The organism is Microcoleus sp. Pol12B3 (genome assembly GCF_036701355.1).
Taxonomy (GTDB): Bacteria; Cyanobacteriota; Cyanobacteriia; order Cyanobacteriales; family Microcoleaceae; genus Microcoleus.
Window position 1 is genome coordinate 57,672 of record NZ_JAUBQS010000002.1, and the last position, 57,671, is coordinate 115,342.

A 57,671-nucleotide genomic window follows, 5' to 3' on the forward strand; every position below is an offset into this window, starting at 1 on the left:
GACTCAATTTGGCAATACTATTATACTCGATTTTGTCGCTTTTGGGCAGCTTGTTTTCTTACGGAAAATTATTATTCACATATTCGCCGCCTTTTTCTGCCCATTCTTTTTACTTGATTTTGGGAAAGGAGTTTTTGAATTGTTTGTTTTACCAGCCGTTTTTAATAAGTATTTATCGATCCTAATTTATGTAAAAACAGGTTTAACTGTAAGGTTTTTATGCCTTATTATTGCCCGTGTCAGACCACAAAAAATATATAAAATAAAAATAAAAACAACAAGGTAAAAATGGATGATAGATCTTACCTAACACCCTATTTATAAGGTTTAGAAAAATTTTTACTTGCTAAATAGAAAAGTGTCTAGGAAGAAATTACGGTGCTTGCCTAATCAGTTTTGCATATAATTAAAAATGGATAAATATTATTAGTTATTAATTATTAGTGCGCTCGCCCCCGTTCAAACTGATATCTGGCAATGCGAGCAATAAGCTTGTTATGCTCGGACTTCTAGCATCTAAACACATAAATTGTCGGGCGGTGTCTGCTGGCATTTCGGCAGCCCAAAGGCTGATTGCCATACTATCCCACTCGCAGTTCAAGGGCTGTAGATTGATTTTCCTTGGGGGGATCTACAGCCCTTTCCTCTCAGCTACCGAGTCGAAAAATTTGAACGAAATCGGACGGCGCGATTCGCCTCGCGGCGATAGCTTCGCTCGCGCGTACTCGCACAGCACCAATATCCGAAATAGGCTTTTGCGCTTGTCCCACAACAAATACAGCAGTTTTCAATTGGATGAAATACAGGTATGGACTCAGGCTTTGCCTGAGTCCATACGCGAAATTTGTATCACGCTCAACAGAAAACTTCAGTAGATTTACTTTAGGAATGGGGATAAGTGCTGACCCCCAAAGGGATTATTGAGAATGATCAAACAACTCACTTACTATTTCCGCTTCTCAAATAGGGCTGGCGCACCAATCATGTAATGTTGCCGTCGTGGCTTTACACTATTGGTGCGTCAGTTATAGCGCCCGTCAATCGATTTTAGATTTTAGATTTTAGATTTTAGATTGAAGACAGCAATCCCACTGATAAATCCGGGGGCTGGCGATCGGGATTCGGAGCTTTTTTTTCGATCCACAAATCAATCCGGGGACCCCGGATTAAATTGCTTGATTGTCAATTGCGGACTTTCGGGAGTGCGGCTGCGGTGAAAGTTATTCATCCATTCGCATCAGCTTGCGGTAAAACGTTTTAGAAAAATCGACAGTACGAGTTCGCTGAAAAGTCAGGAGTACCTCAATTAAGCAACTAACAAACTCAGAGCTTTGCATAGTCACTTCGTAGCTAAGTTCAGCATTGCCGTCAAACAACACCCGACAGCGGGTTAAGTCGATCGGCAGCGACGAGATATTCCAACTAGCGACAAACGGCACGCTCTCCCCGCCGTCAATTTTTCTTGCCCCCTCCAAGCTTTTGAGCTTGTAGAGGCCAATAGCGTGCGGTAAAAACTTGCGCCTGGGCTCTTGACAGAAAGGCGCGTAGACTTTCACTTCTTTGTCATCGGCTGGCTTGAGTTGAGGAATAGACATATTTCCACCTCAGACAATTATTACTAACAGATAGTTTAGATCCCCAGAAAAAACTAACAGATATTCCTGGTCGATCGCAAGCAAAAGTCAAGCTAAATACTCTATGCAGTACCCGTTTACCAGGGCCGTACAAGCACCGAACCCGCTGGTTGTCCTCCCGTCCGCTTTCGACAAAAGCCCAGAAACTGATACAGTAGATGCTTATATCTAAAATCAAAAACTATTGGTGGTTGAATCAAGTAACCTATGCAGGAGAGTTCTTGGCCAGAAAACGACGCTCGCAGCGAGCTTAACTTGGACATCTCTGATTTAGCTCAAGAAGAGCTCAAGAGTTTGACCTCGCACTCGAAGCTCAGCAAAGTATTTGCTATACCAGACATTGGCGACAGGGTGTTTGACGCGGAAACAAAAGCAGAACTCCCGGTTGCGGTGTCTGTGCCGGGAACTCCCTCCTTTCCTCAAAATCTGTACCGGGGACGCCGCGGAAAAGCCGCCGCAGTGCTGACTGCGATTTGGGCCGGCACGATCGCCCTGCACTTGATTTCTTGGGGTGCGTGGGTAGTGTGGGGGTTGACGGGACTGCTGTGGATGCAAGCATTTCGAGTTTTGTTTGCTTCGCCCAAGCCCGCACTGCAGCCTCTTGCCGATGAAAGTCGAGAGGAGTGGCCTTATGTGTCGCTGCTGGTAGCAGCGAAAAATGAGGAAGCGGTGATTGCCCGATTCGTAGAATCCATCTGCAATGTAGATTATCCGATCGACCGCTACGAAGTTTGGGCGATCGACGATCACAGCAGCGACGCCACGCCGCTAGTATTGGAACAGCTAACCAAAAAGTACCCCCAGCTCAAAGTATTTCGCAGAGGAGCAAATGCCAGCGGCGGCAAGTCGGGAGCCCTGAATCAAGTGTTACCGCTGACTCGCGGGGAATTTGTCGGAATATTTGACGCCGACGCGACGGTAACGCCGGATTTGCTGCGCCGGGTGCTGCCAGTGTTCCATGCAGAAAAGGTAGGGGCTGTGCAAGTCAGAAAAGCCATCGCCAATGCTTCGGTAAATTTGTGGACTCGTGGCCAAGAAGCAGAAATGGCTCTCGACAGTTTTTTCCAGCAGCAGCGTATTGCGATCGGCGGCATTGGAGAATTGCGCGGTAACGGCCAATTCATGCGCCGCACCGCCTTGGAAAGCTGCGGAGGCTGGAACGAGGAGACGATTACCGACGACCTGGATTTGACGGTGAGGCTGCACCTAAACCGATGGGACATTGAATTTCTCGCTTTCCCAGCCGTGTCAGAAGAAGGAGTCACTAACGCTCGCGCTCTGTGGCATCAGCGCAATCGCTGGGCAGAAGGCGGCTATCAGCGTTATCTTGACTACTGGCGGCTAATTTTGCGGAACCGCATGGGAACTGGGAAAACTTGGGATTTATTTGGATTTTGGGTATCTCAATATTTCTTACCTACAGTAGCCCTACCCGACTTTGTGATGTCAATTGCGCTGCGCCGGATGCCGATCGCCAGTCCCATAACTTTTATGACCCTTACATTGTCGGTGGTGGGAATGTTTGTCGGTTTGCGCCGCACTCGCAAAGAGACCAAATTTGACGTTAAAAGAGTTTTTGTCACCTTGCTGCAAACGCTGCGGGGTACTGTGTATATGTTCCACTGGCTGCTGGTAGGGACTGTGACGGCTCGGATTGCGGTACGGCCCAAACGGCTTAAATGGGTCAAAACCGTCCATCAAGGCGCTGTTAATAGCATCAAGTAAACAATTCGCAGAAATATCTCGGCACAGTATCGCCGAACGTCCGAAGATTTTCTGAGACAAAAAAACACCAACGCTCGCCAAATATCTCCCCGCCAGAGCCTAAGAGTAAAATTTGGAAATTCCGAGAAAAAAACACTTTGAAACAGCTTAGGTAATAGGTAATCGGCGAGCGGTAATAGCGAATAAGTAATCGGCAATACCAAAGTCTAAAATTAAAAGATAAAAGCGAGAATTTTTAACTTTTAACTTGACAAAAAACCAATTACTATCTATTAATTATGAATTGCCAATTAGGACGAATTGCTTGTTGCCAACTACCCGTCACCCGTAATTGATAAATGGATTTGTTAGAGTACCAAGCTAAATCTTTATTTCGACAGATGGCAATACCGATTTTGCCGTCGCAGCGGATTGACAATCCCGCCGACCTCAAAGGACTGAAAATTCCTTACCCCGTTGTACTCAAATCGCAAGTGCGGGCTGGGGGACGGGGCAGGGCGGGCGGTATCAAGTTTGTAGAAAATACGATCGATGCAGTAGCAGCCGCTCAAACAATTTTTAATTTGCCGATCGAGGATGAATATCCCCAAGTCCTGCTGGCAGAAGCAAAGTACAACGCAGACCAAGAATTGTACTTAGCGGTACTCCTAGACCCCGTAGCCCGCCGCCCGGTGCTTCTGGGTTCGAGACAAGGAGGTATGGATGTCGAACGGTCGATCGAGCAAATGCAGCAAGTTGCCGTAGATCAAGAATTTTCCCCCTTCTACGCGAGGCGTCTCACGCTGAAAATGGGATTGCAGGGAGACTTGATTCAATCGGTGAGCACTATTGTCGAAAAAATGTACCGGCTGTTTGTCGAAAAAGATTTAGATTTAGTAGAAATCAATCCTCTCGGCATCAGTCCGACGGGAGAGGTAATGGCTTTAGACGGTAAAGTGACCGCCAACGACGATGCCTTGGGGCGACATCCAGATTTGGCGGCACTATCGGGAAAGAGGCAAAGCAGCGGGTTGGCACGGGAAAGGAGAAGTCTCCATGCCCCTAGCGATCGCTCCCATTCCTACTCGAAGGTTCAGCAGCAGCCGGAGTTTGACCCCAAATCTAAATCCCCAATCTCCAATTCCGAATCCCTGCAATTAATCGAACTAGACGGGAATATCGCGGTTTTGTGCAACGGAGTGGGCCTGACAATGGCAACTCTAGATGCTGTAACCCACCAAGGAGGAAAACCAGCTAATTTCGTGAATATTGGTTCCCTAGACCGCTACGATGCAGCAAATGCCCTGCGCGATCGCGCGGAGTTGGGTCTGGAGTTAGTCGCTCAGGATAAAAGCGTTAAGGTGATACTTGTAAATATTTTGGGCAGCGCCTCCAAGACGGAGGAAATAATCGCTGCAGTAGCCGGCTATTTGGAACGGAAAGCTCGCGCTAACCGCCACATCCAAGTTGTGCTCCGGCTGGTAGAGATCGATGCTGATGCTGTTAAAAAGCGTTTGGGACAGTTGCCGGTGCAGCTAGCTAGCACTTTGGATGAGGCTGCGGCAGCTTCTGTATCCTCCGCCAAGTAGCGGCAGTCGATCGGCAAAAAACGAGATTTCTGTACAGATGAAGGCCTTCTGCTTTTTACAGATCGAGTGTCAAGTGGGAAAAAATGAATTTAACTCCTGAAAGCAAAGTCCTAGTACAGGGCATTACAGAATCTCCCGCGTCCACCCGCGCCGCCCTGATGATGAAAGCATACGGCACGAATGTAGTCGCCGGTGTCAGTCCCGGTCGGGGGGGGCTGGAAGTGGAGGGAATTCCGATTTTTGATTTGGTAGAACAAGCAGTGGCGGCAGTGGGTCACGTTGACACTGCGGTAATTTTGGTAGACGCTTACTCGGTGCTGGATGCTGCTTTAGAAGCGATCGCCGGAGGAATTCGGCAAATCGCGATCGTTACTGGGGGAGTGCCTCCTCTGGATATGGTGCACTTAGTCAGAAAAGCAGAAGCCACCGAAACTTTGGTAATCGGGCCCAACAGTCCGGGGATTATTGTACCCGACAAACTCCTGCTGGGAACTCACCCCAAGGAATTTTACACTCCCGGCCCGGTAGGAGTGATCAGCCGCAGCAGCACTTTGACTTACGAAGTTGCCCTAGAACTGACGGAGGCTGGCTTGGGACAGTCGATGGCGGTTTGTATTGGCTGCGACGCGATTGTCGGTTCTTCTTTTATGCAGTGGCTGCAAATTTTGGACGAAGACGACAGTACCGAAGCGATGGTTTTGGTGGGGGAAGTTGGCGGGTGGAGCGAACAAGCTGCTGCTTCTTACATCGCCTCGGCGATCGACAAACCCGTGGTTGCTTATCTAGCCGGCCGCTACGCTCCCAAGGGGCCGTCTTTGGGCCACGCCGGCATCCTGATCAGTTCTCGGGCGGCTGCCCAGAAAGCCTTTGGAGTTACGGCCCCAAACAAAATGGCTGCCTTTGAAGAGGCGGACATACCTGTGGCGGCTCGACCTTCAGAGATTCCTAAGTTGCTCAAAAAATTGCTCAAGAAAAATTGATTGCTTTGGGAGTTTTCACAAAAGTCCTAACCCTCTTGGGGGTTGGGATAGGGATAGGGCGGGGGCGGGTTTGGTCTCAAAAGTGTCGGCAGAATGCCACAACAGCCACTTCAACCCGCCCCTAGGACACATTTATGATTTTTTCACCAAAGCCCTCGGACCGGCGTCACAGGCTGCGGTGCCGGTGCTGGCAAGGGGGCCGTGGGGCGCGGCGCTGGAGGCGGAGTTGTTGGCTGCACGCTGCGGCGAGGTTCGATCGGAGTTTCGGTGCGAGTTGTCGATCTCGTCACATCTTGAAGCAGGCTTCGCAGAGTTCCAGCTATAGTCTGAACTTTGCCAATAGCGGTGCGAAGGCTGGCAACATCTACGTAAACCTCGTTGAGAGGATACTTTTTCAGGATTTCTAGCAGCGATACCTTACCGTCGTCCCCGGATGCCAGGATCACCGCTGCCCGCAAAGCTTTCCCGCTTTCTGTGCGGCGCTGAGTCCGAATTGCTTGACCGATATCGTCAGTGATTTTTTCTCCTGGGGTGCTGTAAACCACCCTCGCCAGATTAGCAGGCTTTAAACCAATTTCTAAACCCATGAACCCCCGCAGCATTTGCGCGTCCATTTTGGAGAACCGGATAATTTGTTGGAGGGTTGGCGTCGTCGTGCCGTTTTTAGCAAAGTCTTCTAAGTCGCTGATATTGATGCCTTGTCTGATCGGGCCAAATGTGAGGACAACTTTTTCGGCCCCTAATGCTGTACTGCTGCTAGATAATATGCTCCCGCTTGCTCCTAAAACTAGGGCAATGCCGATCGATACAAATTTTGTTAATTTCATATTCACCGCTACATTAAAATTATTTTTTCTAGATTTGTACATTTTTGTACATTATAGATGCAGCAGTTATATTCTACAAGGTCGCCAGTGTAATTTGTGCCCGCGTCACACCGACAATCTCGACCGAGACTTTTTCTCGATCTTGACTTTAAAAATAAGTAACCACATCTGCCGAAATCTTTTCGCTTCTATTCCTTCTGCCTTCTACCTTCTAAATTTCCTGCCTTCTATATCAGAGTGTCTTCCGCCTTCTACATAAGTGCCTTATAAAAATTATAGGAACCGCCCTGACGGGGAGGACTTCTTAATTGCACAAACATAAGGGTTCGATTGCTTATTCTTTCTCTCTTAGGCAACTAAATCCCTCTTCCTTCTTCCCTCCTTCTTCCTTCTTCCGACGGACATCGGACTCACATCCGTTACATCCGTTATAGAATCCGTTGCCGAACTTCCCTCTTCCATCAGACTGACATCCGTTACATCCGTTACATCCCGTACATTGCTCGTTGCCGAACTTCCTTCTACTATATGCTGAAAACCAAGCGCAAATCCAAGAAATCCAAACACAAGCACAGCGAAAAAACAAGAGCGCTCAGCAAAAAAGAAGTAGCTGCACAAAAACGCAAAATTTCAGAAAAGCGCAATGAATTGGTGCAGGCGATCGCCATAAGCTGCTTAGTCACCGTTGCTCTCAGCATCCCCCTGTTGTTCGTAGCCGGCCCTAAGATTGCTATTGCAGGAGGCACAGCCGCAGGCATCTTGCTGCTTTCCTACAAATATCCCCGCCAAGCTTTGTGGACTTTTCTAATTTACCTGCCTTTCAGCGGTACAATTACTTATGCAATTGGTGGCGGGAATGCTGCATTTCAAGTAGCCAAAGATGCTTTCTACATACCAGCTCTCATCGCCCTAATTCAAAGCTGTAAAAAGAAACAGTTGCCCCTGTTCATTCCCAAACAAATGCTTTCTACCTTCAGCATCCTGTTGATGATGGCAATGCTGACTTTAATTTTTGTCAACGGGGAGATGCAGCTCAACCCTATGAAGGGCGACAAGCCAATTCTGCAAGGAATTCTCGGCTTAAAAGTATTGATGGGTTACATACCGCTGATTGCTTGTACCTATTATCTGCTCCGCACTAAGAAGGATTTGGTATTTTTTAGTCGAATGCACATCGTTTTGGCGATCGTTTGCTGCCTTCTCGGTTTGATTCAGTACCTGTTGCTGCAAAGTGGAAAGTGTGCGGGAACCAGAGGAATGACCGGAGCAGAATTATACAAAGCAACCCTGGAAGCTAGATGTTTTGTCGGCGGTTCTTTGGTGTTCAGTCCCGAAGTCAAGTTTGTCCGCTTGCCGGGAACCTTTGTCGCGCCTTGGCAGTGGGCGTGGTTTTTAATTTCTAATGCTTTTTTAACCTTTGCCTCTGCCTTTTGCGACCCTTCATTCTGGTGGCGAGTTATCGGTTTATTTGGCATGGCATTAATATTTGCCAATGCAGTTATTTCCGGTCAAAGAGCTGCTTTAGTTATGGTTCCCGTTGCGACAGCAATCCTGCTAGTTCTCACCGGTCAATTAGTTAATTTCAAACGATTTATTCCCATCGGTGCAGGACTGGCGATTCTGCTGTTTGTCGGTGCAGCTATTAACCCGGGAATTATCGAGCAGCGGTGGGAGAGTTTTGTTAACCGCTGGAATGCTGCACCGCCCCAGCAGTTTCTCTTTAATCAGTTCGAGCAGAGCAATAATTTTATCATTGACAAACCTTTCGGTAGAGGTGTGGGACGAGCGACTAATTCAACGCGAATATTTGGTACCACGCAGTTAATTGAAACTTTTCAACCTAAGTTGATCTACGAACTCGGTTATCCGGGAATGATTAGTTTTCAGATCATGCTTTTACACTTAGCTTTTTTAACTTTTAGAGCTTACCGCTCTGTCAAGGACAAAAGTTTGCGGAGTTACGGAGCTAGTTTTTGGGTGTTTGTTGGATTTATTACGATCAATACTCAATACTATCCGCTGGATGTAGATCCCGTGTCCGTGTATTATTGGGTTTTAGCTGGGGCGATTTTAAAGTTGCCCAAAATTGATAAACAGGTGCAGGATGAAAAACACCAGGAAGTTGAGTCTAATGAATTGCAAGTTCACCAGCCATTAAAGGAGAAAAAAATTATTGCATCTTCCCCAATTTGAGAATAATTTTGAGTGTTGAGTTTGGTGGATTCTTTCTTGTTCAGTAACCCGCTTTCGCTCCAAGGCGGTGCAAAGATAGCCCGCCCTTCTGGATTTATCTGTGCTAAAACCCACCCCTACAGCATATTGTGGCTCTTAACTTTACTGCGGTTGCCAAACCGGATGGCTAGCATTCAAATCCTGGCCATTTGTCAATTTAGTCAAGGCAGAACCGTCCCGATTAATTACATACAAGTTGCTTTTGTCTACTGAGATTTCGTTAAATATAAAAGCAATTTGCTGGCTGTCAGTAGACCAAGCTAATTCAGAAATTCCCGACGGTTTTAGCCGGGTAGCTAGTTGATTTAGCTGGTTCCCCTCAGCATTGATTGTGTAGAGTTTTTGATTGTTGAACTCTCCAGCGACGAAAGCAATAAATTTGCCATCCGGCGACCAGGAAAGTTCGTCGTAGTTTCTGGGTTTTTGGGTGAGGTTTTTGGCTGTCCCCCGGTTAATGTCGAGCAGGTAGATATCTTGCTGTTCGCCTGTTGAATCGCCGGGTTTATTGTAATAGTAAGCAATGCGGCTGCTGTCGGGCGACCAAAATAGTTTGACGTTGTAAACCTCATGTTGCGGGTTATTTGTCAAATTTTTGAGGTTGGTTCCATCGGCATTAATTGTGTAAATTTGCTGTTTCGGATAAGCGCCGAACAGGAAAGCAATTTTTGTGCGATCGGGCGACCAAACAAGTTGACTGCCGCCAGATATATATTCGCCGGGACTTTTAGTTAGTTTGGTCATTCCCGAACCGTCGGCATTCATTTTGTAGATATTTTTATCCTTGACAAATGCTACCTGCTGACCGTCTGGCGAAAGGTAAAATTCCGATGAAATTTCCGTTTGAGGCGGCTCTCCTCCTACTTCCAATTCCCGAACTAATTTAGTTCCTTGGATGCCAGAAGTGTCGCTTATATAAAGTGATTGACTGCCGGGAGTATCAGAGGTAAAACCGTCGCAAGAACGGGCAAAAATAAATTTCTGGCTGTTGGAAAACCAAGCTATTTCAAAATTAGCTGCTTTGCAAGCATCCCCAGCAAACTGTTTAGTTAGTCGAGAACCGTCAGCATTGACTGTATAAATGTCGGTATCGCCACTCACGAAAGCCAGTCGCTGACCGTTGGGCGACCAAACTAGGGTATAGCTAACATCTATGTTTGGAGCAAGTTCGCGGCGGGAGGAACCGTCAGCATTGACCCCAAATAAACTTGTTCTAAACTCGCTGCCGCGCATCTGGAGAGCCACAAACGCCAGTCGGCTTGGTTTTTGGCCTGCGGTTGTCGGAGGGCTTTGAAGGCTCAAAAACAAGCTGATTAAGAGTGTTAGGGAGATAAAGGCGATCGAACTAAGTCGCAATAATTTATTCAAAAGCATTTTGTCAATATCATCTCCTTACTTTTAAATTTTCACAGTCTTCAGTCGTCATATCTCCCACTTCTTAAAGTCCTGCGGGGATCTGGCAAATTCTAACTCCAAGCTATTACCGATGCCCAATTCGCTGTTTGGCCGATTCAAAGTGTTTGTCTGTCTATATGCCGCGACAGCCTCAAACTCTGTTTAATTCTGCCAATAATTAGCTCGAACATTTTTTTGCGGGACGGATTCTTGCTGCTGGGTGGCATCCCTAACTCGCAACACATCAAGTTCAAGTCAGTTGCACTCATGGCCAACAACTTTTGCCTCACCTCTTCTTCATTACCATTCTTAGCTTGTAAACGCAGTTCTTCATAAACTTCTAGAACATTTCTAGCCGATAAATTAACAGGTTTATTAACATCAGCACCCCTGGGAATATCCGAAGTTTTTGAGCCAGCAGAAATCACTCCCCGCTTGACTTGAGTCTCAAGCCGGGTTAATTTTCGAGCAACGTCCCGCAAGATTTCCTTAAGTTCGCCAATTTCCTCAACTAACCCCCCGCTTTCTTGTTCGGAAGCAGCCAAAATTTCTTTTTTACTCATTTCAGATACTCCTCACACTCGCGCCATAGTTTTTCAAATTCTCTAACTAATTCTCGCGGCAGTTCTCCCTCATTAATCGCCCGTTTTAGCCCGACGCTTTCGCGAATCGTCGATTCTAAAAATCTAACTTCTATGTTATTATCTTTTGATATCTCATCGCAAAGTCTCTTTACTTCTCTCATGTAAAACTGAACTTCATTTGTCAGCAATCCTCCATAGGTTTTAGCTTTATTCATAAAGACTGCTATCTTGGGAAACGGATAAGGCTCAATCCGTTTCTGGAGCGAGTTTAAAACTAAACTCAATCCCCTAGAACCAAAATAATCGGGATTGACGGGAATTAATATTAAGTCACAGCAAGAGAGTACGCTGTAGGTGAGGAGACTGAAGGAAGGCGAACAGTCAAAAAGCATCAAGTCGTATTTGGGGAGATTGGCAGAGTTGGCGATTTTACCGATGAATCTGCGGATGAAGTCTTTAACACTTTTCCCCTCAAATCCATCGATATCCAACCAATACAATTCTTCAACTGAAGGGATAAAATGTAACTGTTCGTCTATCTGATAAATGGTGTCGAAACCAACGGGAAATTTAAAATTCTGTCCGGCTTTTTTAAAGACTTCTAGAGCGTCGTAAATTGTGAGTCTATGCTTGAGAGATTTTTCGTACCACTTACCAAATTTGTCATCTAAATGACCTGTATTTTCGTTAAGTCCGATCGCCTCTGTGAGCGACATTTGCGGATCTAAGTCTAACATCAAGACTTCTAAGTCGGTTCCTTGGGATATAATATTTCCTAGACTCCAAGTGACGGTAGTCTTTCCGACACCGCCTTTGAAGTTGATTACGGCTATTGATTTAGGACTCATGGCTGGCTTTCTTTGGATTTTGCTCAATTTTTTATTAAAACATAACGATCGCCCAATTAGCGTTTGCTAAGTATTATTACTCGAATAATGGCGATCGCCTTGAGTAGGCGATCGCCAGATTAACAGCGAGTCTCTTTTTAGAAAAGAACGTCAGGAAACTTGAAAACGTGACTAGCAATATTCCGCACCTTTACTAATGGAACAGGTAATCCAGTTACACTGTAGCCTCGATTTGGTACTACTTTCTGCGAGAGTTCTGGCTGTTGCTGCAAAACTAACAACCTGAATTTACCGGGTTCGACGACCAATATCTCCTGTTGAGGAATGAAAAATATCCAGAGATAGGCTTTAGAAGTTAATCCCCAACAGGGACGGTTGCGATCGTCACAAGCTTCAAAAAACAAGTTTCCAGTTTGCTTGGCTTTTATATCAGTCTTGTACTCAGCAGTTGCGGTTGAACCGTTTGGGCGAATTAGTACGCGGTCAATACCTGCTTTCTGATAGTGTGGCAAATCTGAGACATCCTCAATGCGATAGCCATGAATCTGCAACCACTGGTCTACGATCGCCTCTCCTGTCTTTCCTACTTTCTTTTGAGTTTGGAAGTCGTATTCCTGTTTTTGGGAAAGCGGGGGTAGTGGCTGGGAGAATTTGGCTTCGTTGTGCTGATTATTGTTGTACATGATTAATTCCGTCAGAGTTGTAGACGTAGATTTTTTTAAGTTTTGAGTAGTGAATCACTACATCCCTAGCTTCGCCGAACTTTATCTGGCAGCTACCCAACAAGTGTTAGGAAGTTTGTTATGATTGTTTGTTAGGAACTTAATAACACCCTAGAAATGGCACAAGTTCAGTATTCACCAGCAGAAGAATTCACCCTAGCTGCTAATGACTGGGATTTAGAAAAGTTGTACAAAGACTTGGCAGCAGCGAAGAAAAACTGTATGCTTGGGAAGAGACCAGGGCTGACTGAAGTAGAAAAGCTATATCTACGCGGATTGCTTTGCGACTACAGTTCAAATGAAATGGCTACAAAGCTATATAAAAATGCTAGGGGAATTGACACGACTCTCTGTCAAACCATTTATCGATACGTTGAAAAACTTACAAACAAATCTACTAACACGGTTAAAAACTGGAGAGATATCCCAGATTGGCTTGAGCTAGCAGGATATAAAACCAGGTCATCTAACTCTGTTGAAAATAAGCCAGTAATTGCACCTTCTCTTTCAGAGAATGATATTGATGCTCTGGTGGAGACAGTGCCATCGCACTCTCAGATGATTCCTGAAAACTTCAATAATCTGGGAATGGACAAGGCTAAGGAAAGAGATTTTGAGGAAGCAATTGAAAATTTTAATCAAGCAATTAAGCTTAATCCTAATTATGCAGATGCCTACAATAACCGAGCTAATGTTCGGCATGAACTAAGGGACGATCCGGGAGCAATTGAGGATTACACAGAGGCGATATTGCTCAATCCTTATTGTGCAATATTTCACAACAACCTGGGTATTATTTATTCTAACTCAGGTGATTACAGAGGAGCACGGATCGATCACACCCGAGCAATTCAACTAAATCCTGAGTATGCTCAAGCCTACAATGACCGAGGTTTTAATAATTTAGAAATAGGGGATCTGCAAGCGGCACTTAAAGATTTCACCCAAGCAATTGAACTAAGTCCTGATGATGCCCTTGCTTGGAATAATCGAGGTGATGTCTACTTTTTGAAACTAGGCGATCTGCAAAAAGCGCTTGAAGATTATACTCAGTCAGCTTGGCTGAATCCCCATAATGAAAAAACCTTCTACAACATGGGGGTTATTCGTTTTAGGTTCGGGGAAAAAGAGAAAGCGCTTGAGAATTACACTCAGGCAATTCAGCTTGAACGGAAATTTGCTGAAGCTTATCACAACCGAGGCATTGTCTACGGTCATTTGGGAAATCACCAAAAAGCAGCTCTGGATCTTCACCACGCTAAAAATTTATATCATGTACAGGAAAAAGAAGAAAATTATCAAGAGGTACTTGATCTAATAGAAGAACTTCAGGAAGAATATTGAGAGCGATCGCATTTAGTAAATTGATAAAAAGAGCAATCGCTACATTGCTTAAAGCTTCATTCACTATAATGATTCTTACAAGCTGCGATCGCAATTTCTTCATCTGTAACTTGGTAAACCAAACGATGTTCGTTATCAATGCGCCTCGACCAAAAACCACTTAACTCGTATTTCAGAGGTTCAGGTTTGCCCAATCCTTCAAAGGGCGATCGATCTATATCTTTAATCAATTCTACAATTTTGCGATAAATCTTTTTGTCTAATTTTGCCCATTCATTAAAATCTGCAAAAGCAGAAGATTCAAAAATAATTCTTCTACTCATTACAAATCCTGTAAATCGACTTCAACTAAATTTTGTCTGTCTTTAACATTTTCAATAGCTTTCAACAGTTTGTTTTTATTGATTTCCGATTTCAAAAGATATTCGGTTTCATCGCATTCTGAGACAATTATTTCAATCTCTTTATCTCCAAAAATCGCTTTGATTTGTTCTAAAAAGTTACGGTCTAGTTCGCTGGCTTTTAAACGATAAACTGTTGACATCGTTTTGACCTATTTTTGATTGCGTTAAAAATTAATATTGCCTTTAAATACAGTTTGAAGTTGAGACTAATGGCTGGCAAAATAGCCAGCCATCAAGTTGTTTTAGCGTTTGACTAACTTCTTAGAAACCTTCCGCAAGCGAATGGATTTCGGAGTTACTTCCACCAATTCATCCTGGCCGATGTACTCCAAAGCGCGCTCCAAACTCATATCGACTGGTGCTTGCAATTGCGCCAATTCTTCACCGCCAGATGCGCGGTGGTTTGTCAACTGCTTCGACTTGCAAATATTCAGCTCCATGTCTTCATCTCGGTTGTTTTCTCCGATAATCATCCCTCTGTAAACCTTGGTTCCGGGGGTAATGAAAAACACGCCGCGGTCTTCAGCATTTTTCAGTGAATAAGTAGTTGCAACTCCTTCTTCAAAGGAAATCAATACTCCGTTGCGACGGGCGACAATTTCTCCACCGAGGGGGCGATAGTCGAGGAAGCTGTGGTTCATAATTCCAGCGCCGCGAGTCAAGCGCATGAACTCGCCTCGGAATCCAATCAAACCGCGAGCGGGGACTGAAAATTCGATTTGGGTGCGACCGGTGCTGCTGACGTGCATATCTTGCATTTCTGCTTTCCGCTGACCGAGGCGTTCGATGCAGCCGCCGACTGCTTCTTCGGGTACGTCTAACACCAAACATTCAAAGGGTTCGCAGGGACGACCGCCGATTTCGCGGTAGATTACTTGCGGCTGGGATACTTGAAATTCGTATCCTTCGCGACGCATATTTTCGATCAGGATTCCGAGGTGGAGTTCGCCACGGCCGGATACCAGGAATTTGTCGGGAGATTCGGTTTCTTCGACGCGCAAGGCGACGTTCGTTTGGAGTTCTCGCATTAGCCGATCGCGAATTTGTCGCGATGTTACCAAACTTCCTTCTTGACCGCAGAACGGCGAATCGTTCACCGAGAAAGTCATCTGCAAAGTTGGTTCATCTACCTTGATTAAAGGCAGCGCTTGCGGGTCGTTCGGACAGGTAATTGTCTCGCCAATATACGCATCAGCAAAACCAGCAACGGCGACAAGATTACCAGCAGTAGATTCTGGGATATCTATCCGCTTCAGGCCTTCAAAGCCCATCAATTTGGTAATTTTTGATTTGACAAGCGCGCCGCTTTCTGTGATCAAGACTGCTTGTTGACCAACTCTAATTGTGCCGTTGTGGATGCGACCGATGACGATGCGACCGACGTATTCTGAGTAATCTAAGGTGGTTACTTGCAGTTGCAGCGGCTTGTTGGGGTCGCCTACGGGGGGCGGTACGTGGTCGAGGATTTCTTCAAAGAGGGGCTTCATATCTACCCCTTCGTCTTCGAGGTGTTTTTTGGCGTAACCGCTTAAGCCGGAACCGAAGAGATAGGGAAATTCGCACTGATCGTCGTCAGCACCTAGTTCGAGGAACAGATCCAAAACTTTATCGACGGCTTTGTGGGGGTCGGCTCGCTCGCGATCGATCTTATTCACAAAGACGATCGGGCGCAGTCCTTTTTCTAGGGCTTTTTTGAGCACGAAGCGGGTTTGCGGCATCGGGCCTTCGTTGGCGTCTACGATCAGCAGACAGCCGTCAACCATGCCGAGAACTCGTTCGACTTCTCCACCGAAGTCCGCGTGTCCGGGGGTATCGACGATGTTGATCAGGGTTTCTCCGTACCTGACGGCGGTGTTTTTGGAAAGGATGGTAATGCCACGTTCGCGCTCGATGTCGTTGGAGTCCATGACGCAATCTGGGATTTCTTCCCCTTCGCGGAAGATCCCGGACTGTCTGAGGAGAGCGTCCACAAGGGTGGTTTTGCCGTGATCGACGTGAGCAATGATGGCGACGTTGCGAATGGGAAGACTCATAATGCGTCTGGAACGTTAAACGGATCTAACTAAAGATTTCTTAATAATTGTAGCGCATGGAGTCAAGGGCCGATCGAGCGGGGCTGTAAGATTGGAGTGCGATCGTCGCTAGAATCAAGATTATGGAAGCGCAACAGAGAGAAATGTAGCGTTACACTACCCCTAACGGCAGAGTTCCTTTCGATCGGCGATTTTGAGTTGGCCCTGGTGAAGAAGGTTGGATACGGGGCGATCGCCGATATTAAGATGAGGGTGCAAGTTTGATCGACCTTATGGAAGTACAACGAGAGAGATATTCAGCAGTATCAGATACCTGATGGCAAAATTCCTTTTTCCGAGTGGTTGGAATCTCTTCGAGACTTTAAAGGCAAAGCCAAGATTATTAAAAGGCTTGAGCGGGTTAGCGATGGCAATCTGGGAGATTCTCGATCGCTGGGAGAGGGAGTCTGGGAATTTAGGATTGACTTTGGCCCGGGCTACCGCGTCTATTTTGGACAAATAGAAACAACTATAGTGCTTCTGCTGTGTGGTGGAGATAAAAGCACTCAAGAGCAAGATATTAGCACAGCTAAGAAATATTGGAGAGAATACAGGAGCAGAGAAAATGCCTAAAAGCGTACCTTACCATCCGTTAAAAATTAAATCTCTCAAAGACCCCTTATTTGCTGTGGCTTACCTCACAGAGATACTTGAGGAGGAAGAAGGAGATTTGGAATTAGGAATCATGCGAAAAGCACTTCGAGATGTATTTGAGGCTCTGGGCGAACCAAATATGTCTGCTGAGGATGCTAAATTGCATTTGGAAAAGTTAGATATTTTGTTGTCGGGAGAAGGAAGTGCGACAATTTATGCTTTGGCTAATTGGCTGAAGGTTTTGGGATTGAAGTTATCTGTTGTAGTTGATGAAGGGGATAAAGGGGAAGAGGAAGATTCTGTTGGTGGCGCTGAGTTGGCGGAAGTTGGTAATGTTTGATTTTGGGCGATCGAGCTTTAAGCTACTAATTAGACCTTAAAGGCGCTCGAAGCCCGATCGCTAAAGGAAGTAGCCGATCCCTCCGGCGTATCCTACAATACTGTTAAAACTTATGCCCGATCGCCCAGTATGGTAATGACTGACATCGGTGCTCTGCTAAAATTGGCCCGGACGTTTGATGTGTCGATCGAAGAATTGTGGGATTTTGTGGAACAGTAACAAATTACACTTAAAATAAACCAGCGCTACCAGCGCCAACCAGTTCGGCCTCGCAGGGACGATCGACTGTGGGCCCAAGCAACAGATGCGAGAGTTGGCGGATGGGACGGGGCGAAGTCTGAAAGAGATGATATATTCTCAGCGGCAATTGTAGCTGTTCGATCGCCCATATCGGTCTACAATTTTTAACGTTGAGCCTTATTGAAGTGCAGGAGTGGAGCTGGCTTGGATAACGCTAGTCTGTCAAGAAAACCCCCGCAAGCCTCGGAGCTTGTCGCCGACGAAATTCCCGAAGCAGTGCGAGACCACCCATACCCAGAAGCAGGGCAGAGTCAGTCCAAGAAAAAAGGGCTGATTTGGAAACTGCTAGGGTTGGCCGCACTAGCCTGTGGGGTCAGCATCTGGCTGCACCTCAACTTTAACTTGTTCCCAGCCACCAGTCAGGCAGAGCAAACTCAACAAAACTCAGCGCCGACAAGTTCCGCGTCTCCGTCTGTCGCGAGTCCAGCTAGCACCCCTAAAGCCCCCACAACCCCAGACAACCTCCTTGGACACTTGCCGTACCCAGAAGCACCAGCCAAAGACTTGGTAGGCGTCACCTCCGACGGTAGCGTCAAACTCCGCACCTCAGCAGCAGCAAAATATCAAGAAATGGCCAACGCCGCCGCCGCATCAGGCATCTACTTCGCTCCCATATCGGGCTTTCGCTCCCTGGAAGATCAACAGCACGTATTTTTTGACGTGAAAGCCGAACGCAGGCAAAACGCCAGCAAGCGAGCCGAAGTCAGCGCCCCTCCAGGTTACAGCGAACACCACACAGGTTACGCGATCGACATCGGCGACGGCAGCGCCCCGGATACCAACCTCAGCCCCAGTTTTGAAAATACCCAAGCATTCAAGTGGTTAGAAGCCAACGCCGTCGCCTTCAGCTTTGAAATGTCCTTCCCCAAAAACAATCGCCAAGGCGTCAGTTACGAGCCTTGGCATTGGCGGTTTGTGGGCGACAAGCAAAGCCTCGAAACTTTCTACAAAGCTCATTCGATGAATAAGTAGAGGCAAGAAGGAAGAAGAAAGAGGGAAGAAGGAAGAACGAAGAAGGAAGAACGAAGATTTTCCACATCTCCGGCTTTGCCACTCTCCCACTATCCCACTGCCCCAATCTACCCAGTCTCCCATTCCCCCACTCCTCCACTCTCCCACTTCATTGAGCCAAACTCGTGATTGCAATCTATCCAGGCAGCTTTGACCCCATTACCTTCGGTCACGCAGACATTATTGAGCGGGGATCTAAACTGTTTGACCGGGTAATTGTTACCGTAGTCAGAAACCCCAGCAAAACCCCTCTCTTCACCGTAGAGGAACGGATCGAGCAGATCCTGCGCTCTACCCAACACTTGCCAAACGTAGAAGTAGACAGTTTTGAAGGTTTGACAGTAAACTATGCTAAGATTCGACAAGCCAAAGTGCTGCTGCGGGGGCTCCGGGTATTAACAGATTTTGAAATGGAACTCCAGATGGCCCACACCAATAAAACCCTTCTGGGTGAAATTGAAACAGTTTTTTTGGCAACTTCTAACGAGTACAGCTTTTTAAGTAGTAGTGTAGTTAAAGAAATAGCCAAGTTTGGTGGCTCCGTAGATCATCTTGTTCCGAAACACGTCGCCCTAGATATTTACAAATGTTACGCCAGCAGGAACCCACTCGCATCGAACCCGACACTACCGGACGCGGCACTGAGAACGAACCCCCTCAGAACACAGCCGCCTTCGGAGACCCCACCCGAACCGCAGGAGTAGACATCCAGCGGGAATTGAACCGGCTTGAGGAAATTGTTCTCGACAGCCCGCGAATTCCCATGACCAGACGCACTCTGGTGGATGAAGAACAGTTGCTCGATCAGTTAGACTTGGTGAGGCTAAATTTGCCGATCGCCTTTCAGGAAGCCGAGACGATCATCCGGCACAAGGACGACTTGCTTCAAGAGGCGGAACTTTACGCTCAGGAAGTGATAGAAGCTGCAGAACAGAGAGCAGCAGAAATTTTAAACGATATGGGCCTGCTCCAGCAGGCGAAGATAGAGGCAGATCAGTTGCGGCAGCAAGTTTTGCTCGACTGCGAGGCAATTCAGCAGGCTACGCTGGCGGAAGTCGAACAAATTCGCTACCAGGCTCAAGAGGAATTGGAAGAGATGAGAGTCAGGGCGATGGCTGAATGCGAGGAAATTCAAAACGGAGCCGATGATTATGCCGACCAAGTTCTCGATAATATCGAGCACAAGTTGAGCGATATGCTGCGCGTGATCCGCAACGGGCGCGATCAGTTGGATAGTGTTTCTGCGTCGCACATCCATCACAACAACGGTTAGCCAACAGTCTATTCATTGCTTGAACATTTCTAAAAGTCTACCTAATTTAGGTAGATTTTTTTTTGCAATAGTCTCTATAGTCTTTATTCCTCAATTCGAGCACTCGGTGGCTTATTGTCGCTGAGATAAGTTTTGTGAACATAACAGCAAATATAACATTTTATGATATCCTACTCATCAAACAAAAAATTCCTAATTTAATTCAAATTTTTACAGTCTAATTTTTACGATGAAAAAACTTTCTAATCGGTTCGCTGAATTTGATTAGATCAGAGCTTTAGCGATCGTCAGTGTGGTGATTACTCATGCTGGCTTCTTCGCCTTTGGCTATCGCAGCATTCAATTTGTCGCGATCGATACATTACAACTATTTGGCGTACCTGCATTTTAATGTTGAGCCGTTTTTTTCTCACCAACAAACTGGAAAATCAAAATAATCCCGCACTGGTAGTAAAAAAAAATACTGTCAAAAATTATACCCCCCTATCTGTTTTCGTCAAGAGCTTTCTACATCTTAAATATTTTGGGGGAACTGCAAAAATTTGATTTACTGTCATTACTCACAGATATCCTGAGAGGCAAGGGTGAAGTTTCCCTATTACTTCATCGTTGTGATTGTTAAATGCTACGGCTGGTTGTGGCTTCTCGTGAAATTAAAATTTTTAGAACCCAGAAAACTTTTGGCTTTGGGATTAACAATTCAAACACTTTTTACAATATTCTTCTACTTAAGCGCTTTCAAATATATCGATACCTCTATCTTCGATCGAGCGCTGGCTGGATTTTTAGTTAGATTTAGCCATTTTCAACAAGTTTATTTTTGGGCGGTTCGTATGAAAGAATTCAACTCTCGAACGCAGAAAAATGCCAAATTTAGGAGCAACTATCCTCTTTTATGTAGCGAGCATTTGGGAATATTACCTGATAAGTGGAGTTAATTCTGAGGGATGGTTACTCCGCTCGTTTTTTTTTAATCTTCTCAAAGATACGCAATTTTGTTCGTATTGTCCATCCTCGCATTTTCTAAGAGTATCGCAGTTCCCAGTAAATAGAGTATCTGGGTTAATCACAATATTGTCTGCTTATTCATTCCCTTTATATCTCCTCCTGGATTAGACGGTATTGAAATAGGTTTTGTTAGCGTTTTATAAGTTTATTAGCCTCGTATCTCCGCTGCTGAAGCTCGGCTTTTTAGTGACAGGTCATTTGTACGGTTGTTGGGCGATTATTTACCTGGTGCAGAAAGTTATGCCCAAAAATTACAGCCTGTACATTATGGGAATTTAATCTAATTTTTTGTTTTAGCGTATGTCTTCATAAAACTGCTTAAGATAGCGGGGAGAAACGCCAAAACCCCACAAAAAACCTATCGAAAGATAGATCGCAATTGCTTTAAATTCGCCCCAATTTGCAACTCGCCGATCGCTACTTTCCACTACCCGATTGACTAACTTAAGTCTCCCCCGTCGCACTAGTTTCAAACACAAATCCGCTTCCTCCATAATTGGCAGCGCTGCATCGAAACCGGCGCATTCCCAAAAATCGGTACGGCGGCAAAAAATAACTTGGTCGCCAAACAGCAGGCGCAATCCTTTGAAAAATAAATGAGGTCGAAATAACAGTGGCGCGTAATAAGTTTTGAGGTAATTGTGGAGGGAAAAACCCCATCTTGTTTGCTGCGAACCAGCCATCAGGGAGATAAACCCGCCACCGGAAATTTCGGCATCGGACAATGTTTTCTGGATAACTGCTACAATGTCGTCTGGAACTAAAGTGTCGGCGTGGAGAAAGCACAGAATTTCGCCGGTGGCGACAAGAGCACCTAAGTTCATTTGCAAGGAACGTCCGGCTGTAGTGCTAGAAATAACGCGGATGCCGGCCGAAAGTGCGATCGCCGCTGTATCGTCTTGACTGCCGCCATCTACCACCAACACTTCCCAAGCGGGAGGATTAAGAATACTGAGTTGGCGGAGGGTGCGTTTCAGACAAGTCGCTTCGTTGAGGGCTGGGATGATAATAGAAACGCGATCCATCTTGTTTAAATTTGTGCCAGAGCTATTATAATAAACAACTGTGGCGATTCACAACTAACGAAAAAATAGAACTTACGCGCGCGGATTCAGAAACCCAGTGTCTGCGTGCCAACTCGTCACGAAACTTCAGATTTTTCACAGAAATTGGTTTTTTGGCGTCAGTCCTATAAAATCATGCAAAAGTGCAATCGCCCTATATATTTTCCACTAATCAGGACTGAGAAAATCGTGCAGAAAACAGAAGTAAAAAATGATTTAGAATTTTATGATGAAAATGCCGATAATTGGTGGGACGAAAATGCTAAAATTTATGCCTTATACCATCTAAACAAACCCAGATTTGAGTTTTTCGACCGACACGCGACTAATTGGCAAGGGCTAAAAACCTTAGATGTCGGGTGCGGGGGTGGCTTTTCTTGCGAGTTTATGGCCGAGAGAGGCGCTATTGTTTCTGGAATAGATCGATCGGAGAAATGTATTGTAGCAGCTCAAGATCACGCAGTTACCAGCGGTTTTGAAATTGACTACAGGCAAGGTTTTGCCGAAAATATGCCCTACGACGACAATACATTTGATGTTGTAATCTGCGTGGATGTTTTGGAACACGTAGCCGATTACAAAAAAGTTGTGTCTGAGGTGCACAGGATTCTCAAGCCTGGGGGACTGTTCTTTTTTGATACAATTAACCGAACTTTTTCCTCGCAAATTGTGATGATTGGACTGATGGAAAATACATTGCAGGAAATCAAGCGGGGCGTTCACGATTGGGAAAAATTTATTACGCCGGATGAACTGTCTGTGGTAATGCAAGATATTGGTTTTGGCAAGATTGAAATTAAAGGTTTTGATATGTTTGGAGAAATGGGCGCTATGTTAGTCGCAATGCACGGGTTTTGGGAAGATTTTACACGCGGCAAGCAGGTGTTTCCGTCGGCTGGTATTTTTAAACAAATATCTCAAACTCTAACATCGAATCTAGCTAACTATATGGATTACAAAAAGTCTGGGTTGTTTAAAATCAAAATTAATGAGGATCGGTCGATTATGTATGTTGGCGTTGGGGCGAAGAATTAATCAGTTAATTGTTAACTTTTGCCATTTGGGGCGAGGTGGAGACGGATTTTTGCGATCGACAAATCCGTCTCCAACCCGCCTCTATTCCATTTTTGAGGGTATGCACGCAGCGGTAAACCTTATGCTGTTGAGTGCAATACACATATTTCGTAGGCACGAGGCCGTATCCTTACTATATTGCGGGCAATTGAGAAGTGCTATATTGGCGATCGCACGACAAACCTAAGCCGGGGCTGAGGGATACTGAGTATCGATCGAATTTTAATGACTCGCCCGAACTCCTCAAATAGCGATCGAGCAAGCATATATACTTAAATGTTGGGGCGAACACAGTGGCATCGCCCCTACCGATTCACAATTTATCAAGAATTATGCCAGCAAGTTTTCTGCCAAAATCGATCGCACAACTCACAGAATCTACCTCAATTGCTTTAGCCCAAAGCATTCAACGGGAGGCAATTACTACTCCCCTATCTTCTGAGCCAATTGCCACAACCTACGTGCGCCAAGGCAGCGGAAACACACCGATTTTGCTAATTCACGGCTTCGACAGTTCCTTGTTTGAATTCCGCCGCCTGTTGCCGCTGCTAGCTGCTGAAAATGAAACTTGGGCGGTTGATTTGTTGGGTTTCGGCTTTACAGAAAGAGCGGCTGGTTTGGCATTCAGCGCGAGGGCAATTGAAAGTCATCTTTACTATTTTTGGAAAACGCTAATTTCGCAGCCTGTAATCTTAGTCGGTGCTTCAATGGGAGGTGCAGCCGCAATTGATTTCACTCTCAATTATCCCGAAGCTGTGAAACAATTAGTGTTAATAGATAGCGCAGGTTTTGCCATCAGTTCTAATAAGGGAAAGTTTTTAATTCCTCCTTTAGGGTATCTGGCTACTTCATTTTTACGCAATCCCAAAATTCGCCAGCGAATTAGCGTCAATGCTTATTTCGATAAAAATTTGGCTTCTCAAGACGCTCAAACTTGTGCTGCTTTGCACTTGGAAATGCCCAACTGGAATCAAGCTTTAATTGCGTTTACCAAAAGCGGCGGTTACGGAGGTTTTGGGGAAAAATTACCGCAAATTCAGCAGCAGACTCTGATTTTGTGGGGAAAGCAAGACCGGATTTTGGGGACGGCGGATGCGGAAAAGTTTGCAAGGGCGATCGCCAATTCTCAACTAATCTGGATACCCGACTGCGGGCACGTTCCCCACTTAGAAAAGCCACAGACTACCGCGCAGCATATTTTAGAATTCATCACCCAAAGCGGACTCACGCAAAAAAAATAAACCTAGGGTGCGCTGCGGCGCACCTTACATATATGTTTTCCCTGGAACAGTTGGTATAGTTTGAGGTCAAATAGACAGGTTTCAAACTTTCGGCAAATACTTTTGTACGATCGTCCATCCTGTGAGCAACACAGTCACAAATCCGCCACACAAAGCCAAATTAGTGCCGATGTGGAGGGGACGCGCCCAAGGATTTTTAGGACCAATTTGCAGCCCGCTTCCAACAGAAACCAACACCAAAGCCACAACAGCTAACCCGGCAGGTAAATGAGCCGAGTGACCCAAATTGCCGTAGTATCCTAGCGTACCGACTACACCAATTCCCAGCAGTAAAATTACCAAAGTCGCCATCCCTGCACCAGTGGCTAAATGAAAGGGACGCAGCCATTTTGGGCGCGGTTGTTTGGTACTCCTAGCGGCAAACATCCACGTTCCAGTAACGGCCAGCAACAGATAAGCCAACAGGGAAACACCCATTGACCAAGCCGCTATTTTCCACAACCACAAGAAAGAAGGCAGATTCATCGGTTGCATCCCTAATTAGGATTTTCCACAAAAGGTTTCTTTCCGATTTTACCTGGATTTGAAAGCAAAAATGAATTATTTTGAGAGAAAGTGCGATCGGACTATCCACAGATGGCATCAGTCTTGCGTGGAAGTCAAACGCACTTTCTCTGATACTCAGCTTAATTTACGCTAGAGATTTGTCGCTGCCATTTTTAGGAGCCACCTTCCCATTTTAGATTGGTGGTTTTGCTGTCCATGAAAGGCATTTTATAAAACCCTAATTTTTGTTCTAAGATTAATCGGAAAAAAGGCAAACCTTCAATCAAATATCTTTTCCACAACCTTCTCGGTTCACTTAACAGTCGGTACGCCCATTCTATGCCGACTTCGCTCATCCATTTGGGAGCTCTTGCTTTGCAACCAGCTTCAAAATCAATGGTTGCACCTACGGCTAAGAATATTTTGACGTGTGTTAATTTGCTCTTGTATTTAATCAACCACTTCTCTTGCTTGGGAGCTCCCACTCCTATGGCGAGAACTGTAGCTCCTGATTTATTTATCTCGTCAATTATTTTTTCACATTCTTCTTCATTTTTTTCAAAGCCAAAAGAAGGAGAAAGTGCTTCAACTACTATCTCTCTTCCAATTTTTTGGTTAATTTTTTCCTGGGCTTTCCTAGCAATACCTTCAGCAGCTCCTAGCAAAAATATTTTAATCTTCTCGTTATCTTTGTGATACATATAAAATGCCGGGAACAAATCAGAACCAGAAATTTTTTCTTTGAGAGGAGTACCCAAAAACCGGGAGGCATACATCAATATTTGACTGTCGCAGACTCTATAAGTAGATGTATTGTAAGCTTCATAGAAATCGCGGTCATACTGCAACTTAATCAAGTGGTCTACATTGGGTGTAAATACGACACCACCTTCGCAGTCGAGTTTTTCAAACAACTCTGTGATTGACAAGTTATCTATCGAGACATTCAATAAATTAACTGTTTTCATTTATGATGCCCTTCCCGCTTTATATTAAACTACAACTCAAACTATTATCACCCACAATACAGTTTCGTGTTTTAACTACTTGGGTGCTTCAGCGAACATACTTTTATCAGTATATCCTCCTACACCCTGCCTGTCTAGTGAGTATGTTTAAAGATTATGTAAAGAATCAGCTCGTTTTAGAAAAAGTGTATAAAGCCCATTTTCTAAGTTTATAACTCGCAACACATTTTCAAGAAAAAGGCCATCCCCTGCTAATACTTGTTGAAGCATTGCAAATGAATGTAAAAAATAGTTTATGAGATTAAAATTTTAACCTAGTGAGAATTATGTCGCAACTTCTGAACTGGATTTCATCCAAAAGTGGTAGATTTTTTAGTTGTTGTCTCCAGGACTGGCAAGATAGTGTCAAGCTTAAAGTGAAGCAGCGATCGCATTTCCGAAAATCAGGATGATTTTTGGTGAACCAGCGACTGTCTTCTTGGTGGGGAACTGGTTTTCTTGGCCTTAAGACTTTCTGGAGCTTTTAAGACCAGACCTGATATTCCTCCTGCAATCAGCGCAAAAATCGGGTTAGTCATAGCATTCAAAACACAGTCAAACACGTACATAGTTAAGGCTATTCCCAGGGTGGCTGCAGGTGCTACTTTAGGATTAGACCAGGTTCTGGCGGGATATTTGAACAAGGAAAAGACGATAACAGGAAGTAACAAGGAAGAAAATAAACTAACCAAACCGACTGCACCGTTGACGCCAAATGCAATAATCCATAAGCTGTCGGTAACTGAGACATCATCACCGTATTCGTTATACACGCGGTTACCCCCCGAATCTCCCCAGCCAAACATAAATCTTTGCCGCGCCTTTTCCCCCAATATCTCTTCATTGTCAAATCTAAACTTCAAAGAGGCAGCTCGTTCTTCGCCAAATACTTGATTGATGAATCCAATCACGTCTTTGCTCGAGAATTGACCCGATGCAGCCACATACAGATAAAACACTATATATCCAATTATAAATAGCAATGGCAAAGAGGTGCGAAAAAACTTGGCAGAGTATAATACTAGCAACGCCATTACAAATAAACTGTAGGCGCCTGTTGAACGGCACAGGAAAAAAGCGATAGTTAATATAATTGCTAAAGTCTTGATGTTACGGCCCATAAACTTTTTAAGCGTCCCCGTTTGCCACAGCCAAACAGCAATTAAGGCGGCTGTCATCATCCACAGGCCCACCATCAAACCGTGCTGCATAAACACTACTGGTCTCCACCCCCCCAAACGCCTTGCTTGACCCCAGTCGTCAAAGGCATTGACGCCGTAAATCATTTGGTGGAGAATTGGGCCCCTAACTCCTTCAACTAAAGTAAAAGGAATGTAGGCTAACCCACCTGCAAAAATTCCGATCGCCAATTGTCGCAGCCCGTCTAAATTGCCCACATACAAGCGTCCTAAAAAATAAGGCAGACCCCAAGTAACGATTTGGTTGATAGTCGGAGAAATGGGGCTGCCACCATTACTAACTTGTGAAAAAATTGGACACAAACAGTAAATTACCATTGGCACGTCCAGCCAACCCGGCTTAAAAGATGTGAGGCGCGCCGTATCGTAGATCAGAGTCCCCAGCAAAATGGCGTAGCAAGCTGCGGAGATTTTGGTATACGGTGGCAATGAAGGGATTGGATAAGAAGCTTGCGGCAAAAACAGCCACGCTGCTACAAAACTTATAATTACTGCCCGTTGAGCCGGAAACCTCACAAACAGGTAAAAAACGACTGGAATAAAGCCGAACATAGCAAGTGGGATTAATGCAACCATAGGTATTTTTTGGCAGTAAAATTATAGAAAGACAAATCACATTGCCCGATAAAAATTCTCGTTTAAACGATCGCCCCACCCCAATCTTTTACATCAACCTCAATTTTACGTCTTGTTCGTTAATTGTGCCTAAAGTTCCAAAGCAGTGTACAGTGTCGCCTCGAAGAGATTAGTTGCATCCTCCCAAGTATAATTTATCACCCTTTCCAAAGCAGTCTCGGACATTGCGCGCCATTCGGCATCAGACAACTGACAAATCTGCTCGATCGCTTTTGCCATATTCTCTGGATCTTCTGGCTTGACAAGTATGCCACCCCCGCCAGCAAGTAGTTCCGGAGCCACACCAGAAGCAGTGCCAGTGACTGAAGTGCCGCAAGCCATAGCTTCTAAAATTGGCAAGCCGAAGCCTTCGGATCTCCTGGAAAACACCCAAGCATCGCATTTGCTGTAAAAATCTGTTCGTTGGTCTTGAGTAGGTTCTTTATTATACTCATTACCCTCATGCAGCAAATTGGGATTAGAACTATCGTGGCTGGAACAAATGCAACTAAACGAACGTTATAAATTTTTTAGCAGCTAGAGAGAAAGCTTTTAGGGCAAGATCGCAGCCTTTCCAAGGAGTTGTATTAAAGTACAGCTCGACTGTGGGAACTAATTGCTTGCCTCGGGGCTGCTTCCCTCGCGACAGAGGGTTGTAAAACTGTTTGGTGTCCACCGTAGGAGGGACGAGAGATACAGACAAATCGCCGTATTCATTCCGAGCTATGTCGGCTAGCCACTGGACCACAGCGATTTTGTGCATCGGCAGCCGCCAAGTTGCCTCTACTCGACCTTTTGGTACGTAGTCAAAAGCCTCATAATGTTGCAAAAAATATACTTTCGTTCCTTTCCTCGGAGAGAGTTTTGCCACCCACTCGGCAGTTTCCCACCAAGTAGCCATGACAATATCGGCATCAGGTACGTCAAGGTCACTAATTGGACGGTTGGTTTCGATAACTCGACTTTCGACATCCACCTTGTCAAAGTTAAACTTTTGTGTTTTAGGAGCGGACTTCCAACCCCTACCCCTCAGCAGCGATCGCAATTGTTGGATTAAAGCCGGCTGTGGCAGGGGCATAGAGACAATAAATATTTTGTATCCTCTCTTGTGCAGCAGTTCTGTGTAGATAGATAACACCCTCATGCCACCTTTAAGACTAAGGGTAGGCAGGACAAAAGTAACTTTCCTGAATAGATGCTGAAGATTGATACTGGTTAAAACTCCTCCTTATCCTTAAAGCAAGTTGGCACTTACCAGCCTTTGCTTGGCTTTTCTGCGGGGTGCGGATCTGTGTTGGAGGCGATCGTAACTCGATAGTCGAGCCGATCGATCTTACTTTGTCGTCAGGGACTTTTCCCAATTACAAATGGGCAGATGTGTGACGACTAGACAAGTTTAACCTGTAACGGAGCCAGCCTTAAAACCTCCTTTGCACTCTTTTTCAGATTTTGGCAGATCAATTTATAACCAATATTCCTTCCTCCCTGCGCTCAGAATTCGTGTCGAGACTGCTGCGTAGAAAACAGGACACGGGCAATTTATTTTACTTGTGGCAGAAGCACTCCACCAAAGGATATTGAGTTTCTGCCCAGAAATCCGGCGCCGAAAACGCGGGTAGCGCCGAATTTCAAATTGCAGCAGTTAGCCAACCGGAATTTTTCCATAGGGAGAAAACGAAACTATCTTAACGTCGCGCTGTTTAGATTTGTCTATAGCAACTTTCAAGCCGGCTTCAAAATGATCCGTGGCATCTTCCCACGTATAATTGTTCACCTTGGCATAGGCTGCTTCAGACATGGCTTGCCACTTGGAATTTCGCAACTGACAGATAGACTCTATGGCTTTTGCCATTTCTTGGGGATCTTCAGGTCTTACAAGTATGCCAGTACCCCCGCTCAAAATTTCAGGAGCAGCGCCTGCTGGGGTACTGATGACGGGAGTGCGGCACGCCATCGCTTCGATAATAGGCAAGCCGAAGCCTTCTGAGCGGCTCGCCAGCAGCCATGCATCGCATTTGCTGTAATAGTCTTTGATTTTGTCTTGGTCGGGTTGAATTACATACTCGGCATTTGCCGGTAGCGGCAATTCCGGGGATGGGGCCTCTGTACCGAAGGCAACCAGACGCAGGTTGGGGATCTTTTCTGCCGCTAGGGAAAAAGCTTTGAGGGCGATGTCAGTTCCTTTCCAGTAGACTGTAGAGTACATTAGACCAACTGTAGGAACCGATTGTTTGTTGCGAGGACAGGCGTAAAATTGCTTCGTGTCCACCGTAGGAGGAGCTAAGGAAACTTGACGATCGCCATATTTAGTCCTAGCTAGCTCAACTAACCACTCAGAAATCGTAATTTTGTGCATGGGCAGCATCCAAGTTGCTTCTACTCTTCCTTGAGGTAGATAGTCAAAAATTTCGTGGTGCTGGATAAAATAAGCTTTTGCTCCTTTGCTAGGAGATAGTTTAGCTACCCACTCGGCGGTTTCCCACCAGGTGGCCACTACTACATCAGCGTCAGGTACATCTTTATCTTCTACCGGGCGGTAGCGATCGGTAATTTTGTGTTCTACACCTAAGTTATCGAAAAATGAGGGTTCGTTTTCTGGTGGAGAAATCCAACCCCGTCCCCGCAGCAGCGACTTGACTTGCTGGCGCATACTCGGCTGGGGAGGGGGTACAGAGATGACGAACACGGAGTGTCCTCGCTTTCTCAAAAGTTCTGCGAAAATAGATATTACTCGTATTCCACCAGTTAGAGACAGAGTAGGAAGAACAAAGGTGATTTTCATTTTTAAGTCCCGCTTAAGACTTGGAATCGCATTCGGCACTGCTACCAGCACTGATGTTAGATCCCAAAAGGAAAGAGGGGCGGGTGAATATTAATTACCGCTTTCCTGGTGTTTACATAGAATCCAACCGACCGACTGTTCGCAACACCCCAATATCTATCTGCCAAAACTTCACTGTCGTTGCATTGATAATAAAGATTGATGCGATCGCGAAACAGTTCCTAGAGGGATAATTTGCAGGTAAGCAAAATTTCCTACTATAGATAGATACCTCATGAAATAGTAGCTTTTTTCGCGACAAGCACCAAGCTAGACAACACCGTATGTTAAAGATTACATCATTGAGTCTCAAACAGACAAGGATGTACGGTAAACCGAATATCACCCCAATTTTAAGATGGAATAAAGGTAGCATTTGCAACAATATTCAGTAGGTTGACATCGCCTTTGGCAAAATTTTATACTTAATTAAAGAGGGAGATTCTTACCTCGAGAATGTTGACTCCTCCATCGCTGGAATAGATATAAACATCCATCGGTAGCTGGGATTTTTGGGTAACAGTCCTTTAGGTATTGCTTGACACAATATCCTATTTTGTCAGGATTCAGACATGGTAGTTTTCTCAGATACCAGCAGGGGCGCGATCGCGCGAATCACCGTCGTGGACGTGCGAATGAGGAAATCAAGCCTGTTTTTCAAGCGATATCTCTCGCCCTCACTTGTCGTATGTTCGTGTAAAAACCCGGTTGATGCGTCCACTGTTTGAAAAAATAGGTTTCCCAATCGTGCTACAGAACATAGAGTTTCACGGATATAAATTTAATTAGCTGCCTTAGTTTTAAATTTGTTAATAAAAGGCGATCGCCTGAAAAATTTCCCAAAAGAGACTGCCACTGCGGGGCAGAGTATATGTAGCGTTACTGCCCAATTCCTGTCTAAGTAATTACCGTAACAATAATTCAGCAGCAAATTATCAAAAGACCCTATAAAGATCAAAGGAATACTCAAGGTAGATCGGCCTATATCGTGCAAACCTTGACTCCTAAGCAGTAGCAGCAACTTCGTGGTATTTATCAAACGATTTCGCGTACAAAAAATTTCATGTTATGAAAGCATCATTTTTCCTAAGTTTGCAATTTCGGATGACAATCGGTGTGCTCTTGGGGGCCCGGCCACCGATGCTGATAGCGATATGTTGGCCAGTTTTCATGCAGCTAAAATTATGCGATCGCCAGCAAAACAAAACTTTGAATTTAAAGCAGATACCTTAACGGAAAGCATCTGCCCGTGGGAAGATATGAACGTTCGATTGTTGCACAGCATCAGTCAAGAACCCAGTACAATCAGCATGAATGCCAGCAAACAGTTGTCGCTGCTAGTTGGCATGAAGCGCAGCTACAGCCACAAATACCTTGCAAAAGCTTACAATTTATCAGGGTGTACGATCGCCTGCGGTAGTGGCACGCCGTCCGGATCATGGGGGAGAGATTAATCTGGAGAGTGAGTTGGGCAAAACGTCAAATTTTACTGTACAATTGCCAGGAATAGTCGCTGAAAAAGCAGCTAGTTAAAGAGGATTTTCCAACCAATACTTGCCAGGGCAAAATCTGCGATCGCGTGGCTGAGATAACTAGGCCAAAGCGAACGGTAAGTCAGATAAGACTGAGACCAAATTATCGCGGCGGTGAAGACAGCTAAGGAACCTAAGAGAACAGCCTCCCAGTCGCTGTAAGCTGCTATTACAAAAATGTGGTGGATCGTGAAAAATAGCGAACTCAGAAATATTGCTTTTGTTCCCGGTATGAGAATCTGGCATTTCTTGCAGACAAACCACCGCCAAGTAAATTCTTCAATCAGCGAGTTAACCAGCACAAAATATGCTTCTACAATCAAGTAAATATTACGGCTGGTAATACCTAATTGGTACGATTTTTCTTTAGCAACTACAGGATCGATCCACTGCTGCCCAAAAACGCTATAGATACCCACAATCACCGCAAACATGAATATTCCCCAAATAGATCCAGCCAGCAATTCTTGGCACTTGGGTAGGGATAAACTCAGCTTTTTGCGATCGACAAAAACAGACCACGCGATCGGAAAAATCAGCAACCAAACTTGACACAAGACTGACAGTGTTTGTCCCCAGCTTTCCGGGGCAATATACAAGCCTGCTATGATACCAATACTAGCAGCAGGGACAAGTAGTGTTAGAGCCAATAGTGCTTTTTTGCGATCGCCCATATCCAGCATTTTGCACGCTTCATTGGAAAATTAGATTAAGATCAAAGGTAAAATCTTGGTCACTGCAGACAGGCGCTACCACTTTCAAAAAACCAGGTAACTGTAGTGCCGCGATCCAAACCTTTATGCAGTCATTCATTCTCCATTTTTAAATCTAAAATTTAAAATGGTATGAGTTTTGTGTCGCTTATAAAAGTGGTGCTTATTTGTGGAATAGAAAAATATACAGTTGCATAAAATTGAAGACTCCGCCGTTAAAGAAGTTTTTGTGGCAAAAAAGTCTTTATTCAAGCACAATTTGATAATCTGTTGGCATTGGTGACTCGAAATACCATAATATGATTAAATCCCTAGTAGCTGTGTATTTTGGCTGAATGACGATCGCAATTGATTTTGGAACTAGCAACACCGTCGTCGCTCGCTGGAATCAAGTCCTCCAGCAGCCCGAAACTTTGAAATTACCGGGATTGTCGGCAATCTCGGCTCAAAATCCGCCCCTCATTCCTAGTTTACTCTACGTTGAGGACGCTGCTCAAAGTAAAGTCTTACTCGGTCAGCAAGTGCGCGATAAAGGTCGGGATTTGAGTGGAGATTCTCGGTTTTTTCGCAATTTTAAGCGGGGAATTGGCACTTCAGTTCAGGGTTTTGTGCCGGAACTTGACGGGCAAATTATTACTTTTGAACAAGTAGGTGAGTGGTATTTGAGTCAAATTGTTAATTCAATTCGCCAACTGCCTTTGCCGATCGATTCTTTGATTTTTACTGTGCCGGTAGATAGTTTTGAAGCTTACCGCCATTGGTTGGGCAAAGTGTCTCAATCTCTCCAAGTAGAACAGGTGCGGATGTTGGACGAACCTACGGCGGCTGCTTTGGGTTACGGTTTGGCCGATCGCGAAAATCTGTTAGTCATTGATTTCGGTGGCGGAACTCTCGATCTTTCTTTGGTGCGTTTGGACGCTTCCTCCGACAAAAAGCCTCTCGGTTTTATTCTTAAGTGGGGCGAAAAGCTATTAGCTGAATCTTCAGCGCAAAAAACAAAAGTTGCCCGGGTTTTGGCTAAAGCCGGACAAAATTTAGGCGGTTCTGATATTGATAATTGGCTGGTCGACTATTTTGTTCAAACAAAAGGGCTGGCAAAATCTCCGATTACAACGAGATTGGCAGAACGGTTAAAGATTCAATTGTCTTTGGTGAATCAGGCAGTTGAGGTTTATTTTGATGACGAAAATTTTGAGAGTTACGAATTAGAATTAGATCGATCTCGTTTTGAATCTATCCTCGCTGAACATCAGTTTTTTGACAAACTAGACGAGTGCATGAATCAAGTATTGCAGCAAGCGCGGCGCCAAGGCTTAGAAATTGGGGATATTGATGCAGTTTTGCTAGTTGGCGGTACTGTACAAATTCCTGCCTTCGGGCGTTGGGTGGAGCAATATTTCGAGCCGGCAAAAATTCGCTGCGACAAACCCTTTGAGGCGATCGCCCAAGGTGCTCTGCAACTGAGTCAAGGCATAGAAATCAAAGATTTTCTCTATCACAGTTACGGAATTCGCTACTGGAACCGCCGCGACAATTGCCACAGTTGGCACAGTTTAATCAAATCCGGCCAGTCTTATCCGATGAGCGAACCGGTAGAGTTAGTCTTGGGGGCTTCTTTAGAAAGTCAGCCAAGTATAGAATTAATTATCGGCGAATTGGGAGCGGAAACTGGCGGCACGGAGATATATTTTGACGGCGACAGGCTAATTACTCGCCAACTCGCGGGCCAAACATCGGTACAGCCCCTAAATGATAAAGAAGGAGCACGCAGCATCGCTCAATTGACGCCGCCTGGGTATCCGGGGAGCGATCGCATAAAAGCTTTGTTCCGCGTTGACGAACAGCGCTTTTTGCGAATTACCGTGGAAGATTTGCTGACAAATGAAACTTTGTTAGAGAATAAACCAGTGGTGCAGCTAAGTTAAGGATAGACTTTACAGGTAAGGTGCGCCGAAGCGCACCCTACTGATTCCGTTCAAAACAAATTGTTAAAAGCAGATGAACTACAAACTAGAATTTCCACTCTCTCCCGAATTAGAAAAGTATCGCGACCGAATCGAAGCTACCATTAAACCTTACATTGAAATTAAAATCCAGAATAATGACCAGGTTAATTGGTGGCAGAGTAAATTTGGAGGATTTCCTTATTTACCTAAAGGCTTTGAATATCCCAAAACTGGTGACGGTAAATATTTATTTTTGCTAACGCAACTCAACTTTGATGAAATACCGCCTTTAGATGGTTTTCCCGATCGGGGTATCTTACAGTTCTACAGCAATTTCCAGGTTTATGGAGTACGGTTGCAAGGGTTTGTCAACCATTTTGGTAAGTGTTTGGGATTAAGGTGTACTCTATTTGCGTGGAATCTGCTGTATATAGCTGACGATGACCTATATGGTTTAAATTTGGACAATTCTTCCAATGCAGATAATCATACAATCGAAGACCAATTCAAAATAATTTATTTTCCTCATCCCGACTTCAAAGTTGAAAACATTATTACCAATTATGATTTTTTGTCGGAACCCGAAATTTTTCCTGTTCAGGGCAGTTGCGGCTTGCAATTTACTAAAAAATATGCGCCTATCAGTACCATTGACTACCAATTTACCGAACTATTAGGAGAAGAAATTAACGAGTTATTTATGAACCATGAAATTGACGATAAGTACCGAGAAATATCGCATTCCTTGGGTCATAAAATAGGTGGTTATCCATATTTTACACAAGACGACGTAAGAAAATGTAATAGTAACTCCGATCAAAAACAAAAGCCAGACATTCTTCTATTCCAAATGGATACCGATTGCTGCAATGAGACAGTAGATATCATGTGGGGAGACAGTGGTGTAGGTAACTTTTTTATTGATGAATCAGCACTCAGAGAATTAGATTTTAGTAAAGTTTTATACAATTGGGATTGTTGTTAAAAGCAGCAGTTAAGTAAGCCCACCTAAAAAAACATAATACCCCGAACCCCGACTTCTTTAAGAAGTCGGGGTTCTAACAGATTGAATAGTGTTTGACTATGCCCGATGCCCAATTCCCAATTCCCTAAACCTGAGATTTGTGCACCACCACGGGTGTTCCCACCGAGGCCCATTCAAATAGCCATTTAGCGTGATTGACAGCTACATTTGTGCAGCCGTGAGTAACGGGATTGCCAAACAAATTGTGCCAGTAAGCGCCGTGAATTGCATTGCCGCCGTCGTAATACATTGTATAGGGAACGTCCGGCACGTCGTAGTCCGGTCCAGTCATTCTAGTAACGCGGTATTTGGTTTCAACGGCAAAGGTTCCCGTGCGGGTTGGAGTCGATGATTTGCCGCTGGAAATAACCACCGCGTAAACAGGTATATTTCCTTCCCAAGCTATTAACCTTTGTCTTGACAAATCTATTTCAATCCAGCGTTCGCTGGATTGCTGCAACTGCATAATTTTATTGGCAATTATGTTGTGCTGTTCGCCGGCAATTACAGGAATTGAACCGCCGCAGAATACAGCAAAACTGAGAGCGAAGCCGGCACAGAAAGTTCCAGCGCGACGGAAGTAAGTTGAGTTAATAATCCTGTTCATTTCTCACACCTCGTACTATTTTAGATTTTAGGTTTTAGATTTTAGATTGGCTTGTCCTATTGTAGATTTTAGATTTGAAATGTTGGATTGGGAAAGTGGACTTAACAAGTTGTTAAGTTTTGGGCGAGAGTTCGGGCAATTGCGGCGATCGCGCGCCAATCGCGATTTTCCACTAAGTGTTTAGGAAATAAGTCTCCGGCTAAACCAACGGCGATCGCCCCGGCGTCAATAAATACTTTCGCGTTTTCCAGCGTCACCCCGCCAGTGGGAATTAAAGGAATGTTTCCCAGGGGGCCTTGCAGGCTTTTCAGGTAAGCCGCGCCTCCCAAAGCCGATATCGGAAACACTTTAACGCAGGTAGCGCCTGCTTGCCACGCGGTCACAATTTCCGTAGGAGAAAAAGCACCCGGGACGATCGGCACTCCGGCATCAACTGCTGTTTTAATCATAGTTAAATCGGTGTGCGGCGTAAATAGAAATTGAGCGCCGCAGTCTATTGCTTGTTGCAACTCTTCTAAGTTTAATAAAGTGCCGGTGCCAATACTAAAAGTAGGGAATTCAGACCGGAGTTCGGCAATTAATTCAGCGACTTTGTGGGTGTTCCAAGTAATTTCAATAAACTGGATTCCGCCTGCTGCTACCGCTGATGCCATCTGCCAAGCAAGTTCCTTTTCTGAGGAACGGATGACTGCGATCGCCCGGTGTTTTTTTAGTAGTGTCAACCAAGATTGATGATTCATGCTAACTGATTTTGCCCCCAGATAATTCAATAAAGTTCAGATCGGAAGACCGAGCGGTTGAAACCGCATCTATACAAACAAAACCCACCTCCGTGGGTTTCCGAGGGGGGGTTAAAATTGCGTTATTTTCTTTACACCACAGGCGAGTGGACTGCGTTTGACTTGCTAGCTAGAGTAAGTAAAGCCTCAGCATCGCTCGGTTGTGCCATCCATATTACCGCCATTTGCATAACCTCGCTCTACCCGTTGTAATGAGCAACAACTTTAACCACTTTTCCGGTTGAACTGACTTCCATAAACTCACCTGCCTTCGTGCCTTTTTGGTTGATGTAGTAAAGGACAACACTGGAAACTCCCCACATCACATCAAGCAACTCAAACTTGAGGTCAGGATAAACTTCCAGCCCCTTTTTGAAGTAGTTTCGTAGCGCTTCTTTGCCTGTCACTGTTCCAGATGGTTCATTTAGCAGTTGCGCTGCGACAGGCGATATCAGAATTAGATCTTCTGCGTAATGGGACATGATGCGATCGAGGTTATGAGTATTCCAAGCTTCTACCCAATCAAGTGCAAGTTCACGCGCTCTATCTTCTGTGACGATCATGGTTTGCTACTCCAATGCTTTTTTTCGCTGCTTCCTGTGTGTCCACAAAAAAATTGGGGCGATTCCAGACAATCCCAGAATCACCCCAATTATCGATTTCAAATTTTAGATTAAATCTAAAATCCCAAATCTCAATTGTAAAATCGATTAGGCGATCGTCGCCATTTTCACATCGCTATTAGCTAACAAATTTTGCAATTCATCAGCATCCACAGTTTCCTTTTCAACTAGCATATCTGCCAAAGCATTAAGGACGTGGCGGTTGCCGACGAGTACATCTTTAGCGCGGCGGTAAGCTTGCTCTACCAACAAACGCACTTCATCGTCGATCGTGGCTGCGGTTTCTTCAGAGAAATCCCGTTCGGCCATAATATCGCGACCCATGAACATATTGCCTTGTTGGCGACCTAGAGCTACAGGGCCTAGCCGATCGCTCATTCCGAAGCGAGTCACCATTTGGCGCGCTACTCTTGCCACTTGCTGCAAGTCGTTCGACGCACCGGTTGTTACTTCTTCTTCGCCGAAGACAATCTCTTCAGCAATGCGGCCGCCCAAAGCTACCGCCATTTGATTTTGCAAGTAAGACCGAGAATACAAGCCAGAATCCATCCGATCTTCGCTAGGTGTGAACCAAGTCAAACCGCCAGCGCGGCCGCGGGGGATAATGCTAATTTTCTGCACGGGGTCATAGTCGGGCATCAGCGCACCGACTAAAGCGTGACCGGCTTCGTGGTAAGCTACCAAAGTTTTGCGCTTTTCGCTCATCACGCGGTCTTTCTTTTCCGGGCCAGCGAGCACGCGGTCGATCGCATCGTTGACTTCATCCATCGAGACTTCTGTCAAGTTGCGGCGGGCGGCTAAAATTGCTGCTTCGTTGAGTAGGTTGGACAAATCCGCACCGGTGAAACCGGGTGTCCGGCGGGCGATTTTTTCCAAGTCCACGTCTTTCGACAAAGTTTTGCCGCGGGCGTGAACGTTGAGAATTTCCAGGCGGCCTCCGAAGTCGGGGCGATCGACTACAACTTGGCGATCGAAGCGACCCGGACGCAGCAGCGCCGCATCGAGCACGTCGGGGCGGTTCGTGGCAGCAATCAAAATGATGCCAGTATTGCCCTCAAAGCCGTCCATTTCGGTCAGCAACTGGTTCAGGGTTTGTTCCCGTTCGTCGTTACCACCGCCCAAACCAGCGCCCCGCTGGCGGCCTACCGCGTCAATTTCATCGATAAATACGATGCAAGGAGCGTTAGATTTAGCTTGTTCAAACAAGTCGCGGACGCGGGAAGCACCGACACCCACGAACATTTCCACAAATTCTGAACCGGAAATCGAGAAGAAGGGAACGCCGGCTTCTCCAGCCACTGCTTTTGCCAGCAGGGTTTTGCCTGTTCCGGGAGGGCCGACCAGCAGCACGCCTTTGGGGATTTTTGCTCCGACTGCGGTGAAGCGGTCTGCATTTTTCAGGAAGTCCACGACTTCTGCGAGCTCTAGCTTGGCTTGTTCGATGCCTGCCACGTCGCCGAAAGTCACCTGAGTTTGCGGCTCCATTTGGACTCTAGCTTTGGATTTGCCGAAGTTCATGGCTTGGTTGCCGGGCCCGTTTTGGGCGCGCCGCACCAGGAAAAACAGTCCGACCAAAAGCAGAATCGGGAAGAACAGGCTGCTGAGGGCTTTTACCCAGAAGCCTTCGTCGCTTTGGGGCAGAACTGAAATATCTACGTTATTTTTGGTCAGGATGTTGATCAGTTCGGGGTCGTTCGGCAGGTTAACGAGTACCTTGTTGCCGTCCTGGGCTGTGACCAGGGCTTTGCTGCGATCGGAACTGATATTTATTTTGTCTACTCTCTTGCCTTCGACTTCCTGAATGAATTGACTGTACTTCCAAACTTCGCGGCTTGGGGGCTGTTTGTCAAAAAAAGCCGTTGCTAAGGCAATGACTACAATAGCCAGCAGTGCGTACAGGCCAGCGTTTCTCCACCGTTTATTCACCGAGGTCGATCCTCCTAATTTTTAGTCCCTGTGATTTGGGAATTTTTATTTATGTTCATCAATCTTAACGTAATTGTAACTTGTTTTTGTGTGGTGGGGAATCCCGGCCCTGCTGTGGCGGTCTGAGGTCGCGGGAACGGAACTGCCCTGCGCGGCGTCAGGAGATTCGGGTGTTGTCCTAATTTTTGCGTTTCCTCATACACTATAAGACAGAATTTGTCAATATTTTCAAAAGTGGTGGCGATCGCGTTAATCCCTTTTTCGGTTAAATAGCCATGCAGAAACCGGGTTTGTTGACGGAAATACTGCACTTGAGTCTTTAATTGGAGTGAAAAATCCGGTTTCTTTGGTAGTGACGCGTAAGTTCTCTTAAACTCTTAAGTAAGGTAAAGTAGGACTGACCCAGAAACCAAGTGCGTTTACCAAAAATCGTCATTTACCTCAATAGTCTGAGTTCAAAACCAGCTTGATTTCGTAACTAAATTTAACTTCAAGGTTTTTTTTAGAAAACGCATTCCCAGATTAATAACACAATGAATTAAGGAGAACATTTGATCATGACTTCAGAAATTAATCAAATCATTCCCGCAGAAATTAAGTACGATCAATTTTATCAGGCTATTAAACAAATAGCGAAAGAAGAAGATATCCAAACCATTTTAGAAATAGGGTCATCTTCCGGTGAGGGAAGTACAGAAGCATTTGTCACAGGAATTAGACAAAATCCCCATCATCCTCAACTTTTTTGCATGGAAATTTCCCAGGCAAGATTTACCGCATTACAAAACAGATATGCTAAGGACGGCTTTGTAAAATGTTATAATGTTTCATCAGTAGGAATTAATAAGTTTGCTCGAGAAAAAGAAGTTATTGATTTTTATAATTCTTACCCAACTGCACTGAACCAATACCCCCTACAACAAGTTTTAGAGTGGCTCAGACAAGACCTAAAATATCTCCAAGATTCTAGAGTATCTCAGGCAGGGATTAAGCAAATAAAATCAGAAAATAAAATCATTTTTTTTGATGTTGTCTTAATAGATGGTTCGGAATTTACCGGGGAAGCTGAATTAGATGAAGTCTATGGGGCTAAATTTATATTGCTAGATGATATTAATACCTTTAAAAACCATAAAAATTACCATAGGCTTCTCAAAGATCCTAATTATAAACTCTTATTGCATAATCTTCATCTGCGAAATGGTTATGCCATTTTCCAGCAAGAAAAATTTGCGTTTAATGAAGAACAAATCGAACAACGGCTTGTACAAAGATTAGTTCGTCAAGGGATGACAGTTTTCGATATTGGAGCAAATATTGGTAACTATTCTCTTTTGTTTAGTAATTTAGTCGGACGTGAAGGAAAAGTATATTCATTTGAGCCGACTTCAACTACTTTTAATACACTTAAACGACGCACAGAAAATAATCAGAATGTTTTCGCGTTTCAGAATGCAGTATTTTCCGAGAATAAACTGATTGAATTTAATGAATTTCCTGATGAGTTTTCGGTTTGGAACAGCATCGGCAGACCGCAGATGGAAAATCCCGAAAATCCCCAGGAATATGTACCTATTGTAAAAAGCGAAACCGTTAGCGCGATTACAGTTGATTCATTTTGTCAAAAACATAATATTGAGAAAATTGATTACTTAAAAATCGATGTAGAAGGAGCTGAAAGTGATGTTCTTAATGGTTGCATGAATCTTTTAGCAAGAAAAGCAATTGAGTTTATTCAGTTTGAAATCTCTCAAAAAATGTTAGAGGGAATGCAGCACACCGCCAAAGAAACTTTTGATTTACTCATGGCTAATGGTTATGAGTGTCATTGTATAGAAAAAACGGGTGCGATTGGTGGAGCAGTTGTCAACTCTAAGGCTTTCTATGAAAATTATATTGCGTTTCCATCACTTCCCCTTCATTTCTTTACCATCGTTCTCAATGGTGAACCGTTCATCCGTTATCATATTGATGTCTTGAAAAAATTACCCTTTCGATGGCACTGGCATATTGTCGAGGGGGTGGCAGATTTAAAACATGATACGGCTTGGAGTGTCAATCTGGGCGGTAACATTTCTGATGATGTTCATCGCGACGGACGCAGCCTGGATGGGACTACCGAATATTTAGATGAACTGGCTCGTCTTTATCCCCAAAATATTAGCATTTATCGTAAGCCAGAAGGCGAATTTTGGGAAGGGAAACGAGAAATGATAAATGCTCCTCTTTCCCGGATTTCTGAAGAGTGTTTATTGTGGCAAATTGATGTAGATGAGCTCTGGACTTTTGAGCAGATTTGCCAAACTCGACAGATGTTTATTGAACATCCTGAAAAAACAGCGGCTTTTTATTGGTGTTGGTATTTTGTTGGGGAAAATTTAGTTATTAGCACTCGTAATTGTTATGCAAATAATCCTCAATATGAATGGCTACGCACTTGGCGTTTTAAACCGGGCATGGTATGGGCAACCCATGAACCGCCCAGATTAGCGGAACCCTTACCTAACGGTAAATGGCGTGATATCGCGTTTGTTAATCCTTTTCGACATCAAGAAACCGAAAAAGAGGGGTTGGTTTTCCAACATTTTGCCTACGTTACCCCGAATCAATTGCGCTTTAAAGAGCAATATTATGGTTATAAAAATGCGACTTCCCAATGGTTAAATCTGCAACAACAGACTCAATTTCCTGTGTTATTGCGTCAATACTTTGATTGGGTTAATGATGAGAGTCAAGTCAATAGCGCGATCGCCTGTGGAGTCGAACCCATTGCACAACGAGATATTAGTACAAAAGCTTGGCAATTTAAAACAGTTTCTCCTTTACCTGCACTTGCTGTTAACCCTAGTCAAAAATATCCGACAATTCTCATTGATGGTGTATTTTTTCAACATAATAATACAGGTATTGCTCGCGTTTGGAAATCCCTATGGCAAGAATGGGCAAATACGAACTTTGCTCAACATATTATCATTTTAGATCGTAACGGAACTGCTCCAAAAATTCCAGGTCTTCGTTATCGTACTATTCCCCTTTACGATTATGGTAATACCGATCGCGATCGCGCGATGCTCCAACAAATCTGCGATGAAGAAAAAGCCGATTTATTTATTTCTACTTATTATACAACCCCTTTGTCAACGCGATCGGTATTCATGGCCTACGACATGATTCCAGAGTTGATGGGGCAAAATATTGGTCATTCGGAGTGGAGAGAAAAGCATTGCGGTATCCGCCACGCCTCGGCATACATCACCATTTCGGAAAATACAGCCCGCGATTTAATTAAGATTTTTCCGCAGATTTATTCAAATTCTGTCGCTGTAGCGCACTGCGGAATAGATGCCAATTTTTCGCCAGCCGATAGAGAAGAAATTTTAGGCTTTAAGTCAAAATACAGCATTACCAAGCCCTATTTTCTTTTGATAGGCGAAAGGGTAGGCTGGCATGGTTACAAGAACGGGACATTATTCTTCAAAGCCTTTTCTCAACTTGCCAACAAGTTTGACTTTGATATAGTCTGTGCAGGTGGCAAACCTGTATTAGAACCAGAGCTGAAATTGTACTGTCCTGGGAATACTGTCCACACGCTACAACTAAGCGACAGCGAACTGAGAACTGCTTACTCTGGTGCTTCAGTGTTAGTTTATCCGTCGAAATATGAAGGCTTTGGGTTGCCAGTCCTTGAGGCAATGGCTTGCGGTTGTCCAGTCATCACCTGTCCAAACGGTTCGATTCCAGAAGTAGCAGGACAAGCAGCGGTTTATGTGGACGGGGATGATGTTATTGGGCTTGTCAATGCTTTGGGGGAAATACAGAAGCCCGCTGTCCGCAACTCATTAATTGCGGCGGGGTTAGAGCAAGCTAAGAAGTTTTCCTGGTCAAAAATGGCTGCAATTGTTAGCTCAGTTTTGGTTCAAGTAGCTGAGCGCGCACATGAGAATGCTGCAGTTCAACAGCCAACTGATGCAGCATTGCAGGCGGAATTAGGGAATGGTGAGAACTCCCAGCCTGTCCCGTCGGCTTTTAAAGTATCTGCGATCGTTTCTACTTACAATTCCGAAAAATTTATCCGCGGCTGCTTGCAGGACTTGATAGAGCAAACGCTGTACAAACAAGGCCAACTCGAAATCATAGTAATTGACAGCGGTTCCCAAGAAAACGAACAGTCTGTTGTGCGGGAATTTCAAGCGAAATATCCGAATATTGTGTACGATCGCACTTCGGATCGCGAGACATTATATGCAGCCTGGAATCGAGGTATTAAGATGTCGCGCGGAGATTACATGACTAATGCTAATACCGATGACAGACACCGCCCCGATGCCCTAGAAATTATGGCGAAATACTTGGACGAAAACGCAGAAGTAAGTCTGGTTTATGCCGATCAATTAATTACCAACACAGTTAACGATACTTTTGCCACAACCCAAGCCGAAAAGCGCTGGAGTTGGCCAGCCTTTGACTACAGCGAACTCGAACGGCGCTGCATTATTGGCCCCCAGCCGATGTGGAAAAAATCGCTGCACGAAAAATACGGCTATTTCCGAACAGAGTATACGGCGGCTGGCGATTATGAATTTTGGCTGCGGATTGGCAAAACCGAAAATATTGTGCACTTGCCAGAAATTCTCGGCTTGTACTGCGAAAATCCACAAGGTTTGGAACATTCATCGCCAATATCGCAGCAAGAAACTCGGCAAATATGGGATGAATATGGAATCGCCCGCCGAGGTGTAAAACCAGCCACTACATTACCTGTTTCAATCTCTCCATCACAGCTAAATGCCATGCCCTACCGCACCTCCGCAGAAACACTCGTCAGCGTAATCATTCCCTGCTATAACCATGCAACTTTACTCAGAGAAGCTGTTGAAAGTGTTGTCAGTCAAACTTATTCAAACTGGGAGTGCATAATTGTCAATGATGGCAGCACGGATGATACCAGCAACTTCGGAAAATATTTAATTAAACTGTATCCTCAAAAATCGCTTCGCCTCATAGATAAACCCAACACCGGGCCGGCTGATTCGAGAAATCTTGGCGTTGAGCAGTCGTCAGGAAAGTTTATTTTATTCCTAGATGCTGATGATAAACTTCATCCCAAATTTATAGAGGAGTGCGTCAAAATTTTATTAGCAAAACCGAATGTTGGTTTTGTCTATACAGATGTGCAGCACTTCGGAGCCAACTGCGATTTAGTTGTTCACGGTGACTTTGATGCCAATCGGTTTTTGAGAGACAATCAAGCCCCCGCTACTTCCCTATTTAGAAGGGAGATTTACGAGCAAGTAGGCGGCTTGAAAAAAGTTATGAAGCTGGGATGCGAAGATTGGGAATTTTGGGTTTCTGCCTATGAAAAAGGCTGGTTAGGCGATCGATTACCTAAGCCTTATCTCTATTACAGACAGCACGGCGACGGCTCTAGCAGAACCCAAAAAATGGCATGCGATCGCCCAAAATTAGACTTAATGAGAGCCACACTTATTCACCTCCACTCTCAACTTTACAAACCCGAAGAAGTGCGTTGGTCACAGCAGATTTTGCAGCAACACGGCAATTTAATAGCTAATGAGTTAGTTGAATTTAGCAAACCCGAACAATTTTTAACTTTGCTGTCCCAATATGTGGGAGAGTATCAAAAAGACCAAGCTAATGAAGTAAACCTCGCTAACATCCGCCAATCCCGCCAGCAACTTGCCAATTATTGGCTGAATCTGCCCGCAGAACAACTGGCAAATGCCTATGGCGGTGATGCAGGTAAGGCGCATCAGCTACTGCTCAAAAGTAACATCAAAGATGAAGCGCTGACAGATGCCGAAAAGAGTGTTATCGATCGCCTAACAGCACATCTCTCCCAGGGAATTAAAACTCCCAAAGATATTAACTACCTACTGGCAGCCGCCCTCTATCGTCGTGCAGATCAGTTACTGCTGAAGTATGAAAGTGCAGCTATACCTAATTGGTTTGTCAGCGACTATCTCAAATTTATGTTTGCTGCGCCTACTCTCTTTCAAGAAATAGGAGAGGCTGACAATTATTGCCAGTATGTCCAGGGATGGGTCAGTTATTTGCATAGCAATATCTTCAAGAACCAAAACTCACAAGTGTGGCAGGATATCGCTTGGTTTTTCACTCAAAGTGCTAACTTTATTCCTCTGTACTTCAATAGTAAAAATCTCAAGGATATCTACACAAAGCGGGCAGATATTATTGAATATGCCGTGAAAAATCGTGGGGCTGCGATTGATTGCATTTTTCCGGCTCGACCTGCGAACAGACCGAAAATTCGCCTCGGTGTCCTGACTAAACATTTTGGGGCGATGACGGAAACTTTCGCCACGTTACCCGCTTTTGAATATCTGAATCGAGAGCAATTTGAAATTATTTTATACGCTCTCAATCTCGACGGGAATAAACTAGAACAGTATTGTCAGAGTCGCGCTGACAGACTGGTTAAACTGCCGAATGACTTGCCAATTCAAGTTCAGACAATCCGCGCTGATGACTTAGATATTCTGCTGATTGCTACCAATATTACTGCGGTTACTCATCCGATTAGTTTACTAGCATTGCATCGATTGGCGCGGGTACAAACTACCTGTTTTAATTCTCCCGTTACCACAGGAATTCGACACGTTGACTATTACATTGCTGGTAAGTTGATGGAACCTGCACCTGAAGGACAGGAGCATTATCGCGAGGAATTAGCAACTATTGATGGGCCTGGCTGCTGTTTTAGCTATACCCTCGAACCTTACACTCCTAACATTAATTTCACCAGAAATAGTATCGGCATTGCCGAGGAATCGGTTGTCTTTATTTCGAGTGCTAATTTGTATAAGCTACTGCCGGAGTTAAGGGAAACATGGGCAAAGATTATTGCTGCTGTTCCTAATTCGGTGCTGTTTTTAATGCCCTTCGGCCCTAGCTGGACTAATCATTATCCTGGGGGGGCTTTTGTAAATAATATGAAAGCCGTTTTTGCTAAGTATGGCATTGAGAGTAATCGTTTGCAGGTGTTGAAGAGTTTTCCTAACCGTGCGGATGTTAAAGAAGTTTTGAAGTTGGGGGATGTTTATTTGGATTCCTATCCCTATGCGGGCACTACTTCTCTTGTAGATCCGTTAGAGGTGGGACTTCCAACAGTGGTTAGGGATGGCGATACTTTGCGATCGAGAATGGGGGCGGCGGTGGTACGATCGCTCTCTATGCCAGATTTAATTGCCAATAGTGAAGCATCTTACATTCAGCTAGCCGTTAGTCTGGGCACTAACCGGCAATTGCGGCAGCAAAAACGGCAGGAAATTCAGCAAAAAATGCAAGCTAACCCGGCTTGTTTTGACAGTGTGGCATACTCTGGGGCGATCGGCAAATTATTCCAAGAACTCTTTGGCAAATGGCAAACCAACCACCTGGAAGCATCCCGCAGCTTACAGGATAGCATTCCCAAACAGGCAGATTTGGGCGAGATGCTCTCGAAAAACGTCCAGCTTTACCAAAGAAACTCATCAAACATCTCAGCAATATCCGAACTGCGTCAAATCCGCAAACAAATCGCTGATTTTTGGCTGAACGTTCCCACCGAAAATCTCGAAACCGCCTACAGAAGTGCTTCAGGTAACAGCTATCAAATCCTGCTCAAGAGCGGTTTCCAACGTCAACCGATGATCGAAAGCGAACAAATATTTTTGCAGCAATTAACCCAGATTAGCAAAGGATTAGTGCATCCCAAAGCTGTCAACGCCTTGCTTGCTGCGATGCTGTATTTCCCGCCGGGAACCATGCGAATTCCCGACGCTCGCAACCGTTTGCCACACTGGTTGATTGGGGATTACGAACAAGTTTTTGAGAGTGACTCCGCTGTCAAGTCTGAGTCAACTTCTGACTTGCTAGCTCAATACATTCAATCCCCGCAATTTGCAAATCAACTGTTAGGATGCGTCAATCTTTACCGCATCGATCCGTCTGACGAATCGGTAGTTTTGGAACTCCGCCAAATCAGAAAACAAATGGCTGATTTTTGGCTGACTGTTCCTTCAGATAAACTAGAAAATTTTTATCGAGGAGAAGTTCGCAAGGGATATAAATCAATACTCGGATGTGGCTTGCAAGCAGAAGCAATGACTGAAGCAGAACAAAAATTTTTGCAGCAATTGACCGACATTAGTAAAGGGTTGGTGCAGCCTCAAGCTATCAATGCTCTGCTGGGGGCGATGCTGTATTTTGTACCAGGTAAAATGCAGGTTCCCGATGCTCGCACCCGCTTGCCGCAGTGGTTGGTTGAAGATTACGAAAAGGTGTTTGAAAGCGCATTTACGACAACAGAACAACCACTTGTCAAACAAGATTATCTGCCGCAGTTTCTCAATCAATTAACTGCTGCGGTCAATCTCTATGAAATCGACCCAACGGATGAATTAGTGATAGCAGATTTGCGGCATATTCGCAAGCAAATTGCCGATTTGTGGCTGAGTGTTTCCGGCGAACAACTGGAACTTTTGTACCGGAGCGATTTTGGCAAGGGCTACAAAGCAATGTTGGGCTGCGGGTTTATTAACGAGCCGCTGCATGAGAGCGATCGCGAGTTTTTTAACTCGTTGGTTGTTGAGTTGAGTAAAGGGTTTGGAGCGCCTAAAGCTGTAAATAATTTGTTGGCGGCGATGCTGTATTGTCGCGCTGGACAGTTGCGGGTTCAGGATGCGAACACTTGTTTGCCTCCGTGGTTGTTGGCGGATTACGAGCAGTTTGTTGGGGGTGCGATCGAGCTTGCTGTGAAGTAAACGGATATCGCGCTGGGCGGGCAGCGGCTCGCCCAGCGCGATCGATTAGTTAGGGAGTTGAAACTTGATTTGGATTAGAAAAGGCATTAGCAACAGCTACGTATTCTTGAACAAGGTCTGCTAACTCTGTAAACGACATTGTGACTTCGCTTGCACAAATACCATTGTTGGAAATCCAAACATGGTGTAAATTTCCTTCAGGTATAGTTGACGGTTCAAGATGTTTGCTAACATTGTAAAGTCTATTAAGCTTTTGAAGAGGGCTACCGTCTCGTGTTTTAAACAAATTCGTTTCCTTTGACTCTCTCTTTTTTCCTAGTTGTCTCCAAAAATCGTAAGCCTGATATAATTGTGTAACAGCTATTTCAAAATGAGAAAGCGCTTGAAAATATAAAGATGTGTTCTTTTTGCTCTCATTTAAATATAAAAGCAGTAGAGTACGACCATTTTGATACTCAACTAAAGCCATTTGTACGCGACGGATGATTCCAAAAATATAAGGTTTTTCCTCCGTTTTAATAGGAGATGTGAATATAGAATTAAGGATAAAGTTATGAATCAAATCTCCTACCTCAGCGGAGTGATCTCCTAGATCGGGAGCATTACACTCAGACAATGCTGAAATTTCCTGAGCGAAGAAGTTATCTAAGCCATAGGCTGTAAAAGGCATAATTTGTGACTTAATGACGACTTCTCAAGTCTAACGTCTGCTAAAAAGCTCAGCTTATGGACAACCGAACCCATCGGGTAGTATTTACTACACTACTCTTACCTTAGAACTAGACAAGTCTGAAAAGGGATATCTAACTAAAATTATGTCATTTTTAGAGGAGCTGGGCATAGACATCATCCTCAGTATTTTCCCAAACTGTATCTAATGATGTTTGACTGGCTTCAAGCCAAAACTCAGCTTCTTCATCAGGTAAAACTGTTACTAATACTTTTGCCCCTTCGGGTAATTCTGATAACTCCAGCAGTTCAATTTTCCCTTGTCGAACAGTAGCCCAAAGTGTTTTTAGCATATCGACCTCATAAACTGTGCTTTATGCAATTTGCAGATTTATGTTAGGTTTTCGCACTGAGCGACTAATTACAACCTCACACATCGATTGAGGAAGTATTTAAGCCTGATTTAGGATCAATTCAACACAAGTTCTGGATGTTGTGGCTCAAATAAGGGGCGAGTTACCTGACGCAGTAGCACTGTTTCTAAACTGCCTTCTACCACATTTTCTGCTTCTATTTCTAACTCGCCCCACAATAGCCGATCGCCTTGATTTGGCATTTTACCCAAATTGTGAATCACGAATCCGGCGATTGTTTGGTAAGCTTGGTTAGTCGGCAGATTTAACCCAAGTTTTTCGTTAACTGCTGTCACTTCCCATAGGCCAGAAATTAGTGCCGAATGAGCATCTTTTTGAACGAGAGTTGCTTCGGAAGGTAACAGCAGGGGTTGAGACTCTTTACTGGTAATCCAATCAGTCAGCAGCCGCACGGTACCGTTGAGAATTGCTAGCAGCGGCCACAGTAATTTTGAGCAGAGTTCCAGGGCAGGCATCAGCAGCAAAGCGGTGCGTTCTGGGGCGTGGGTTGCTAATACTTTGGGAATGAGTTCTCCTAAGACTATTTCTACGTAAGTTACTAAGATAAAAGCTGCGGGAACTGCGATCGAATGAGCAGTCAGCACGGCCGACCAATGACCGATCGGCAATTTGTCGATCCACGGTTCGATCCAGTGTACAGTCGCTCCCTCACCCAACCAACCCAACAGCAAACTCCCTGCTGTTGTGCCAGTTTGAGTCACAGACAGGTAATGCGGTATGTTGTTTTGAGCTTGGTGGACGAGTTCGGCGGTTTTGGCGGTTGGGCGATCGTCCAAGTGGGCGAGTTGGCGGATTTGATGGCGATCGGCTGATACTAATGCTAGTTCTGACGCCACAAAAAAGGCGATTAAAAGTGTTAAGCCCACCAACATTGCTAATCTCAGCGTTGTTTGAGCGACTTCTATTTCCAGGCAAGTAAGGTTGTTCAAGATAGATATCTAATATGATAGAGGTTTGAGGTTAATTGTTTTATTTTAGCTTGGGATTTAGATAGGTTTATCCCCCGATATTTCGGATATCCCCACTACCCTTATTCGTAGGTACGCCGAGGAGGCGCACCTTACCCGTAGAACTTGTAAACTCTTTCTCTTCTCTTATCCTCCTTCGCCATAATAGGGCTAAGGCGAGTTTCATCGGTTCGTTCCAAACCATCCAATTCACAAAACCGGAACTCATTGCTGTATCAACTCTCCCTTACTCCCCGGAGTGAGTTCATTTCCGTAAACGTTTGCACCGGATCGGACTTCAAGCCGCCTTGAATGTAATTCAACTTCACTTCTTCCAACAAATCCGACAGCAGCGACTGCAATTCCCCGAGAGTTTTCTCATCTTGCAATTCCCGCCGCAAACTTTGATTAAATTCTTGGCTGAAATTATCGATAATTTTTCTACCTTTATCATCTTCGTAAGTAGTAGATACCACATCCACAGCAGTTTGAGCCAAATAATTCGCTAGCTGTTCCGTCATCTCCGTCGGCAAAATGTTAATCGGAGAGAAAGTTTGCAGGATTTGATAAAAATCCGACTGTTTGATTGTTGTTTCCAAATTGTGATGCAGCAATTCTTCCAAATCCGGTTGCACCTGTGGCAAAACTTTGTAAATTGTCAGATCCAAAATCCGCTTGGTAATTTGTTCGATCGTATTTTCCTGATTGACGTGAAGGTACGGCTGCTGCGCCAGCAACATCTGTGCCGCGTCGCCCTGTTTGATGGAAGTTTTAGCTTGATTGATAAACCGCACCATCATGTATTCCGACATCGTATTGGCTAAATAAGCCACCGGTTCATAGGTAACTTGAGCAACTACGCGATCGAGATTCACCAAACCCGACTTGTGAAGCCGCACCAATACCGGCAGAATCCGCCACCCCTGCCAAATCGGTATCACCAGAAACACCTCGTACCAGCGCCTCAGCACAAAATCAAACCAAGTTACCCCCGGTTTGCGGCGGGTGTGGAACAGACTTTTAATCAAAAATTCCGCCCCAAAAAAACCGATAAACAACGCATCAATTCGCCAAAACTGGTCAGCGCTTTTCAAATATTCTGGATTTTGTAAACTTGAATCAATGCCTTTAATCGGGTCATAAATTTTAACTAAACCTGGAAAATAGCTCTGATAAACAGGCCGCAACTGAAGGTAACTGAAATGGAAAAGTACGAGCAAAAAATTGACCACCGCTACTAGGGCGCTCAATTTTGCCCAAGAAATTGCTTTTTTGGACAATGTTATATCGGTGGTATTAACAGTTGTGTTGGAATCAGACATAAAAGTAATCTTCCGAATTTGCTAATCGATAAATCTATCTTGTGGCTGAGGCTAAAAAACTCTTAACCTATTAAGATCCCTTGGACGATAAGTATAAGGAAACCAAAGACCGTGAACTTAAAAACAGTCATATCGCTGCTCAAACAAACTTTTACTGAATGGCAAGAAGATAAAGCCCCAACCTTAGCCGCCGCCCTAGCCTATTACACAGTCTTCTCCCTCGCCCCGTTGCTAATTATCGTAATTGCGATCGCCGGTTTAGTCTTTGGTGCAGACGCAGCCCAAGGTCAAATCGTCGCCCAACTCCAAAGTTTAATCGGTAAAGATGGCGCCGAAACCGTCCAAGAACTGATCCTCAAAGCCTCCGAACCGAAGTCGGGAATGATTGCTACTTTAGTAGGTATCGCTACACTTTTGTGGGGCGCTTCCAACGTGTTTACTAATCTCAAAGAAGCCCTCAATACTATTTGGAATGTTTCACCGCCTCCCGGACGAGGAATCTGGGGATTTCTGCAAGACCGCATATTGTCTTTTGCAATGATTTTAGGCATAGGCTTTCTACTGCTAGTATCTTTAGTAATTAGTGCCATTTTAGCCGCCGTTAGCTATTGGTTGAACGGCTTGCTGCAATTACCAATCAACATTTGGCAGATTGTGGACTTTGCTATCTCCTTTGGCGTAGTTACGCTGCTTTTTGCGTTAATTTACAAACTTTTGCCCGATGTCAATCTTGCCTGGAATGATGTGTGGATCGGCGCCGCCATCACCTCAGTGCTGTTTACGATCGGCAAATCCCTAATTGGAGTTTACCTCGGAGGTAGCGGTATTGCCTCTACCTACGGTGCTGCGGGATCGTTCGTAATTATCCTGCTTTGGATTAATTATTCCGCTCAAATTCTCTTCTTAGGTGCCGAGTTTACCCAAGTTTGGGCTAACCGATACGGATCTCTAATGCCAGGTTCGCGAAAGAATATCCTAAACAGCGAAAACGGTGAATCCTCCGCACGCAAACATCGGAAGAACTCTTAAGATTAGACAAACCGGAAATTAGAAGTTAAACTCGCACTCCTGGTTTGACATAAGAAGCCACAAGCAACAAGCAAGAAGGAAGGCCGAAGGCGGAAGGAAAGAAAAATTTTGAATGCAATAATTTTGCTTTTTTTTCGCTGGCCCTGTAACATTCGGTCTTCGGGACAACCGACTTCTGCTTTGGATAAAGCTTTACTTATTTATCCAGAGGGGTAAAACTATACCTTCGACAGATCTGGCATCTCTAGCAGCAAGCTAAAAGCAGGCTCTAGTTAGAGATGGCTAGAAGGTGCGAGTTTGACACAGGCAATAATACGGAAAATTCCCTTCACCCTCGTTCATTTCCATTTAGATTATCTAGATTTTTAGCTGCTCCACGTCTCTGTCAGCAGAAGGAAGTCGTATGTAAATTTTTCCCTGCAACTTATCCCTGAAGGATGATTTATCGATCCCGCATTTTGACTTTAATACAAATTAGCTAGAAGATTCCAGTCCCGGCGCAGCAGCCAAAATGGCACTTTCAATCTTCTCCTAAAAATTTTTAAATTTTCGGTAAAAAAGCATGAATTCCTTAACTAAAAAACGCATCGCTCTCATTTCCGTACACGGTGATCCCGCTGTAGAAATTGGCAAAGAAGAAGCGGGCGGGCAAAATGTTTACGTGCGTCAAGTAGGAGAAGCTTTGGCTAAACAGGGGTGGCAAGTTGATATGTTCACCCGCTTATCCGATCGCCAACAAGCAAGAATTGTACAGCACAGTCCCAATTGCCGGACAATTAGGCTAGTAGCAGGGCCACAAGAATTTATTCCCCGCGATGAACTTTATGGATATTTGCCAATCTTTGTTCAAGAATTTCACAAATTTCAGTTAGAGTCAGGCTTTCAATATCCCTTAGTTCACACAAATTACTGGCTGTCTTCTTGGGTGGGAATGGAGTTGAAAAAATCGCAACCTCTGCTGCAAGTTCACACTTACCATTCTTTGGCAGCAATTAAATACAAGTCGGTTTCGACAATTCCGATGATTGCCAAAACCAGGCTGCAAGTAGAAAAAACACTTTTGGAAACAGCCGATCGCGTAGTGGCTACCAGTCCCCAAGAAAAAGAACACATGAGGTCTCTGGTTTCCTCAAAAGGCAATATTGACATCATTCCCTGCGGTACCGACACTGAAAGGTTCGGCTCGATCGCCCGATCGACGGCCCGCCGCCACTTGGGCATAGCCCCCGAAACCAAAGTCGTGTTGTACGTCGGCCGTTTCGACCCCCGCAAGGGCATAGAAACCTTAGTCCGCGCCGTTAGTCTGTCGGCGGTGCCCAAAGCCGATTTAAACCTCATAATGGGCGGCGGGTGGCGTGAGGGGGAAAGCGACAGTAAAGAGCGCGATCGTATCGGCAGCATCGTTGAAGAACTCGGTCTGAGCGACATTACCAGTTTTCCCGGCGCCTTGAGCCGAGACATTCTCCCCGCCTATTACGCAGCCGCCGATGTGTGCGTCGTTCCCAGCCACTACGAACCCTTCGGTTTAGTCGCCATTGAAGCGATGGCCTGCGGCACGCCAGTAGTCGCCTCCGACGTGGGAGGGCTGAAATATACTGTAGTGCCGCAAGAAACAGGTTTGCTTGCGCCGCCGAAAAATGAAGCAGCCTTTGCCGATGCGATCGATCGCTTGTTAGTTGACTCAGTATGGCGTCAGCAACTCGGACACACAGGCCGCCAGCACGTCGAAACCTATTTCAGTTGGGACGGTATCGCCTCTCAACTGGGTCAACTTTACACTCAACTGCTCGAACAATCGGTCATTCAGCTTGACCCGGTGAGCGCTTAGTAGTATCACTTAGTATGGTTGAAGCCAGTTTCCCTTGCTCCCTGTTTCACTCATCCGTTCTCACTGGGAACCTTCAACTAGAAGTGATATCAGGAGGTACTCTTGTACGCGCCAGAACATCTGGGAAGCCATCTGCAACCCATTTCAGACATCGAGCTAATTCGCCTCTGGGTGGAGCAAAAATCCCCCCGCAGCAAGCGCTTTAGCTGGCAGGCGGCCAACCGTTTTCGGCTGTTTGTAGAAAAACCGCTGGCAGAAGTGACTCTAACTGATGTCGAGACTTTCGCTGCAGCAATGAGATCTCGAAAACTTGCACCCGGTTTTTACAAGCAAACCTTGCTAGCGCTGAAATCGCTGTTCGCCTTCGGCCAGCAAACGGGAATCTTGCCCGCAGTCCTCCCCCTGCACGGGTGGCCTGTGCGGCAGCGCAGGCAACTGTCCAAACGCCTCCGTTTTAAACTTTCATGGAGTTTGTGCATCTGTTTATGCTTTTTTTTGGGTCGAATTACCCCGAGACTGTGGGGGCAATCGGTCTCGGCAGAAAGCTCGCCCACCCCGAAACGTCTGCCGGAAGTTGCGGCCCTCGATTCACCAGACCTCAGAGAGGATAACATCGAGCGCGATCGTAAATCGGAAACTGCAACCCTCAATTCACCAGAGCCCATACAGGATAACAGACTCGATAGCATCGGCCCGGAACGTCGAGTAAAAGCCTTTCTCGACACAATTGCCGCCGCCGAAGGAACCGCTAGCGCCGACGGCTACCGCACTCAGTACACCGGCACGAAATTTGTCAGCTTTAAAGATCATCCTAGGGAAATGAGGTGCGGCCGCCGCTATGGCAAAAAACTATGTTCCGACGCAGCAGGGCGATATCAGTTTCTCAGCACCACTTGGGACAGATTTGCCAAAAAATTTAGCATCAGCGATTTCAGCCCGCAAAATCAAGACCTTGTAGCTGTAGAGTTAATCCGAGAAAAAGGTGCATTAGAAGATATAGAAGCGGGTCGATTGGAGCCAGCAGTCAGAAAACTCGCTTACATCTGGCCTTCTTTTCGGCGTTATGGCGGTTCCGTGGAATCGTCGATGCCCAAACTCGAAGCAATGTACCTGCAAAATTTGGGGATTGACCGCCCAGGATTGGTTGTTAGCAATTAGTGAATAGTCCTCGGACGAGTTTAGATTGGGGTTTGGCAATTTTGGATTAAATTTTGACATCCAAAATTGAAAATGAGGGAGTTATGGGTGATGTCTATTCTTCGGAAATTTAAAAATTAGGCTAATTTTCCATCTTCCATGTGAAGGATGCGATCGGCAATATCCAAAATTCGGTTATCGTGGGTTACTAACAAAATAGTACAACCCTGTTCTTTGGCTAATTGCTGCATCAAATTCACCACTTCGCGACCGGATTTGCTGTCCAGGGCGGCTGTTGGTTCGTCCGCTAAAACAATTTGCGGTTGGCTGACCAAAGCGCGGGCGATCGCAATTCTTTGTTTCTGTCCTCCCGACAAGTCATCTGGATAATAGTTAATCCGCTGTTCCAGTCCTACTAACTTTAGCATTTTTGCAGAGCGATCGCGCATTTGAGAACGCGACAAATTGCCGTGAACTTCCAAACCCATTTGCACGTTTTGCAGCGCCGTCAAACTGCGGTGTAAATTATGCGCCTGAAAAATATAGCCAATTTTGCGTCGCGCCTTTACCAATTGGTCCGCACTCGCTTTGCACATTTCTTGACCGAGAATTTGGAGACTTCCCGATTGACCGGATCTCAATCCGCCAATCAAAGTTAAAAGCGTAGTTTTTCCAGAACCAGAAGGCCCCGTCATCAGCACGATTTCACCTGCTTTAATTTCGAGATTAATGTCAAAAAGTACCTGTTTTCGCAGTTGACCTTGACCGAAGTAGTGGTCGAGGTGGTGCGCGGAAATTACAGGTGCAGGAATCTGTAATGCGTTGGTTGTTGGGTAGAGAGTAGTAGAATTCATATGTTATTGGTTTGAGGTTGGAGATTTAATTAAGACACAAGGTTGCCTAAATCTTTGATTAAGAGGGAAACCGCAGATGAACGCAGATGAAGGCAGATGGATTTCAAGATTGGTAAATTTTTCACTTCAAGTCTAATAAACCGCTTTTGTCGCCAAAAAGGCAGAGGAAAAAGAAGAGAAAGATTGCAAAAATATGTTTTTAGTCAGGGCTTTAGTCTTTCATACTCTCTGATTCATTTTCCCTTAAAACATATCTGCTGGATCGGCTGCTTGCAGTTTACGAGTGGCAATTGCTCCTGAAATAGTGCACATAATCACGTTCAAAATTAACACTGCAACTGCTCGAATCAGCGTCATGTACAGGGGTAAATTTGTAGCTTTGCGAGTTAAAGAGTAGAGTCCGAAAGAGACTCCTACTCCTGGCAAAAAACCGAGGACGGAAAGAATTAGAGCTTCTTCAAAAACGATACCGAGTAAATAAACATTGCGGTAGCCCATTGCTTTGAAAGTAGCGTATTCTCCCATGTGGTCGCTGACATCGGTTGAGAGAACTTGATAAACAATAATTACACCAACGACAAAACCCATCGCGACGCCTAAGTTAAATACAAAGCCGATCGCAGTATTCTTAGCCCAATAGTTTTTCTCAAAATCGATAAATTCTTGTTTGGTTAATACCTTGACATCCGGCGGTAAATATGCTTTTAAAACTTGTTGAACTTCCACGGGGTCAGCACCCGGTTGCAGTTGAATTAATCCGGCATTAACACTGGCGGCGTTTTGTCTGGGAAACAGGCGCAGGTAATTTTGATCGCTAGTCATCAAAATACCGTCGGCGGCAAAAGATGCTCCAACTGTGAATAAACCGCTGACGTTAATCGTGCGCCGCTCTACCTCAGCTTTAACGACTTTTCCTCGATCGATTTGCGCGATCGTTCCTTGGTAATCTCCCCTAGAAGCTCGATCGAACAGCACAGTATCCGGCAATTTAATCGCGCTCAAATTTTGGTTAACTTCTGGAAGCGCAAACGCAGGGTGATTCGGATTGAAACCGACCACCATCAGCGACGTTTCGCGTCGAGTTTCGGGATTT

The 57,671-nt window shown here is 45.0% G+C and carries 48 protein-coding genes (1 of these 48 only partly in view); 19 read left to right on the top strand and 29 right to left on the bottom strand.

What is annotated here, in order from left to right; genetic code table 11:
• Nucleotides 1–433: 433 nt before the first annotated feature.
• Both QUA53_RS01315 and ebsA read right to left on the bottom strand, forming a co-directional pair.
• A complete protein-coding gene (locus QUA53_RS01315) occupies nt 434–580 on the bottom strand; it encodes a hypothetical protein (protein ID WP_333094460.1) in 147 nt (48 codons plus the stop codon).
• Nucleotides 581–1,220: 640 nt separating this feature from the next.
• Complete coding sequence (gene ebsA, locus QUA53_RS01320; protein WP_006634686.1) at nt 1,221–1,595, bottom strand: type IV pilus biogenesis protein EbsA; 375 nt, start codon at nt 1,593–1,595, stop codon at nt 1,221–1,223.
• Between the two features lie 246 nt (nt 1,596–1,841).
• Between ebsA and QUA53_RS01325 the strand changes: the two genes are divergently transcribed.
• The 3 genes from QUA53_RS01325 (at nt 1,842) to QUA53_RS01335 (ending at nt 5,907) form a co-directional block, all read left to right on the top strand.
• The gene (locus QUA53_RS01325; RefSeq protein ID WP_333094462.1) at nt 1,842–3,359 is read left to right on the top strand and encodes a glycosyltransferase family 2 protein; all 1,518 of its coding nucleotides are present in this window, start codon (nt 1,842–1,844) and stop codon (nt 3,357–3,359) included.
• 338 nt (nt 3,360–3,697) lie between these two features.
• Nucleotides 3,698–4,927 carry a succinate--CoA ligase subunit beta gene (locus tag QUA53_RS01330; RefSeq protein ID WP_333094463.1) on the top strand — a complete coding sequence of 410 codons (1,230 nt, stop codon included), beginning with the start codon at nt 3,698–3,700 and terminating at the stop codon, nt 4,925–4,927.
• A gap of 83 nt (nt 4,928–5,010) precedes the next feature.
• Nucleotides 5,011–5,907, top strand: coding sequence for a succinate--CoA ligase subunit alpha (locus QUA53_RS01335; protein WP_190737145.1), 897 nt, complete (start codon nt 5,011–5,013; stop codon nt 5,905–5,907).
• Between the two features lie 143 nt (nt 5,908–6,050).
• Here QUA53_RS01335 and QUA53_RS01340 read toward each other — a convergent pair whose 3' ends face one another.
• A complete protein-coding gene (locus QUA53_RS01340) occupies nt 6,051–6,734 on the bottom strand; it encodes an alpha/beta hydrolase (protein ID WP_333094465.1) in 684 nt (227 codons plus the stop codon).
• Nucleotides 6,735–7,262: 528 nt separating this feature from the next.
• On the opposite strand from QUA53_RS01340, the gene hpsL reads away from it, so the two are divergent.
• Nucleotides 7,263–8,927 carry a hormogonium polysaccharide biosynthesis protein HpsL gene (gene hpsL / locus QUA53_RS01345; protein WP_333094466.1) on the top strand — a complete coding sequence of 555 codons (1,665 nt, stop codon included), beginning with the start codon at nt 7,263–7,265 and terminating at the stop codon, nt 8,925–8,927.
• Between the two features lie 141 nt (nt 8,928–9,068).
• Here hpsL and QUA53_RS01350 read toward each other — a convergent pair whose 3' ends face one another.
• The 4 genes from QUA53_RS01350 to QUA53_RS01365 all read right to left on the bottom strand — a co-directional run bounded on the left by QUA53_RS01350 (nt 9,069) and on the right by QUA53_RS01365 (nt 12,473).
• On the bottom strand, nt 9,069–10,337 hold the full coding sequence (locus tag QUA53_RS01350; protein ID WP_333094467.1) for a DPP IV N-terminal domain-containing protein: 1,269 nt from the start codon (nt 10,335–10,337) through the stop codon (nt 9,069–9,071).
• Nucleotides 10,338–10,474: 137 nt separating this feature from the next.
• A complete protein-coding gene (locus QUA53_RS01355) occupies nt 10,475–10,921 on the bottom strand; it encodes a hypothetical protein (protein WP_333094468.1) in 447 nt (148 codons plus the stop codon).
• Nucleotides 10,918–11,790: a ParA family protein gene (locus tag QUA53_RS01360; protein ID WP_333094469.1), complete on the bottom strand. Its 873-nt coding sequence runs from the start codon at nt 11,788–11,790 to the stop codon at nt 10,918–10,920. Before QUA53_RS01360 ends, QUA53_RS01355 begins: the two co-directional genes overlap by 4 nt.
• Nucleotides 11,791–11,927: 137 nt before the next feature.
• A complete protein-coding gene (locus QUA53_RS01365) occupies nt 11,928–12,473 on the bottom strand; it encodes a hypothetical protein (RefSeq protein WP_333094470.1) in 546 nt (181 codons plus the stop codon).
• 156 nt (nt 12,474–12,629) lie between these two features.
• On the opposite strand from QUA53_RS01365, the gene QUA53_RS01370 reads away from it, so the two are divergent.
• A complete protein-coding gene (locus QUA53_RS01370) occupies nt 12,630–13,856 on the top strand; it encodes a tetratricopeptide repeat protein (protein WP_333094471.1) in 1,227 nt (408 codons plus the stop codon).
• Between the two features lie 56 nt (nt 13,857–13,912).
• On the opposite strand, the gene QUA53_RS01375 is transcribed toward QUA53_RS01370, so the two are convergent.
• From QUA53_RS01375 to typA, 3 genes are all read right to left on the bottom strand, one after another.
• The gene (locus tag QUA53_RS01375) at nt 13,913–14,179 is read right to left on the bottom strand and encodes a Txe/YoeB family addiction module toxin (protein WP_333093428.1); all 267 of its coding nucleotides are present in this window, start codon (nt 14,177–14,179) and stop codon (nt 13,913–13,915) included.
• Nucleotides 14,179–14,400, bottom strand: coding sequence for a hypothetical protein (locus QUA53_RS01380; protein WP_333094472.1), 222 nt, complete (start codon nt 14,398–14,400; stop codon nt 14,179–14,181). The genes QUA53_RS01375 and QUA53_RS01380 overlap by 1 nt, the downstream gene beginning before the upstream one ends.
• A 102-nt stretch (nt 14,401–14,502) precedes the next feature.
• The gene (typA, locus tag QUA53_RS01385; RefSeq protein ID WP_333094473.1) at nt 14,503–16,293 is read right to left on the bottom strand and encodes a translational GTPase TypA; all 1,791 of its coding nucleotides are present in this window, start codon (nt 16,291–16,293) and stop codon (nt 14,503–14,505) included.
• 294 nt (nt 16,294–16,587) lie between these two features.
• On the opposite strand from typA, the gene QUA53_RS01390 reads away from it, so the two are divergent.
• The 5 genes from QUA53_RS01390 to QUA53_RS01415 all read left to right on the top strand — a co-directional run bounded on the left by QUA53_RS01390 (nt 16,588) and on the right by QUA53_RS01415 (nt 19,850).
• Nucleotides 16,588–16,905, top strand: coding sequence for a type II toxin-antitoxin system RelE/ParE family toxin (locus QUA53_RS01390; protein ID WP_333094619.1), 318 nt, complete (start codon nt 16,588–16,590; stop codon nt 16,903–16,905).
• On the top strand, nt 16,898–17,266 hold the full coding sequence (locus tag QUA53_RS01395) for a transcriptional regulator (RefSeq protein WP_333094474.1): 369 nt from the start codon (nt 16,898–16,900) through the stop codon (nt 17,264–17,266). Before QUA53_RS01390 ends, QUA53_RS01395 begins: the two co-directional genes overlap by 8 nt.
• A 444-nt stretch (nt 17,267–17,710) precedes the next feature.
• Nucleotides 17,711–18,538 carry a M15 family metallopeptidase gene (locus QUA53_RS01405; protein ID WP_333094475.1) on the top strand — a complete coding sequence of 276 codons (828 nt, stop codon included), beginning with the start codon at nt 17,711–17,713 and terminating at the stop codon, nt 18,536–18,538.
• A gap of 164 nt (nt 18,539–18,702) precedes the next feature.
• Complete coding sequence (gene coaD, locus QUA53_RS01410; protein ID WP_333094476.1) at nt 18,703–19,281, top strand: pantetheine-phosphate adenylyltransferase; 579 nt, start codon at nt 18,703–18,705, stop codon at nt 19,279–19,281.
• On the top strand, nt 19,164–19,850 hold the full coding sequence (locus QUA53_RS01415) for a DivIVA domain-containing protein (protein WP_333094478.1): 687 nt from the start codon (nt 19,164–19,166) through the stop codon (nt 19,848–19,850). The genes coaD and QUA53_RS01415 overlap by 118 nt, the downstream gene beginning before the upstream one ends.
• A 1,301-nt stretch (nt 19,851–21,151) precedes the next feature.
• Here QUA53_RS01415 and QUA53_RS01420 read toward each other — a convergent pair.
• Nucleotides 21,152–21,883, bottom strand: a complete 732-nt coding sequence (locus QUA53_RS01420) for a TIGR04283 family arsenosugar biosynthesis glycosyltransferase (RefSeq protein WP_333094479.1) — start codon at nt 21,881–21,883, stop codon at nt 21,152–21,154.
• Between the two features lie 228 nt (nt 21,884–22,111).
• On the opposite strand from QUA53_RS01420, the gene ubiG reads away from it, so the two are divergent.
• Complete coding sequence (gene ubiG / locus QUA53_RS01425) at nt 22,112–22,957, top strand: bifunctional 2-polyprenyl-6-hydroxyphenol methylase/3-demethylubiquinol 3-O-methyltransferase UbiG (protein WP_333094480.1); 846 nt, start codon at nt 22,112–22,114, stop codon at nt 22,955–22,957.
• Between the two features lie 172 nt (nt 22,958–23,129).
• On the opposite strand, the gene QUA53_RS01430 is transcribed toward ubiG, so the two are convergent.
• The gene (locus tag QUA53_RS01430) at nt 23,130–23,288 is read right to left on the bottom strand and encodes a hypothetical protein (protein ID WP_333221927.1); all 159 of its coding nucleotides are present in this window, start codon (nt 23,286–23,288) and stop codon (nt 23,130–23,132) included.
• Nucleotides 23,289–23,328: 40 nt separating this feature from the next.
• On the opposite strand from QUA53_RS01430, the gene QUA53_RS01435 reads away from it, so the two are divergent.
• Nucleotides 23,329–24,237, top strand: coding sequence for an alpha/beta hydrolase (locus QUA53_RS01435; protein WP_333094482.1), 909 nt, complete (start codon nt 23,329–23,331; stop codon nt 24,235–24,237).
• Between the two features lie 81 nt (nt 24,238–24,318).
• Here the strand turns inward: QUA53_RS01435 and QUA53_RS01440 are convergent, their stop codons facing one another.
• From QUA53_RS01440 to QUA53_RS01465, 6 genes are all read right to left on the bottom strand, one after another.
• Nucleotides 24,319–24,762 (bottom strand): DUF4079 domain-containing protein, encoded by a 444-nt coding sequence (locus tag QUA53_RS01440; RefSeq protein WP_333094484.1) that lies wholly within the window; start codon nt 24,760–24,762, stop codon nt 24,319–24,321.
• Nucleotides 24,763–24,956: 194 nt separating this feature from the next.
• The gene (locus tag QUA53_RS01445; RefSeq protein ID WP_333094485.1) at nt 24,957–25,751 is read right to left on the bottom strand and encodes a WecB/TagA/CpsF family glycosyltransferase; all 795 of its coding nucleotides are present in this window, start codon (nt 25,749–25,751) and stop codon (nt 24,957–24,959) included.
• A 443-nt stretch (nt 25,752–26,194) separates the two neighbouring features.
• Complete coding sequence (locus QUA53_RS01450; RefSeq protein ID WP_333094486.1) at nt 26,195–27,565, bottom strand: O-antigen ligase domain-containing protein; 1,371 nt, start codon at nt 27,563–27,565, stop codon at nt 26,195–26,197.
• 129 nt (nt 27,566–27,694) lie between these two features.
• Nucleotides 27,695–27,994, bottom strand: coding sequence for a glycosyltransferase (locus QUA53_RS01455; RefSeq protein ID WP_333248627.1), 300 nt, complete (start codon nt 27,992–27,994; stop codon nt 27,695–27,697).
• Between the two features lie 118 nt (nt 27,995–28,112).
• Nucleotides 28,113–28,742 carry a hypothetical protein gene (locus QUA53_RS01460; RefSeq protein ID WP_333094489.1) on the bottom strand — a complete coding sequence of 210 codons (630 nt, stop codon included), beginning with the start codon at nt 28,740–28,742 and terminating at the stop codon, nt 28,113–28,115.
• A 504-nt stretch (nt 28,743–29,246) separates the two neighbouring features.
• Nucleotides 29,247–30,386 (bottom strand): glycosyltransferase family 4 protein, encoded by a 1,140-nt coding sequence (locus QUA53_RS01465; RefSeq protein WP_333094490.1) that lies wholly within the window; start codon nt 30,384–30,386, stop codon nt 29,247–29,249.
• A 1,064-nt stretch (nt 30,387–31,450) separates the two neighbouring features.
• Between QUA53_RS01465 and QUA53_RS01470 the strand changes: the two genes are divergently transcribed.
• Nucleotides 31,451–31,879 carry a hypothetical protein gene (locus QUA53_RS01470; RefSeq protein WP_333094492.1) on the top strand — a complete coding sequence of 143 codons (429 nt, stop codon included), beginning with the start codon at nt 31,451–31,453 and terminating at the stop codon, nt 31,877–31,879.
• Between the two features lie 71 nt (nt 31,880–31,950).
• On the opposite strand, the gene QUA53_RS01475 is transcribed toward QUA53_RS01470, so the two are convergent.
• Entirely contained in the window at nt 31,951–32,631 is a 681-nt protein-coding gene (locus QUA53_RS01475) for a CPBP family intramembrane glutamic endopeptidase (protein WP_333248631.1), read from the bottom strand.
• Nucleotides 32,632–33,005: 374 nt separating this feature from the next.
• Between QUA53_RS01475 and QUA53_RS01480 the strand changes: the two genes are divergently transcribed.
• Nucleotides 33,006–34,595 (top strand): Hsp70 family protein, encoded by a 1,590-nt coding sequence (locus QUA53_RS01480; protein ID WP_333094495.1) that lies wholly within the window; start codon nt 33,006–33,008, stop codon nt 34,593–34,595.
• Between the two features lie 73 nt (nt 34,596–34,668).
• Nucleotides 34,669–35,601, top strand: coding sequence for a DUF1963 domain-containing protein (locus tag QUA53_RS01485; RefSeq protein ID WP_333094496.1), 933 nt, complete (start codon nt 34,669–34,671; stop codon nt 35,599–35,601).
• Between the two features lie 124 nt (nt 35,602–35,725).
• Here QUA53_RS01485 and QUA53_RS01490 read toward each other — a convergent pair whose 3' ends face one another.
• The 4 genes from QUA53_RS01490 to ftsH3 all read right to left on the bottom strand — a co-directional run bounded on the left by QUA53_RS01490 (nt 35,726) and on the right by ftsH3 (nt 39,575).
• A complete protein-coding gene (locus tag QUA53_RS01490) occupies nt 35,726–36,247 on the bottom strand; it encodes a L,D-transpeptidase (protein ID WP_333094497.1) in 522 nt (173 codons plus the stop codon).
• A gap of 101 nt (nt 36,248–36,348) precedes the next feature.
• Nucleotides 36,349–36,987, bottom strand: coding sequence for a bifunctional 4-hydroxy-2-oxoglutarate aldolase/2-dehydro-3-deoxy-phosphogluconate aldolase (locus tag QUA53_RS01495; RefSeq protein ID WP_333094499.1), 639 nt, complete (start codon nt 36,985–36,987; stop codon nt 36,349–36,351).
• A 239-nt stretch (nt 36,988–37,226) separates the two neighbouring features.
• On the bottom strand, nt 37,227–37,589 hold the full coding sequence (locus tag QUA53_RS01500; protein ID WP_333094501.1) for a nuclear transport factor 2 family protein: 363 nt from the start codon (nt 37,587–37,589) through the stop codon (nt 37,227–37,229).
• A gap of 147 nt (nt 37,590–37,736) precedes the next feature.
• A complete protein-coding gene (ftsH3, locus tag QUA53_RS01505; protein WP_006633639.1) occupies nt 37,737–39,575 on the bottom strand; it encodes an ATP-dependent zinc metalloprotease FtsH3 in 1,839 nt (612 codons plus the stop codon).
• A gap of 557 nt (nt 39,576–40,132) precedes the next feature.
• Here ftsH3 and QUA53_RS01510 point away from each other — a divergent pair.
• Complete coding sequence (locus QUA53_RS01510) at nt 40,133–48,358, top strand: FkbM family methyltransferase (RefSeq protein ID WP_333094505.1); 8,226 nt, start codon at nt 40,133–40,135, stop codon at nt 48,356–48,358.
• A 49-nt stretch (nt 48,359–48,407) separates the two neighbouring features.
• Here the strand turns inward: QUA53_RS01510 and QUA53_RS01515 are convergent, their stop codons facing one another.
• The 4 genes from QUA53_RS01515 to QUA53_RS01530 form a co-directional block, all read right to left on the bottom strand.
• Entirely contained in the window at nt 48,408–49,028 is a 621-nt protein-coding gene (locus tag QUA53_RS01515; RefSeq protein ID WP_333094506.1) for a hypothetical protein, read from the bottom strand.
• Nucleotides 49,029–49,182: 154 nt separating this feature from the next.
• Complete coding sequence (locus tag QUA53_RS01520; protein ID WP_333094507.1) at nt 49,183–49,380, bottom strand: hypothetical protein; 198 nt, start codon at nt 49,378–49,380, stop codon at nt 49,183–49,185.
• 116 nt (nt 49,381–49,496) lie between these two features.
• Complete coding sequence (locus QUA53_RS01525; protein WP_333094508.1) at nt 49,497–50,390, bottom strand: CNNM domain-containing protein; 894 nt, start codon at nt 50,388–50,390, stop codon at nt 49,497–49,499.
• 254 nt (nt 50,391–50,644) lie between these two features.
• The gene (locus QUA53_RS01530; RefSeq protein ID WP_333094510.1) at nt 50,645–51,730 is read right to left on the bottom strand and encodes a hypothetical protein; all 1,086 of its coding nucleotides are present in this window, start codon (nt 51,728–51,730) and stop codon (nt 50,645–50,647) included.
• Between the two features lie 111 nt (nt 51,731–51,841).
• Between QUA53_RS01530 and QUA53_RS01535 the strand changes: the two genes are divergently transcribed.
• The 3 genes from QUA53_RS01535 (at nt 51,842) to QUA53_RS01545 (ending at nt 55,745) form a co-directional block, all read left to right on the top strand.
• Nucleotides 51,842–52,759, top strand: coding sequence for a YihY/virulence factor BrkB family protein (locus tag QUA53_RS01535; protein ID WP_333094511.1), 918 nt, complete (start codon nt 51,842–51,844; stop codon nt 52,757–52,759).
• 562 nt (nt 52,760–53,321) lie between these two features.
• Nucleotides 53,322–54,587, top strand: coding sequence for a glycosyltransferase family 1 protein (locus QUA53_RS01540; protein ID WP_333094512.1), 1,266 nt, complete (start codon nt 53,322–53,324; stop codon nt 54,585–54,587).
• 102 nt (nt 54,588–54,689) lie between these two features.
• Nucleotides 54,690–55,745 carry a glycoside hydrolase family 104 protein gene (locus QUA53_RS01545; protein ID WP_333094513.1) on the top strand — a complete coding sequence of 352 codons (1,056 nt, stop codon included), beginning with the start codon at nt 54,690–54,692 and terminating at the stop codon, nt 55,743–55,745.
• A gap of 116 nt (nt 55,746–55,861) precedes the next feature.
• Here the strand turns inward: QUA53_RS01545 and QUA53_RS01550 are convergent, their stop codons facing one another.
• Entirely contained in the window at nt 55,862–56,578 is a 717-nt protein-coding gene (locus QUA53_RS01550) for a DevA family ABC transporter ATP-binding protein (RefSeq protein WP_333094514.1), read from the bottom strand.
• A 243-nt stretch (nt 56,579–56,821) separates the two neighbouring features.
• Nucleotides 56,822–57,671 carry the 3' portion of an ABC transporter permease DevC gene (gene devC, locus QUA53_RS01555; protein WP_333094515.1) on the bottom strand. It continues 335 nt past the right edge of the window, so only the last 850 of its 1,185 coding nucleotides appear in the window; its start codon lies beyond the right edge, outside the window; the stop codon is at nt 56,822–56,824.

Bases quoted from the DNA above. Each gene is read 5' to 3' on its own strand.
- QUA53_RS01315 (WP_333094460.1), bottom strand. From the start codon at position 580: ATGGCAATCAGCCTTTGGGCTGCCGAAATGCCAGCAGACACCGCCCGA.
- ebsA (WP_006634686.1), bottom strand. From the start codon at position 1,595: ATGTCTATTCCTCAACTCAAGCCAGCCGATGACAAAGAAGTGAAAGTC.
- QUA53_RS01325 (WP_333094462.1), top strand. From the start codon at position 1,842: ATGCAGGAGAGTTCTTGGCCAGAAAACGACGCTCGCAGCGAGCTTAAC.
- QUA53_RS01330 (WP_333094463.1), top strand. From the start codon at position 3,698: ATGGATTTGTTAGAGTACCAAGCTAAATCTTTATTTCGACAGATGGCA.
- QUA53_RS01335 (WP_190737145.1), top strand. From the start codon at position 5,011: ATGAATTTAACTCCTGAAAGCAAAGTCCTAGTACAGGGCATTACAGAA.
- QUA53_RS01340 (WP_333094465.1), bottom strand. From the start codon at position 6,734: ATGAAATTAACAAAATTTGTATCGATCGGCATTGCCCTAGTTTTAGGA.
- hpsL (WP_333094466.1), top strand. From the start codon at position 7,263: ATGCTGAAAACCAAGCGCAAATCCAAGAAATCCAAACACAAGCACAGC.
- QUA53_RS01350 (WP_333094467.1), bottom strand. From the start codon at position 10,337: ATGCTTTTGAATAAATTATTGCGACTTAGTTCGATCGCCTTTATCTCC.
- QUA53_RS01355 (WP_333094468.1), bottom strand. From the start codon at position 10,921: ATGAGTAAAAAAGAAATTTTGGCTGCTTCCGAACAAGAAAGCGGGGGG.
- QUA53_RS01360 (WP_333094469.1), bottom strand. From the start codon at position 11,790: ATGAGTCCTAAATCAATAGCCGTAATCAACTTCAAAGGCGGTGTCGGA.
- QUA53_RS01365 (WP_333094470.1), bottom strand. From the start codon at position 12,473: ATGTACAACAATAATCAGCACAACGAAGCCAAATTCTCCCAGCCACTA.
- QUA53_RS01370 (WP_333094471.1), top strand. From the start codon at position 12,630: ATGGCACAAGTTCAGTATTCACCAGCAGAAGAATTCACCCTAGCTGCT.
- QUA53_RS01375 (WP_333093428.1), bottom strand. From the start codon at position 14,179: ATGAGTAGAAGAATTATTTTTGAATCTTCTGCTTTTGCAGATTTTAAT.
- QUA53_RS01380 (WP_333094472.1), bottom strand. From the start codon at position 14,400: ATGTCAACAGTTTATCGTTTAAAAGCCAGCGAACTAGACCGTAACTTT.
- typA (WP_333094473.1), bottom strand. From the start codon at position 16,293: ATGAGTCTTCCCATTCGCAACGTCGCCATCATTGCTCACGTCGATCAC.
- QUA53_RS01395 (WP_333094474.1), top strand. From the start codon at position 16,898: ATGCCTAAAAGCGTACCTTACCATCCGTTAAAAATTAAATCTCTCAAA.
- QUA53_RS01415 (WP_333094478.1), top strand. From the start codon at position 19,164: ATGTTACGCCAGCAGGAACCCACTCGCATCGAACCCGACACTACCGGA.
- QUA53_RS01420 (WP_333094479.1), bottom strand. From the start codon at position 21,883: ATGGATCGCGTTTCTATTATCATCCCAGCCCTCAACGAAGCGACTTGT.
- QUA53_RS01435 (WP_333094482.1), top strand. From the start codon at position 23,329: ATGCCAGCAAGTTTTCTGCCAAAATCGATCGCACAACTCACAGAATCT.
- QUA53_RS01440 (WP_333094484.1), bottom strand. From the start codon at position 24,762: ATGAATCTGCCTTCTTTCTTGTGGTTGTGGAAAATAGCGGCTTGGTCA.
- QUA53_RS01445 (WP_333094485.1), bottom strand. From the start codon at position 25,751: ATGAAAACAGTTAATTTATTGAATGTCTCGATAGATAACTTGTCAATC.
- QUA53_RS01450 (WP_333094486.1), bottom strand. From the start codon at position 27,565: ATGGTTGCATTAATCCCACTTGCTATGTTCGGCTTTATTCCAGTCGTT.
- QUA53_RS01465 (WP_333094490.1), bottom strand. From the start codon at position 30,386: ATGAAAATCACCTTTGTTCTTCCTACTCTGTCTCTAACTGGTGGAATA.
- QUA53_RS01475 (WP_333248631.1), bottom strand. From the start codon at position 32,631: ATGGGCGATCGCAAAAAAGCACTATTGGCTCTAACACTACTTGTCCCT.
- QUA53_RS01480 (WP_333094495.1), top strand. From the start codon at position 33,006: ATGACGATCGCAATTGATTTTGGAACTAGCAACACCGTCGTCGCTCGC.
- QUA53_RS01485 (WP_333094496.1), top strand. From the start codon at position 34,669: ATGAACTACAAACTAGAATTTCCACTCTCTCCCGAATTAGAAAAGTAT.
- QUA53_RS01490 (WP_333094497.1), bottom strand. From the start codon at position 36,247: ATGAACAGGATTATTAACTCAACTTACTTCCGTCGCGCTGGAACTTTC.
- QUA53_RS01495 (WP_333094499.1), bottom strand. From the start codon at position 36,987: ATGAATCATCAATCTTGGTTGACACTACTAAAAAAACACCGGGCGATC.
- QUA53_RS01500 (WP_333094501.1), bottom strand. From the start codon at position 37,589: ATGATCGTCACAGAAGATAGAGCGCGTGAACTTGCACTTGATTGGGTA.
- QUA53_RS01510 (WP_333094505.1), top strand. From the start codon at position 40,133: ATGACTTCAGAAATTAATCAAATCATTCCCGCAGAAATTAAGTACGAT.
- QUA53_RS01515 (WP_333094506.1), bottom strand. From the start codon at position 49,028: ATGCCTTTTACAGCCTATGGCTTAGATAACTTCTTCGCTCAGGAAATT.
- QUA53_RS01520 (WP_333094507.1), bottom strand. From the start codon at position 49,380: ATGCTAAAAACACTTTGGGCTACTGTTCGACAAGGGAAAATTGAACTG.
- QUA53_RS01530 (WP_333094510.1), bottom strand. From the start codon at position 51,730: ATGTCTGATTCCAACACAACTGTTAATACCACCGATATAACATTGTCC.
- QUA53_RS01540 (WP_333094512.1), top strand. From the start codon at position 53,322: ATGAATTCCTTAACTAAAAAACGCATCGCTCTCATTTCCGTACACGGT.
- QUA53_RS01550 (WP_333094514.1), bottom strand. From the start codon at position 56,578: ATGAATTCTACTACTCTCTACCCAACAACCAACGCATTACAGATTCCT.